Raw genomic sequence first — 57,671 nt, forward strand, 5'->3', positions numbered from 1 at the left:
ACCGTCACCAGCTTGTTGGCCGCCATGTAGTCGATCGCTTCCTTGGCCAGGCGCCGCACCATGGCCGGCTGCTCGCCCGGCGCCACGTACATGGTTTTCACCTTTTCCATGGCCGCGTGCCAGTCGCTGCCGAATCCCATCTCGGCCGAGGCCTTGCGCAGTTCCGCCTCGCCCCAGGCCAGCTCTTTTTCGGCCAGCGCCATCAGTTCTTCCGGCGTGTATGGGATCATCTCGCGCTGCAGGGCGCTGACCAGGCCATCGCGCCCGATCGGGTCGCCCGTCACATTGAGCAGTTTGGCCGAGGCCTTGCCGACCAGCCGTTCGTTCAGGCTGGCCGCGTACTCGCCCATGGCCCTGTCCAGGTCCGCGTAGGGGCGCTTGACCCACCAGGTCAGCTGCGGATCGTAGCCTTCGTAGTAGCCGTACCAGGCTTTCAGGTCGCGCGCGGTGGTGGCCAGCACCTGCACGGCGCGGTTGGCCACGCTGCGGGACGCCATCGGTTTGCGCGCGTTGATGTCGGGCCCCGCCAGCAGCGCTTCGTGCGCCTTGCGCACCGCCACCAGCGCTTGCTGCAGAATCACCGCGCTGGCCGCGCCATCCTGCGCCTGCATCACGCGGCGCGCTTCGGCCAGGTCGATCAGCCCACGCGCGAACGGCACCAGCGGCTCCGCTTCGGTAAAGCGCTGGCGCTGGGCCGCCAGTTCGCGCATCTCGAAGTCGATCTGGTTGCGCATCATGACCACGTCGATGCGGTCTTCCACGCCGTAGCTGTCGAACGGCAGCGCGTCGAGCGCCGCCCGCCACTGCGTGAAGAACTCCTGCATCTGGCGCGCGCGCGCCGTGCCGTTGGCCACGGTGTACAGTTTGTCGAGACTGGCGTAATCGAGCTGGAAGCGCTGGATAAAGGCCGGCATCGCCTGCTGCGCGATGGCGAAGTGGGACAGCGGCGGCGTCAAGGAGGCCGGCGTCTGGGCGGCGGAGTGCGTGGCCAGGCCGGCCGCGCCAAGCGCCGCCGCCAGCAGCAGAAGGGAGCCGCGCATCAGTAAGTGGCCAGCGCGGAAGGCACGCCGTTCTTGAAGGTGTAGACGGTGACGGCCGACTGCTTCATGTTGCCCTTGTCATCGTAGGCGTAGTTGCCCACCACGCCCTTGTAGCTGCCGGCGCGCATGGCGGCGGCCACCACCGACGGATCGAGCGAATTGGCTGACTTCATGGCCTGCGCGATGAACATGGCCTGGTCGTAGAACGAGGCCGCGTACACATCGGGCGCCTGCTTGAAGCGCGCCTTGTAGCGGGCCTGGAAGGCCGGGCCGTCGGCTTGTTTTTCCAGGATCGCGCCGCCTTGCGCACAGAGCACGTTCTCGCCGACGGCGTCGCCCCCGAGCTTGGCCATTTCGGGGCTGCACAGGGTGTCGCCGCCGAGCAGTTTGGCTTTCAGGCCGAGCGCGCGCATCTGGCGCGCCATCGGTGCGCCCTGGGGCGCGTAGCCGCCGAAGAAAATCGCATCGACGTTCTTCGACTTGAGCTTGGTCAAAATGGCGGCGAAATCGGTCGCCTTGTCGGTCGTGAACTCGTGGCCCGCCACGGTGATGCCGGACGCCTTGGCCTGCTTGACGAATTCCATCGCGATGCCCTGGCCGAAGGCGGTGCGGTCATCGATCACGCCGATGGTTTTCAGTTTCAACTGCTTGGCCGCGTAGCCGGCCATCGAGGCGCCGAGCTGGGTGTCGCTGGCGACGATGCGGAACACGCCGCTGTAGCCGCTTTGCGTGACCTTCGGATTGGTGCCGACGGTGGACATGAGCGCGCCGGCGTCGTTGTACACGCGCGAGGCGGGAATGGCCACGCCCGAGTTGTAGGGGCCGAGCACGAAGCGCACGCCGGCGTCGACCAGTTTTTGCGCGACCACCACGCCCGCTTTCGGATCGCCCTGGTCATCTTCGGACTTGAGTTCGAACTTGATCGCCTTGCCGCCGATGCTGATTTTTTTGGCGTTGAGTTCTTCGAGCGCGAGGCGCACGCCGTTTTCGTTATCCTTGCCGGCAAAGGCGTTGGCGCCCGAGAGCGGGCCGGTGACGCCGATCTTGACGACCTGCTCCTGCGCCAGCGCGGTTTGCGACACCAGCAGCAAAGCGGCTGCGGCGAAAGGAATGCTGTAGTGGTTCGATGCCATGCGTTTGTCTCTCCTCTGGTCTGGACAGCGGCATCATCGCACGATTTCGGGCAATTTTATATGCTGATTTAGGCGGGTAGGCGCTTCGAAATGAGGTCCAGCGGCAGCGCCGTGGTGTACTTGATCTGCTCCATCGAAAACGCCGACGACACGCCGGTGATGTGCGCCGTCTTGATCAGTTTTTTGTAAAAGCGGTCGTAGCCGCCGATGTCGGTGGTGACCACCTTGAGCAGGTAGTCGACGTCGCCGCTCATGCGGTGAAACTCCATGACCTCGGGCAGGGCGATGACGGCGGCGGCGAAGCGGGTCAGCCATTTTTCATCGTGTTCGGTGGTGCGCACGCTGACGAACACGGTGACCGGCAGGCCGACCTTGTCGCGGTCGATGATGCTCACGCGGCTCTGGATGTAGCCTTCTTCTTCCAGCCGCTTGACGCGCTTCCAGCACGGGGTGCTGGACAAACCGACCTTTTCGCTCAGGCCCGCGATCGACAGGGTGCCATCGGCCTGCAAGGCCGCGAGGATGGCGCAATCATACTTATCGAGAGAACTCATTCTGCTTTCTGCTGAAATGTGAGATGAATATGCTAAACGAGTACGTATTTGAGCAAACTTTGGCATATTTTCTCACGTTTTAGCCGATAACATATCACGCAAGAATGACACCTCCATTTCAGCCACCATGCATACCGAAATCTACCTTGACGCAAACGCCACATCGGCCGTCCATCCGGCAGCGCTTGCCGCCGCCACCCAGGCCATGCGCGACTGCTACGGGAACCCCAGCAGCAGTCACGCCACCGGCCTGAAAGCGAAGGCCATGCTCGACGGCGTGCGCGCACTGGCGCGCCGCGTGCTCGGCGCGGGACAGGGCAGGCTGACGTTTACCAGCGGCGCCACCGAAGGCATCCAGACCGCCGTGCTGTCGGCGCTGTGCGAGGTGCGCGCGCGCCGCGCCAGGGGCGAAGCGACCGGCGAGCTGCTGTTGTACGGCGCCACCGAACACAAGGCGGTGCCAGAAAGCCTGGCGCACTGGAATACCCTGCTCGGCACCAACCTCGAACTGCGCGCCCTGCCGGTCGATGGCGACGGGCGCCATCGCCTCGACGTGCTGCGCGAACTGGCGCCGCGCGCCGCCTTGGTCTGCACCATGGCCGCGAATAACGAAAGCGGTGTCATTTCCGACCTGGCCGGCATTGAAGCGCTCTTGCGCGAATGCGCGCCAACAGCGCTGTGGATGGTCGACAGCGTGCAGGCGCTCGGCAAACTGTCGCTCGACCTGGCCGCGACCCGCATCGACTACGCGCCGTTCTCTGGCCACAAGCTGTACGCGCCCAAAGGCATCGGCATGCTGTATGTGCGCGATGGCGCACCGTACACCGCGCTGATGATGGGCGGCGGGCAGGAGTCGGCCCAGCGTTCCGGCACCGAGAACATGAGCGGCATCGCCGCCCTGGGCGCGGTGCTGGCGGCGCTGATTGATGGCGCCAGCTTTCGCAGCCACGCGCAACTGGTGCGCATGCGCGAACGCCTGGCTGGCGCCTTGCGCGAAGCACTGCCCGGCATCGTGTTCAACGCGCCGTTCGCCACCAGCCTGCCGACCACCCTCAATTTTTCGGTACCCGGCCTGGCCGGCAAGGAGTTGCTCGACCTGTTCGACGCCGCCGGGGTGCGCGTGAGCGCGGGGTCGGCCTGTTCGGCGGCCAAGGCCGCGCCCAGCTACGTGCTGGCCGCCATGGACCTGGCGCCGTGGCGCTGCGCGGCGGCGGTGCGCATGTCGTTCGGGCCGATGGCGGACGACGCCTTCATCGACGCCGCCTGCGAGCGCATCGCCCGTTGCGGCGCGGCCCTGCGCGCCAGTTGCCTGGTGCCGTCGGCCATGCCCGCAGCCGATGGCGACGGTGTGATTCAACTCGGCTTCGACGGCGCCTGCACCTGGCTGCTGCTCGACGCCGCCAGCCGCACCTGCGCCATCGTCAATCCGCTGGCGCCGCTGGCGGCGCGCATCAACGACTTCGTGCGCTGCCAGGGCTACCGCGTGCGCGCCGTGATCGACACTCATGGCGGCGGCACCGGCCGCGCGGCCCTGGTGGCGGCGCTGGGCGGCCAGCTGGCCGGCGGCATCAGCCACGAAGCGCTGGGCTGGCCCGCGCTGGCCGACCAGGTCACGCTCGATAACGGGCAAGCCGCCAGTGCGCTCATGTTCGGCAGCCGCCTGCTGGCGCGCGTGGAGCAGGGCATTGGTGCCAGCTACCTGTTCGGCGAGCGTTCGGCTGCGGGCCTGGCCGCCGGCGACGTGCGCTTCGCCTTCACCGGCCCCGACGCCGACATTCAACAACTGGCGGAACTGGTCTCGCGCAAGACCATCGTGTGCCAGGCCAGCGAGGCGTCAAGCCCGGCCTGCACCACCCTGCTGGCGGAACGCGGCGGCGCCATCGCGGCCGCCAACCCCTTGGCGATGCAGCTCGAGGCGCATGGCCTCGAGCGCTTCTTCAACGACCATCCCGACGCGCTGCTGATCGATGTGCGCGAAGCCTACGAACACGCGGCGGCCGATGCCGGCCACTGGCACGGCCATGCCGTCGAAAGCGTGCCTTTGTCGCGCCTGGCCGACCGCCTGTCGGTGTGGCTGCGCGCGGAAGAGCGCCCGTTGGTGTTCTTCTGCCGCAGCGGCGCGCGCAGCATCAAGGCGGCGCAGTGCCTGCACCGCCTGGGCTACCGCAACGCCTGGCATGTGGCGGGCGGGGTCGCGCTGGGCGCCGTGCTGCCGCTGGCGGCGTAAGCCCCCAGCGTCCTAAACCCTGGCCGACCAGGCCAGGATCATCAGGCATATCTCGATCATGCGGAACTGACCGATGGCCAGTCCGATCACCACCGCAGTCACATGCAAAGGGCGCGCGCCGTGCTTGCGCAACAGGTCGATGCCCATGGCCGTACACACCAACGCCAGGCCGGCGCCAACCACCAAAAGCGTCCCGAACTCCCATATCCATATGGCCTCGCCCACCAGCAGCGACAGGACCGAGGTCGCGCCAAAGGGAACCCAGGCCCGCGGCGGAGCAAGGGGTCTTTTCTTGCGGCTCATGCAACTTCCATTCTCTGTTAACGAATTTCATCATTCCGTGCCCGGTGTCATGCTCATGATACAGGGTGCAATTTTACTGGTGCATTTCAGTCCAACTGCTCAGTTGGCTTCTGGTTGACAAGCCCGAAATGTTCGCTGGCGCACAGTCGCGCACGTGTCATCGTTATAAGATTGCAACAGCCGTACGACCCGGTCGCAACTCGCTGTTCCACAGCGTGTTGGCTACTCATGCCCACGCGAGGTCTCTGTTGAACCAAGAAAACACCAAATTAGCCGACACCCTGTATGCCTGGCGCAATGTCCACGACGGCGAACGCCTTGCCGGCGATGAATTCCCCCTGCGCTCGGAACTGTTCAGTGCCGCACAAATGGCGATGCACGGCAAGCATCTGGCCACCACTCACCAGCTCAGCGAGCGCGGCGGCCCCGACCGCCTGCTGCCGCGACTGACCGAAAACGCCGCGATCATCACCGACACCTGCTCGGAGCTGACCGCCGCCATCAAGGCGGGGCGACAGATTACGCCGGCCTCCGAATGGCTGCTCGATAACTTCTACCTGGTCGAAGAGCAGATCCGCATCGCCCGGCGCCACCTGCCGAAAGACTATTCCAAGGAGTTGCCGCGCCTGTCGAATGAAGAGGCGGACGGCAATCCGCGCGTGTACCAGATCGCGCTCGAAATCATCTCGCATGGCGATGGCCGGGTCGATCCCGAGAGCCTGTCGCGTTTCGTGGACGCCTACCAGGAAGTAGCGACCCTCAAACTCGGCGAACTGTGGGCCATTCCGATCATGCTGCGCCTGGCGCTGATCGAGAACCTGCGCCGCGTGGCCGCGCGCGTGTACGACAACCGCGCCCAGCGCGACCGCGCCAACGACTGGGCCGACCAGATGGCCGAGACGGCCGAAAAAAACCCGAGCGACCTGATTTTGCTGGTGGCCGACATGGCCCGATCCGGCCAGCCGATGAACAGCGGCTTTGTGGCCGAACTGGCGCGCCGCCTGCAGGGCCAGAGCCCCGCATTGACCCTGGCGCTGCAGTGGGTGACCACGCGCCTGGCCGACGCCGGCTTGACCATCGAACAGCAGATCCAGGCCGAAATCGGCCAGCAGGCGGCCGACCAGGTCTCGATCAGCAACAGCATCGGCAGCCTGCGCTTCCTCGGCACCATGGACTGGCAGGAGTTCGTCGAGACCATGAGCGCGGTCGAACAGACCTTGCGCCTGGACCCGGCCGGCACCTACGGCAAGATGGAGTTCGCCACGCGCGACAACTATCGCCACGTCGTCGAAAAGCTAGCCAAGCGCAGCGACTTCACCGAAGTGCAGGTGGCCGAAATCGCAGTCGAACTGGCGCTGGCGAACCGCTCGGCGGCCGCCGGCGGGCTCGATGAACGCACCCGCCACATCGGCTACTACCTGGTCGGCAGCGGCCAGCAACAACTCGAAAAGCGCCTGGCCGTGCGCAATCCGCCGCTCGAAGCGTTGAACAAGAGCGGGCGCGCGTCGCCGCTGTCGACCTATTTGGGCGGCATCGTCGTGCTTACCCTGCTGTTTACCGGCACCGCCATCATCCACGCGCGCGCCGACGGCGTCGACGACTGGATGCTGGTCGTGCTGGGCGTGCTGGCCCTGCTCGGATCGAGCCAGCTGGCGCTGGCGCTGGTCAACTTCATGGCCACCCAGCTCACGCGCCCGCACCCGCTGCCGCGCATGGACTTCAAAGAAGGCATTCCGACCGACGCGCGCTCGATGGTGGTGGTGCCGACCTTGCTGTACAGCCGCGACAACGTCGCCTCGCTGTGCGAAGCGCTGGAAGTGCGCTACCTGGCCAACCGCGATCCGAACCTGCGCTTTTGCCTACTGACCGATTTCGTCGACGCGCCCAAGCAGCACATGCCGGGCGACGAGGAACTGGTCGAACAGGCGCGCGCCACCATCGCCGAACTCAATGACAAATACGGCTGCGACGTCGACGAGGAAATCCTCGGGGCCGACGGCGAGCCGACCATGTCGCGCTGCCACCTGCAGCCCTTCCTCCTGCTGCACCGTCCGCGCATGTGGAGCGCCAGCGAAAACGCATGGATCGGCTTCGAGCGCAAGCGCGGTAAACTCGCCGCCCTCAACGCGTTCCTGCGTGGCGGCGCGCGCGACCAGTTCTCCATGGTCGCCGGTTCCACCGACGGCCTGGCGCACGTGCGCTACGTGATCACGCTCGATACCGACACCCAGCTGCCGCGCGACGCCGCGCGCCAGTTCATCGCCACCATGGCGCACCCGCTGAACCGTCCGACCCTCGACAAGGCCGGCCGCCGCGTGGTCGAAGGCTACGGCATCCTGCAACCGCGCGTGGCGGCGTCGCTGCCGGGCGACACCGCCTCGCGCTACGAGCACCTGTGCGGCGGCGAACCGGGCATCGACCCGTACACCCGCACCGTCTCCGACGTGTACCAGGACGTGTTCTACGAAGGCTCCTTCGTCGGCAAGGGCATCTACGATGTCGACACCTTCGAAACGGTGCTCGGCCACCGCCTGCCCGACAACCAGATTCTCAGCCACGACCTGCTGGAAGGCTGCTACGTGCGCGCCGGCTTGCTGAGCGACGCCCAACTGTACGAAGAATACCCGGCGCGCTACAGCGACGACGTGAGCCGGCGCCACCGCTGGATTCGCGGCGACTGGCAACTGGCCGGCTGGCTGCTGCCGCGCGTGCCCGGCGCGAACGGCAAGCGCGAACCGAATCCTTTGAGCGCGCTGTCGCGCTGGAAGCTGTTCGACAACCTGCGCCGCAGCCTGATCGCCACCACCCTCACCGCCTTGCTGATCTTCAGCTGGGCCTTGATGCCAACCCCGCTGTTCTGGACCCTGGGCGTGCTGTCGGTGATCTTTTTGCCGACCTTCTTCAGCACCATGTTCGACATCATCGAAAAACCGCACGACGTGCTGTGGGAACAGCATCTGGCCACCGCCTCCAAGAGCGCGCGCCTGATGTTCGGCCACTCGGCGCTGCAACTGGCGTTCCTGCCGTACGAAGCGCACTTCAGCCTGGACGCCATCGTGCGCGCCTCGTGGCGCATGCTGGTCACGCGCCGGCGCCTGCTGGAATGGCGTCCATCGAGCCTGAACCGCTCCAGCACCGACATGGAGAGCAACTGGAAGAGCATGTGGATTTCGCCGCTGCTGGCCGTGGCCACCGCGCTTCTGCTCGGCTACTTCCACCGCGCCGCGCTGCCGGTCGCCGCACCCGTGCTGCTGCTGTGGTTCTTCGCGCCGGTGGTGGCCTGGTGGATCAGCCTTCCGCAAGAACGCGCCGCCACCGCCCTGTCGTCGCCGCAAACCATGTTCCTCGAAACGCTGGCGCGCAAAACCTGGAGCTTCTTCGAGACCTTCGTCACGGCGGAAGACAACTGGCTCGCGCCCGACAATATGCAGGAGCACCCGGTCAAGGTGGTTGCGCACCGCACCTCGCCGACCAATATCGGCATGGCGCTGCTGGCCAACCTGACCGCGTGGGACTTCGGTTTCATCACCACCGGGCGCCTGCTCAAGCGCACCCGCGACACGCTCAACACCATGGCGCGCATGGAACGCCACCAGGGGCACTTCTATAACTGGTACGACACCCTGACCTTGAATCCGCTGCACCCGATGTACGTGTCGGCGGTCGACAGCGGCAACCTGGCCGGCCACCTGCTCACCCTGGCGCCGGGCTTGACCGCCTTGGCCGACCAGCCGATCGTGGGCAAGCAAACCTTGGACGGCATCTCGATCACCCTGAACGTGGTGCAGGAGTACGCCGCCGACGCCGGGCCGGCCGTCAAGGCGGCGATCGACGCCATGCGCAGCCACCTGTCGGCCGACCGGGTACGCGAAACCGAAAGCCTGCCTGGCATGGCCGCCGAACTGGCGCGCCTGTCGGGCTGCGCCGACGCCATCCTGGCCGCCATGCATCCGGTGGGCGAGCCGAACCTGCAAGGCTGGGCCGACAAGCTCGCCGACCAGTGCCACAGCGCGCGCGACGAACTGCTGCAACTGGCGCCGTGGATGCGTTCGGCCCAGGAGTACGTGGTCGACACCAGCCTGACCCGCATTCCGACCCTGCGCGAGCTGGCCAACTTCGCCCTCACCGGCAGTGCCAGCACCGACCTGGCCCCGAGCGAGCGCGAACGCCAGCAAACCCTGACCGACCTGGTCGCCCAGGGCAGCACCCGCGCCGCCCAGCGCATCGAAGACATCAACCGCATGGCGTTTGAAGCGCGCGAGTTCGCGAACATGGACTTCCGCTTCATGTACAACAGCACCACCAACCTGCTGGCGATCGGCTACAACGTCTCGGACCGCCGCCTGGATGCGGCCTGTTACGACTTGCTGGCGTCCGAAGTACGCCTGTGCAGCTTCGTCGGCATCGCGCAGGGCCAGTTCCCGCAAGAGCACTGGTTCGCGCTGGGCCGCCAGCTGTGCATCATCGGCAACGAGCAACTGCTGTTGTCGTGGAGCGGCTCGATGTTCGAGTACCTGATGCCGCTCTTGGTCATGCCGACCTACCAGAACACCTTGCTCGACCAGACCTACCGTTCGGTCGTCAACGCGCAGATCGAGTACGGCAAACAGCGCGACGTGCCGTGGGGGATTTCCGAATCCGGCTACAACACCGTCGACGCCAGCCTCAATTACCAGTACCGCGCCTTCGGCGTGCCGGGCACGGGCCTCAAGCGCGGCCTGGCCGATGACCTCGTGGTGGCCCCGTATGCGACCATGATGGGCCTGATGGTCCATCCCGACGCCGCCGTCGAGAACCTGCAGCGCATGGCCGACCTGGGCTTCATGGGCAAGTACGGTTTTTACGAAGCGATCGACTACACCGCTGCGCGCCTGCCGCGCGGCCAGACCTTCGCCGTAATCCGCTCCTTCATGGCGCACCACCAGGGCATGGGCTTCCTCGCCCTGAGCTATCTGCTGCACGACCGTCCGATGCAGCGCCGCTTCGAGTCCGACCCGCTGTTCCAGGCCACCTTGCTGGTGCTGCAGGAACGGGTGCCGCGCGCCGGCGCCTTCTATTCCAACACCGCCGAACTGGCCGCCATGCGCGCCCCGGCGCAGGAAGTGTCGACCTCCGCGACCCGCATCATCACCCAGACCACCACGGTGCAGCCGGAAGTGCAGCTGCTCTCGAATGGCCGCTACCATGTGATGGTCACCAGCGCCGGCGGCAGCTACAGCCGCTGGAAAGACCTGGCCGTGACGCGCTGGCGCGAAGATGGCACCTCCGACAACTGGGGTAACTTCTGCTACGTGCGCGATGTCGACAGCGGCCAATTCTGGTCGACTGCCTTCCAGCCAACCCTGGTCGAGCCGAAATCGTATGAAGTCATCTTCTCGGAAGGACGCGCCGAGTTCCGCCGCCATGACCGTGGGCTCGACCTGTACACCGAAATCGTGGTCTCGCCGGAAGACGACATCGAAATGCGGCGTACCCGCATTACCAACAAGTCGAACGTGCGGCGCACCATCGAGTTCACCAGCTACGCCGAAGTTGTCATGGCGCCGGCCGCCGCCGACAACGCCCACCCGGCGTTCAGCAAACTGTTCGTGCAGACCGAAATCCTGCGCAACGAGAATGCCATCCTGTGTACCCGCCGTCCGCGCGCCAAGGACGAGCAGATGCCATGGATGCTGAACCTGATGACGGTGCATGACGGCGCGCTGCTGGACGTCTCGTTCGAAACGAGCCGCAGCGAATTCCTCGGCCGCGCCAACAGCACGGTTGCCCCGCGCGCCATGCTCGAACCCCAGCCGCTGGGCGGCGGCGAAGGATCGGTGCTCGATCCGGTGGTGGCGATCCGCTACAAGGTCACGCTGGAACCCGACCAGGTGGTCGTGCTCGACGTGGTGACCGGCATGACCGACACGCGCGAGCAAGCGGTGCACCTGATCGACAAATACCAAGACCGCCATCTGGCCGACCGCGTGTTCGAACTTGCATGGACCCACAGCCAGGTCGTGCTGCGTCAACTGAACGCCACCGAATCGGACGCGCAGCTCTACAGCCGCCTGGCCAGCACGGTGATCTATCCGAACGCCTCGCTGCGCGCCGACGCCGGCATCCTGATCCGCAACCAGCGCGGCCAGTCCGGCCTGTGGGCCTACGCCATTTCGGGCGACCTGCCGATCGTGCTGATGCAAATCAAGGATCCGGCCAACATCGACCTGGCGCGCCAGATGGTGCAGGCGCACGCGTACTGGCGCCTCAAGGGGCTGGTGGTCGACCTGGTCATCTGGTACGAAGACCAGTCGGGTTACCGCCAACTGCTGCACGACCAGATCATGGGCCTGATCGCCTCCGGCATCGACGCGCAAGCGATCGACCGCCCGGGCGGCATCTTCGTGCGCCTGCTCGACCAGATCGCGCAGGAAGACCGGGTGCTGATGCAATCGGTGGCGCGCGTCATCATTTCCGACAGCAGCGGCACCTTGGCCGACCAGGTCAAGCGCGCCACGCCGGTCGTGTCGAAACTGCCGTTGCTGGTGGTCGAATCGCGCGGCGAGCAATACGAGCCACGGGCGAATATCCCTGTGGCCGCACGCGACCTGATCCTGCACAACGGGCTGGGAGGCTTCAGCGCCGACGGTACCGAATACGTGATCCGCACCGATGCGCAGAACCGCACGCCGGCGCCGTGGGCCAACGTGCTGGCCAACCCGAACTTCGGCAGCGTTGTGTCGGAAAGCGGCCAGGCCTACACCTGGAGCGAAAACGCGCACGAGTTCCGCCTCACGCCGTGGGAAAACGACCCTGTGTCGGACCGCAGCGGCGAGTCGTTCTATATCCGCGACGAGCAGACCGGCCGTTTCTGGTCGCCCACCGCCTTGCCGGTGCGCGCAGCCGGTGAATACATTACCCGCCACGGCTTCGGCTACAGCGTCTTCGAGCACAGCGAAGAGGGCATTCACACCGAGCTGTCCACGTTCGTCGCGCTCGACGCCTCGATCAAGTATTCGGTCATCAAGATCCGCAACGACAGCACCGTGGCGCGCCGCCTGTCGGCCACCGGCTACGTGGAGTGGGTGCTGGGCGACCTGCGCGCCAAGTCGGCGATGCACGTCACCACCGAGCAGGACCCGATGAGTGGCGCGATCTTTGCGCGCAACGCCTACAACACCGAGTTCACGGGGCGCGTGGGATTCTTCCACGTCGACGCGCAGCAGAAAACCTTTACCGCCGACCGCAACGAATTCATCGGTCGCAACCGCACCTTGGCCAGTCCGGCGGCGATGGGTCGGGCGCGCCTGTCCGGCAAGATCGGCGCTGCGCTCGATCCGTGCGCCGCGCTGCAGGTGATGGTGGAACTGCAGCCGGGCCAGGAACGCGAACTGGTGTTCATGCTCGGTGTCGGTGGCCGCCGCAATGCGGACGCCAGCGGTTTGGTGCAGAAATACAGCGGCAGCGCCGCCGCCGCGGCCTCGCTGGCGATGGTGCGCAAGCACTGGGACCACACGCTCGGCGCCATCCAGGTGCAAACGCCCGATCCATCGCTCGACGTGATCGCCAACGGTTGGCTGATGTACCAGACCATCGCCTGCCGCCTGTGGGCGCGCAGCGGCTACTACCAGTCCGGCGGCGCTTTCGGCTTCCGCGACCAGCTGCAAGATGCGATGTCGATGATCCACACCGAACCGCACCTGCTGCGCGAGCACCTGCTCATGTGCGCGGCCCACCAGTTCGTGGAAGGCGACGTGCAGCACTGGTGGCATCCGCCGTCGGACCGCGGCGTGCGTACGCATTGTTCGGATGACTATCTGTGGCTGCCGCTGGCGGCGCACCGTTACGTCATCGGTACGGGCGACCGCAGCGTGCTGACCGAACCGGCGCCGTTCCTCGAAGGGCGCATGCTCAAGCAGGAAGAAGAGTCCTATTACGACATGCCGGGGCGTTCGAGCCAGACCGGCGACCTGTACGAGCACTGCGTGCGCGCGATCAAACGCGGCCTGCGCTTCGGCGAACATGGCTTGCCGCTGATCGGCACCTGCGACTGGAACGACGGCATGGACCGGGTCGGCAACGAAGGCAAGGGCGAGAGCGTGTGGCTGGCGTTCTTCCTGTACGAAGTGCTGCAGCGCTTCTCGGAAGTGGCGGTGGTGTACGGCGACCATGCGTTTGCCGAAACCTGCAAAACCGAGGCGGCCACCCTGGCGGCCAATGTGGAAGCGAATGCGTGGGATGGCCAGTGGTACCGCCGCGCCTACTTCGACGATGGCACGCCGCTCGGATCGCACACCAACGACGAATGCCAGATCGATTCGATTTCGCAGAGCTGGGGCGTGATTTCGGGCGCGGCCAATCCGCAGCGCACGGCGTCGGCCATGAAGGCGGTCGACGAGCGCCTGGTGCGGCGCGACTACGGCCTGGTGCAGTTGCTCGATCCGCCGTTCGACGACGGCGTGCTCAATCCCGGCTACATCCGCGGCTACGTGCCGGGTGTGCGCGAAAACGGCGGGCAGTACACGCACGCCGCGATCTGGACCGCGATGGCGTTCGCCAAGATGGGCGACACCGAGCGCGCCTGGGAGCTGCTGCGCATGATCAATCCGGTGCAGCATGGCAGCACGCCCGAAAGCGCGGCCCTGTACAAGGTCGAGCCGTACGTGGTGGCGGCGGACGTGTATGCGGTCTCGCCGCACATCGGCCGTGGCGGGTGGAGCTGGTACACCGGTTCGTCGGGATGGATGTATCGCCTGATCGTCGAGTCGCTGCTGGGCGTGAGCCTGGCCGGCGACAAGCTGACCATGACGCCGCATCTGCCGGCCGACTGGCCGGGCTTCAAGCTGCAGTACCGCTATCGCGAGACGGTGTACGCGATCTCGGTGCAGGCCGGCGACACGGATGCGATGTCGGTCGACGGCGTGGCGCAGGAAGAAAACGTGATCCGGATGGTCGATGATGGCCGGCCGCACACGGTCGAACTGCGGGTGCGCCGCCCAATCTAAGCCGCTGCTGAACAAACCGCCGTCATTTTGAGTGGCAGGATCGTTTCCTGCCACTGAAAGTCGCGGCGGTTTTGCATGTGGCGCGTATTTGTGCCGTCATGCCGGTCACCGCCGCCGCCCGGCATGCGCAACAAAGTGTCTCAATCTGGACATTTTCATGTTTCGCGCAACAAACGGTATATTTAGTTTTCCACAGGCGCATCGCGCTGCTTTAAGGCAACAAGTCCCTCGCTCCCTGCTAAGCCCGTCTCCTCGGCGTTGACTGTCGGCAAGTCACGTGTTGCTTCATCTAACGAAATCTCCTCCGCGTCGGAAACTCATTTCCAAATGTAAATACTCTGTCACGGTAAGGTCATGCATAGTTGCGAGAATTCAGTTGTCTGTACCTATTCATGTTAACGGGATTCCCATGCGCCACCTCACCACGTTCAAGCTGTTCCGCCCCCTCGCCATCGCCCTGGCCCTGTCCGCCAGCCACGCCGTCATGGCGTCCGAAGCCGACCATCAGGAATTCGAAGCCACCCTGCATGTGCCGTACGCGGCCGCCAGCGCGGCGCGTACCTTCACGCTCGCCTTCGACTATCCGCACGTCGAGCGCCTGCAAGAGGTGAGCTGGAAGCTCGAGCTGCTCAGTCCATCGGGCCAGGTGGTCCAGCAATGGCACGGCGTGCAGCGCATGTTCCAGAAGCCGGTCGATGTCAAGGTACGCTGGGCGGGGCGGGCCGGCCTGCCGGACGGGGTCTACCAGGTGCGCATGCAAGCCGTCTCCAACGATGCCGCCGAGCGCGGCCGCGCGCCGGACCAGTCGCCTGAGTCCGTGGAGCGCCTGCTGGCGGCCGGCGCCGATGAGATGGTGGAACAAGGTTGGGACTTGGCGATCGGCAAGACCGTCCAGCCCGCCATGCCGGCCTTCCGCGCTTTGCCCACCAACAAGGTCAATGGCAAGGCGGGCGAACTGTCTTCCGTGCAAATGGCCACGCCAGCGCCGGGTTCGCTGCCGTACACCATCTATTTTGCCAACCTGCACAGCCAGACCAATCACAGCGACGGCGGCGGGGCCATCGGCAGTTGCAGCGGCTCGCAAGCACCGCAAAGCGCCGCCTTCGGGCCGGCCGACGCGTACGCGTACGCCCGCAACAAGGGGCTGGACATCTTGATGACGTCCGAGCACAACCACATGTTCGACGGCTCCGATGGCACCAACACCTCGGCCAGCCCGGCCACGGCCAAGGCGCTGTTCCAGTCGGGTTTGACGGCCGCGGCCGATTTCAACACCGCCAATCCCGACTTCCTGGGCGTGTACGGCATCGAATGGGGCGTGATCAACAATGGCGGGCACCTGAACATCTTCAACACGCCGGAACTGTTGCAGTGGGAGCTCAACAGCAGCGGCCAACTGATCGGCGACACGCTCACGCCCAAGGGCGACTACAGCGGCCTGTACAGCCTGATGCGCCAGCGCGGCTGGGTGGGGCAGTTCAACCATCCCTCGTCGAGCGGGCAATTCCTGGTCGGCGGCGTGCCGCTCGGCTACAGCGCCGACGGCGACCACGCCATGGCGCTGTGCGAAGTGCTCAATACCTCGGCGTTCTCGACCAACATCAGCGAGACCGAAACCGGGCGCAGCAGCTTCGAAGGCGCCTGCAACAAGGCGCTCGAGGCGGGCTTTCACATCGCCTTTTCCACCAATCAGGATAATCACTGCGCCAACTGGGGAGCCTCGTACACCAACCGCACCGGCGTGTTGATTCCCAACGGCACACCACTGACGCAAGCGAGCTTTATCGAGGCGCTGAAGGCGCGGCGCGTGTTCGCCACCATGGACAAGACCTCGCAACTGGTGCTCACCGGCAATGGCAAGGTCATGGGCGAGCGCTTCACCAACAGCGGCCCGCTCAAGCTGATCGCCAACTTCGCCAGCAGCAGCGGCAGGGTGGCGTCGACGGTATCGATCGTCGAAGGCGTGCCGGGGCGCAAGGGCACGGTCAGCCAGCTGGCCAGCACGGCCGACACCACCATCACCCCAGCGCTCGGCGAGCACTTTTACTACGCCAAAGTGACGCAGGACGACGGCAAGATCTTGTGGTCGGCCCCGATCTGGGTCACGCAGACGGCGGGCGGCGGCGGCGACACCACCGCGCCGACGGTCAGCGCGAGCCAGAGCGGCACCAGCGGCACCATTTCCCTGGCGGCGACGGCGAGCGATGCCGGCGGCATCAGCCGGGTCGAGTTCTATGTGGACAATGTACTGAAAGGAACGGACACCACGGCCCCGTACGTGCTCAGCCTCGACTCGGCGACCCTGAGCAACGGCAGTCACCAGTTGACGGCCAAGGCGTATGACGTCGCGCTCAACAGCGCGGTGTCGGCGCCGCTTGGTTTCAGCGTCAGCAATGGCGGCACGGCGCAGCAGCAACTGCTGACCAATAGCGGATTCGAATCGGGCGTGAGCGGGTGGGTGGCGCCGAGCGGCGTGATCACCTCGGGCGGGCAGGCGGCGCACGGCGGCAGCTGGAAGGCTGCGCTCAATGGCGAGGGCGCCGCCAACACCGATACCGTGTACCAGCAGGTCGCGATTCCATCGACGGTGACGAGTGCCACGCTGGGATTCTGGCTGAAGGTGGTCTCGAGCGAAACGACGACGACCAGTTCCTACGACAAGCTCAAGGTACAAGTGAGAAGCGGCAGCAACGCCGTGCTGGCGACCCTGGCCACGTACTCCAACCTGAACAAGGGAACGAGTTACGTGCAAAAGACGTTCGACCTGAGCGCCTACAAAGGGCAAACGGTGCGGATCTACTTCGAAGGCGTGGAAGGCTCGACGATTCCCACAAGCTTCCTGATCGACGACGTCACCCTCACGACCCAATAACCAAAAGCAATAACCCCCTCAACCGGGGTCTGACCTCTGATTCGAAACTTTTTCGTTGCCTAGCTGAGTTCAGACCTCCGTTAGGCAACGAAATGTCGTCAGCGGGTCAGCCCTAAGCCGAAAAACCATCACAACTCGCACAATCGGGGACTGTCCTCAGTTTCCCAACGGTTCATTAGGAAATGTTTCGAATCAGAGGTCAGACCCCGGTTGTAGGAGTTGGAGGGGGAATTTGGTAGGAATTCAGAAGCCGAAGCGGGCGCCGGCGCCCAGCAGGGTGGCGATGCCAAGGGCCGCGAAAATGGCGGCGGCGATGCCGTGCACCAGTTTTAACGGTACTTTGTTGGCAATCCGCTCGCCGAAATACACTGCCGGCACATTCGCCAGCATCATGCCGAACGTGGTGCCGGCCACCACCGCCACCATCGATTCGTAGCGCGCCGCCAGCGCTACCGTGGCGATCTGGGTCTTGTCGCCCATCTCGGCCAGGAAAAATGCGATCAGGGTCGTCAGGAATACGCCGTAGCGTCCCAATCCCGGCTGTTCGTCGTCATCGAGCTTGTCGGGCACTAGCGTCCACGCGGCCATCGCCAGGAACGATACGCCCAGCACCCAGCGCATCACGTTCGGTCCGAGCAGGGTGCTGACCCACGCCCCTACCGCCGCCGCAAACGCATGGTTGGCCAGCGTCGCCACCAAAATTCCCAGCACGATCGGCACCGGCCGCCGGAATTTGGCCGCCAGCAGAAATGCCAGCAGCTGCGTCTTGTCGCCAATTTCGGCGAGGGCGACGATGCCCGTTGATACAAGGAAGGCGTCCATACAGTGTGATCCTAAGGGGAAGCGCGGATCATAACAGAGCCACCCGTGTGGCTGCGCGCACCACGGCGCCCGTCAATACGCGCCTGCGCGCTTTCGCGCGGCCGGCGGAAGTGATATTCTGCCTGCGCCAATCCACATGCCACCGACCCGGAAAAACCATGAAGACATCGACCCTCCTGCGCGCCACCGCCTGCGCCGTGTTCTGCCAACTTAGCGCCCACGCGTACGCCCTCGATCCCCTGAGCTACGCGCGCTACGACCAGGTGAAAACCAGTGCCCTGCACATGGACCTGAAGGCCGATTTCGCGAAGAAGACGCTGTCCGGCCACGCCGAACTGACCCTGAACTGGGTCGATAAGTCGGCGCGCATCCTCGATCTCGATACGCGCGCGCTGACCATCTCCAAGGTCCAGGCGCTCGACTCCGACGGCAAGTGGGTCACCGTGCGCCACACGCTCGACAAGGCCGACGCCGAAAAAGGCCAGGCCATGCACATCGACCTGGCCGCGCTGCCCGCGCAGCCTCAAAAAGTGCGCATCTATTACCGCACCTCGCCGACCGCCACCGCGTTGCAGTGGCTGGCGCCGGTGCAGACCATGTCGGGCAAGCGCCCCTTCATGTTCAGCCAGTCCGAGACGATCGAGGCACGCTCCTGGGTGCCGCTGCAGGATACCCCGGCCGTGCGCTTCACCTACAGCGCCCACATCGAAGCGCCCAAGGACCTGCGCGTGGTCATGAGCGCCGATAACGATCTCAATGCCACCGGCAAGGGCGGCTGGGACTTCAAGATGCCGCAGCCGATTCCATCCTACCTGCTGGCCATCGGCATCGGCGAAATCGACGTGCGCGCACTCGGTTCGCGTACCGGCGTCTACGCCGAGCCAAAACGCATCGGCGCGGCCGCCTATGAATTCGTCGATACCGAAAAAATGGTCGCCGCCGCCGAATCGTTGTACGGCCCTTATCGCTGGGGGCGTTACGACATGCTGGTGCTGCCGCCGTCGTTCCCGATCGGCGGCATGGAAAACCCGCGCCTGACCTTCCTCACGCCGACCATGATCACGGGCGACCGCAGCCTGGTCGACCTGATCGCGCATGAACTGGCGCACAGCTGGTCGGGCAACCTGGTCACCAACGCGTCGTGGAAGCACTGGTGGCTCAACGAAGGCTTCACCACCTACGTCACCACCCGCATCCTGGAATCCCTGTACGGCCCCGAAGTGGCGGACATGAACCTGCAGCTCGAGCAGGAAGAAGCCATCGCCTCGCTGGCCACCATCCCGACCGCCAAGCAGGCCTTGCTGACCAAGGACCCGGACACCTCGTCGGCCAACTACACCGATGAAGGCCTGGCCTATCCGAAAGGCGCGTGGTTCCTGCGCACCCTGGAGCAGCGCGCCGGCCGCACGGTGTTCGATCCCTTCCTGCGCGGCTGGTTCGACCAGCATGCGTTCCAGAGCGTGACCACCGAGCAGTTCGTGGCCTACCTGCGCAAGAACCTGCTGGCGAAAAATCCCAAGCTCTTGAGCGAGGCCGAACTCGAAGAGTGGCTGCACGGCTCCGGCATTCCGGCCAGCGCAAAGCGCGTGGTTTCGACCCGCCTGGCCGCACTCGATGCCACTCGCGCCAGCTGGCTGTCGGGCGCCACGCCAACCGCCAGGCTCGATACCAAAAAATGGAATTCCACCGAGTGGATGAAGTTCCTGAACGATATCGACAACAAGGCCACGGCCGCCCAGCTCAAGGAACTCGACCAGGCCTTCCACCTCGCCAAGAGCACCAATAACGAAGTGGCCTTCCGCTTCTTCCGCGCGTCGATTAACGCCGGCTACACCGATGTGCGCATGCCGCTCGAAGCCTTCCTCATGAGCGTGGGCCGCCAGAAGTTCGTGCTGCCGCTATACGCCGCACTGCGCGCCAAGCCGGCCGACAAGGTCTTTGCGGAGTCGGTCTACAAAAAGGCGCGCGCGCGCTATCACCCGGCCACGCAGGTCGGCGTCGATAAAAAAATGGCAGGCAAATAAGAGGACCGATACTGTGCTCCATATGAACCGTATTGCGGCAGCGATCCTGCTGGCCTTCAGCAGTGTTGCGGCCCTCGCGCAGGCGCCAGCGGCACCAGCGGCGCCAGGCGCGGCCAGCGCGCCGGCGCGTGCGTATGACCTCGACGCCGATGTCGCGCGCGTGATGAAGACTTTCGATGTTCCAGGCATGGCGATCGCCATCGTCAAGGATGGCAAGGTGGTGGCCACGCGCGGCTTCGGCGTGCGCAAGCTGGGCGAACCGGCGCCGGTCGACGGCAAGACCATCTTCGAGGTGGCCTCGAACTCCAAGGCGTTTACCGCCGCCGCGCTGGCCATGCTGGTCGACGAGGGCAAGCTGGAATGGGACGACAAGGTCATCAAGCACCTGCCCGACTTCCAGATGTACGACGCCTACGTCACCCGCGAGATGACGGTGCGCGACCTGCTGGTGCACCGCAGCGGCCTGGGGCTGGGCGCCGGCGACTTGCTGTGGTGGCCGACCACGAGTTTTACCACCGACGAAATCATCGGGCAGCTGCGCTACGTGAAGCCCGCAACGAGTTTTCGCAACAGCTACGCCTACGATAACCTGCTGTACATCGTGGCCGGGAAGATCATCGCGCAAAAGGCCGGCAAGCCGTGGGGCGATGCGGTGCGCGAGCGCATCCTCAAACCCCTGGGGATGAATACGACCACCACCAGCCTGGCCGAAAATGCGGGCAACGCCAACGTGTCGGCCCCGCACAGCAAAATCGATGGCAAGATCGCTGCGGTGCGCGCGCTGCCGGTGCCGAACGCCGTTGGCGCGGTCGGCATCAACACCAACGCCGAGGATATTGCGCGCTGGATGACGGTGCTGCTCGATGGCGGCGCCATCGCGGGGGCGCCCAAGGATGCGCAGGGAAAGGAAGCGCGTTTGTTCAGCGAGGCGCAAAGCCGCGAAATGTGGACCGCGCAAACGCCGATGAAAATCAGCGAGCCGAAACCGACGCTGGCGGCCACCAGGCCGAACTTCTTCGCCTATGGCCTGGGCTTCCAGCTGCGCGACTACAAGGGCCGCAAGCTGGCCTTGCACGGCGGCGCGCTGCAGGGCTTCTATTCGCGCGTGGTGATGGTGCCGGAAGCGAAGCTGGGCATCGCGATTTTGACCAATGCCGAAAGCGGCGGGGCCATGACGTCGCTGCAGTATCGCCTGCTCGATCATTATCTCGGTGATTCCCTCAATCCGGCGCCGAGCGACTGGATCAAGTTGATCGGCGATGTGGAAACCGAGATGCGCAACAAGGACCTGGCGAAACAGAAGACGGCCAGCGCCACCCGCGCCGCCGCCTCGCGCCCGTCGCTGCCGCTGGCCGCCTACGACGGCGAGTACAACGACGCCTGGTACGGCGCGGTGACCATCAAGCCGGCCGGCGGCAAGCGGGTGATGAGCTTTACCCGCACGCCCGACCTGACCGGGGAACTGGAGCACTTCCAGCACGATACCTTCATCGTGCGCTGGAAGGAGCGCAACTTCAACGCCGACGCTTACGTCACGTTTTCGCTGAACCCGGACGGCAGCATCGAACGCATGAAGATGGCGCCGGTGTCGTCCGAGACCGATTTCAGCTACGACTTTGCGGACCTGCTGTTCACGCCCGCGAAGAAGAAGGACGTCAAGGACGCGAAGTAAGCTTCGCTCATCCCTTCGGCAGTGCGGCGGTCAGGTCAACCCAGCTTTTCGGCTGCGGTTGGCCGCGTTCGCGCACCCCGAAAAAGCTCACCACCTGTTCGCCCTCGTTGTCGTAGAACTCGACCGAGGTCACGCCCGCGCGCCGCACCACCCAGCCGCTCTTGAAGGCACTGTCGCGCAGGTGCAGGTTAAACGCCGGATCGAGCACGTTGTACCATCCCGCGCTGGCCGCCGTCTTGGTGATTTTGCCGCTGAAGATCTGGATCAGCGCGCCGTTGCCGAGGAAGGACATGATCGGCAGCTGCTGTTTGGCCGCTTCGTCGAGCAGGGTGCGTACCGCTTCGGGTTTGAGGCGCTGCACCATGCCGGCCGGCGCCAGGCGCATCGCCTGTTCGCGCGTGATCTTGAATTCGGTCAGCAGGCGGTTGAACTGGTGTACGTCGCTCATCTCATTCCAGGCCTGCTGGAATTCCTTGACATCGACCTTGCTGTCGGCCAGTTCGGCCGCTTTCGGCGCGCGCGCAGCCACTTTGAGCGCGGCGTTCTGATCGGGGTGGCGGAAGTCGGCCACCAGCTTGTCGAACACGGCCACGCCGGCGGCGTCTTTCGGATAGATCTTGTGGATCGCGACGCCGTTCTCGTCGAAGAACTGCAGGCTGCGTTTGACCACGCCGTCGGCGCCCGGCTGCGCTACCGCAAAGGCATGCTTCCATTTCGAGAAGGTGAAGCGCAGATCGATCTCGCCACCGAGGTAGCCGCCGGCGATGTTGCGCTGGCGCGCTTCGCGCTCTTCATCCTTCACCACCTCTTTATCGTCGTCGGGCTGCGGTTTGACCTTGGTCGCCACGCCGGTGCGTTCGATCACGCCATTCTCGTTGCGCGTCAGTGCCAGCACGGTGCCCAGGTCGAGCGCGCGGCGCATGATTTCGCGCGGGTCGTTGCCGTCGCTGCGCAGGCGCGTGACGGTGCTGCCGATGCCAGTCGCCAGCAGGTCGGCTTCGGATACGCCGAGCGTGCGCGCGGCGTCGCGGATCATCACCTTGGGCTGTTCGGCGCGGAGCAGGCTCCAGCGCTCGGTCAGGGTGGCGGCGCCGGCGTGGCCGGCCAGCACAAGCAGGGCGCCGGCAATGGCCAGCGGAAGGGTGCGTAAGCGTTTCATGAAAGTCTCCGGGTGGTGAAAAAGAGTGGTTAGTATTGGAACGTCAGCATGGCCGCGGCATTGCGGCCGGGGCGTGTCTGGCGTTCGATGTCGGCCAGCGTGGCGGCGTCACCGCCTGCGGCCAGCGAGCGCGATGTCGCGTAGTCCCAATAGCGCTTGTCGCCCAGGTTGTAGATGCCAACGTTGAGTTTGACGTTCTTGCCGATGTTCCAGTAGGCGGCCAGGTCGGCCACGGTGGCGCCGGCGATCCGGAAGCGCGCCACGCTGGTGTCGCCGATGGTGTCCGAGGCCGGCCGCTTGCCGGCGGTTGCCACGGCGCTCAGCGAAACGCCCCAGGCATCGCCCGGCGCATCGTAGGCGAGGGTGGCGCTGGCCTTGCGCGGCAGGGTGGAGGCCAGTTCGCCTTCCTTGCCGGTGCTGCTGTCGCGCGCCTTGCCGTGCGAGACACCGGCGGCCGCCGCAACGCTGTAGCCGGCCAGCGCCGGCGTCCACGTACCCAGTTCCGCGCGAAGCGACGCTTCGCCGCCCCAGGTGCGCGCGCTGCCGTTGTTCTCCGGCCGGTACAGGCCGCGCGTGACGGTCGGGTAGTTCACCGGGTCCGGCGCTTGCGCCACGTAGTCGATGAAGTTCTTGTACTCGGTGCGGAACACCGATGCGCTGACCTGCATACCTTTGGCCGGGCTGCTTTTCACGCCTGCCTCGAACGCCTGGCTGGTTTCCTTTTTGAGGTTCGGATTGCCCAGGACCGCGTAGCCGACGCCCGATCCGGTGTAGCTGAACGAGTCGTAGGTGCCGGTGCGTTCGGCCGCCGTCGGCAGGCGCGCGCCGCGATTGATGCGGGCATACACCGACAGGTCGTCGCGCAAGGCGACCGACAGGTTCAGGCTCGGGGTGGCGTAGGCGTCGCTCTCGGTCTTGATCTCGCCGGCCGCCGATGGCACGGCGACCACGTAGCCGCCCAGGTTCTTGGGCGTGAGCTTGCGGTATTCGGCACGCAGGCCTGGCGTGAGCGTGGCCTTGTAGCCGCCCAGCGCGAAGCCGAATTCGCCGCGCAGGTAGGCGCTCGCCTTGTCGCTGTCCATGTCGGCCATGCGGTTCTTCATCGTGAACTGGTGCGCACCCGTGGCGACGACGGTGCGGTCTTCCAGCCACGGACGGCGCGTCTCGGTTTGCTCCCAGGCTGCGCCGTAGGCCAGGCTGAGCGAGTCGCCTAGCTTGACGGTGGCGTCGGCGCCCGCGCCGGCGCTCTTGTTGAAGTAGCCGGTATCGATATTGCGCAGGTACGGTTGGTTGCCGGTGATGTAGCGCGCGCGGGTGCGATCAATCACGCTGGCGTCCTGCACATACAGGCGGCTTTCGAGTGTGTCGAAGAAGCCATTGGTGGCGCCGCTCATGCGGTGCTCCAGGCTGACCCGGGTGCGCTTGGTGTGCGAATCCTGCAGCACGCCGTCCGGATACAGGCCGCCGGTCTTGTTGACGTAACTGCGCGCGTTATCGCGCTCGTAGCCGTCCAGGGTCAGGCCGATGCGTTGGCCCCGCACTGGCGTCCACTGGAACTTGGCCAGCACCGCGTTCGAATCCCAGTCGTCCGGATTTTCCGTCACGCTGCCCTTGTTTTCAAGCTCCTTGCCGCTGCGGTGCACGGCCACGGCCAGCGCGTCGAGGGCACCGATGCGCGCGGCGCCCGTCAGGCTGTGCGAGCGGCTCTTGTTGGCGGCGCTGTATCCGAGCGCATAGGCCAGGTAGCTGCGCTTGTCGTCGCTCAGGTAGTCGCCCGGCGACTTGGTGACAAAGGCCACGCTGCCGGCCAGGCCCGGCGTGCCGGCCGCCGCCGGACCGGTGCCGGAGCCGATGCGCACTTCGCGGAACATGGCCGGGTCAAAATAGTCACGGCCGATGCCGAAGGTGTTCATGGCGGTGCCGTCCGGCTTGGGCGCGGCGTCGGGCAGGGCGATGCCGTCGATATCGAGGCTGACCCGATTGCCTTCGACGCCGCGGATATTGAAGCCGGTGTTGCCCGCGCCATCCCACACGCTGCCGCTGCCGCTGAAGGCGGCCGGCACCGACACCAGCGGCTCGTAGCGCGCGATGGCGCTCATGTCGCCGGCGTTGCGGCGCGCCAGTTCCTCGGCGCTGATGACGGTCACGCTGCCTTGCAGCGCATCGGGCGCTTTCTCGCGCAAGGGCGTGACGACGATGCCGGACAATTGCTGCGGCTCGCGCGGGCCTTGCGCATGCGCCGCGCCGGCGCCCAGCACTGCCAGCATGGCCGCGTTGAGGGTGGTGTGGACAAGGCGGCGCGATGGTGCGGCAGGCCGGCGCGCAATCGCGCGTGCCGGCAACGGGGTCGAAGTGATCATGGTGGTCCAGGTCGGAGAGTGTCAGGCTGGCTCTCGGACCTGGCGACGCGATGGCGTCGGGCAGGGACACTTGCTGGCGGGTGTCAGATGATAACAAGAATCATTATCATTTGCAATGCGCCCCGCCTCACAGGTTTGACAGGTGGCTTACTTGCGGTTCCAGACGTCCATCATGTCCTGGCTGCCCTGCAGGCGGATGCCGTTATCGGACAAGATACTTTCGGTCGCATCGACCATCTCCTTGCGTCGCACCACCATGGTCTCGCCGCCGCGCTGGTCGAAATGGATCACGATCAGGTCGTCCTTCGAGTCGCGCAGCAGCTGCACCATGTGGGCCAGGCTGCGTACCGGGACCTTGTTGACCGAGTAGATCACCGAGCCGAAACGGTTGGAGTAGCCGCTTACCGATTTATGCGGGAAGAAGGGCGAGCTGACCACCACCAGTTCCTGGCGCTCCGGCGTCGGCGCATCGCCCCGGCGCGTCACCAGCGGGCTGGCGATGTAGCTGGCCGCCGCCATGACGTTGACGCTGGAGCTGAGGAAGGCCAGGAAGTCGGTACTGGCGCGCGAGAACACGATCGGGCCGTAGATGAAGTACGACGGATAGCCGTTGTTCAGGTCCGGAATGAGCAGCTTGCGCCCGCCCACCGCCGGCACCTTGACGTTCATGCTCTTGCCGGCGCGGACAATCGTCAGCGGCACCGCGCCATCCTTGGTCACCTGCTGCACGCGGTACTGGAAGCGCACGCGCAGGTTGGCGCCCAGCTTGACCATGCCCTGGTTGTCGATGGGCGAGTCGCCGATGTGGGTGATGACGTCCCATTCCTTGAGCGGATAGGCCGCGTCGTTCTGGTTGGGGCGCTGCACCACGGCGCCGGCGACGTCTTTATCGAGCTTGAGGAATTCGCGCAGGACCGGGTTTTCCAGCGTCTGCACTTCGTCGGTCAGCGAGGGCTTGCCGTCGTATTTGCCGTCGGCGACATCGCGCAGGAACAGGTCCACTTCTTCGTTCGGGATGATGTAGCCGATGTTCTGGGTGTTGGCGGCGCCGCCGAAGGCCAGCCCCACCATCTTGTCGTTGGCGATCGCCGGGCCGCCGCTGTTACCAGGGTTGATGGCGGCGTCGATCTGGATGCGCAGGCCGGTGGTGCCCATGCTGTAGTTGGCAAATTCGATGCGCGAGACGATGCCCTTGGTGATCGACAGCGAGGTGCCGCCGGTCGGGTAGCCGTACGCGAAGACCTGGTCGCGCACATCCGGCAGCACGCTCGCGCGCGCGACCGGCGCATGGGTGTCGAAAAACGATTCGTCGTCGAGCTTGAGGATGGCCAGGTCGATCCCGCGCGCGACCGCCACTACCGTGGCCGAGACCTTGCCGCCGGCCTGGCTGGCCTGCACCTGGACCTGGCTGGCGTAGCCGACCACGTGGGCGTTGGTGAGGATGCGCTTGCCGTCGATGACCACGCCGGAGCCGGTCACCTCCAGCGGCGAGGCCTTGGTCCATGGCTTGTACGGGTCCGGGCGGCGCAAAGAGGCGAACACCTTGACCACCGAATTTTCGAGGTTGGCGGGAATGGCGGCCACCGGTGCGGCCGGTGTCGAGCCACTCGTGACGTCCTGAGCTGCCTGGGCCAGTGAAGCATGGGCCAGCAGGCTTGCCGCGGCAAGGGCGACGGCGACGGCGATACGCGATATGTTCATTGGGTAATTTCTGGTTGGGAGAAGGGCGGCGAGCGTTAATCATACACGCGCGCGGCGCGCCATTCCAGCGGCCCTGCGTCGCTCCCGCGCAGGCGGGAGCCCAAGTTATCGGCGTTTGCGGAGACGCATGAAGTACTTGGGCTCCCGCCTTCGCGGGAGAGACGAATCACTGTTTCACGAACTTGAGCGTCATGCGGTCGCTTTCGCCGATTGCCATGTACTTCTCGCGGTCGACATCTTTATTGGCCAGCACTGGCGGCAGTGCCCACACGCCCTTGTTGTGGTCAGCCTTGTCCTTGGGATTGGCGTTCACTTCCGACTTGGCGGCCAGCTTGAAGCCGGCGCTTTCGGCGATCTTGATCACGTACGCTTCCTGTACGTAGCCGCTGTCCGGGTTTGGCGCCTTGCCGGCCGGCGCGCGGTGTTCCACCACGCCGAACACGCCGCCCGGTTTCAGGCTCTCGTGGACCTTCTTGAAGATCTCCTTGACCTTGTCGTCGCCGTTGCCGGTCCAGTTATGGATGTTGCGGAAGGTGACCACCAGGTCGGCCGTACCCGGCTTGGCGAAGTCGTACGTGGTCGGCACTTCGAACACGCCGCGCTGCACCTTGTCGAACATGGCCGGTTTCGATTCGAGCTTCTTGGTCAGGTTGGCGGCGTATTTGCGCGCGCCTTCCTTGGCCGACGTGGGCGACTCGCCGGCGGCGATCAGCTTGCCCTTCTCGCGCAGGTAGGGCGCCAGGATTTCGGTGTACCAGCCGCCGCCCGGCGACAGCTCGACCACGGTCATGGTCGGCTTGATGCCGAAGAAGGTCAGCGTTTCGTAAGGATGGCGGGCGCTGTCGCGCGCGGCGTTGGCAGGGGTGCGCTCGGTGTTGGCGATAGCTGCCTTGAGTGCGTCGTCGGCGTGGGCTGCGCCGGCCATGCCTGCGGCCAGCATCGCGGCCAGGATCAATCGTTTCATGTTGTCGTCTCCGATATCGGTGAGTACTGCGGGGGCGATGCAATATCGCCAACTAGCGCGATGATCGAGTATGCACGCTTGAAGGTCAAGCCGAATTTCATATGTACATACTGTCCGCCAGAGCGAGCGGACAGTGCTCCGGACAGTGCGGACAGCGTCCGCCGGACACTCGCGGAATCGCGAATCAAGCACTTAGGAAATGGCATAAGTTTTGCGTATTCTTTTCGCCATTTTGCTGGTAAGGTTCCTGTTGATTTTTTGGTTCAGGCCAGCGATCGGCATGGCCCGGGTGAGCAGAAAAACAAAGAGCGCTCGCGCAGTGCGGCGGGACGCTCCCTTCGTGGTGATTGTCAGGAGATACTATGGAACGACGTGCTTTTCTCAATATCAGCGGGCTCGCACTGGGCACGATGCTGGTGCCGGTGTTCGGCAACGCCATCGCCGCTGAAGAATTACTCAATCCCCTTGCAGCAAAGTTCAAGAAGACCCTGGCCGACACGGCCCTCAGCGCCGCCACCGGCGCCGGCGCCAGCTACTGCGACGTGCGCATCGGCCGCTACCTGAACCAGTTCATCACCACGCGCGACCTGAACGTCGAAAGCGTGACCAATACCGAATCGGCAGGCGTCGGCGTGCGGGTCATCTGCAACGGCGCCTACGGCTTTGCCGCCACTTCCGACATGTCGCCCGACGCGGTGGCCGGCGCCGCGCGCCAGGCGGTCGCCATCGCCAAGGCCAACGCCAAACTCCAATCCGAACCGGTGCGCCTTGCGAGCGTCAAGGGCGTGGGCGAAGTGGCCTGGGCCACCCCGATCAAGAAGGACTGGCGCACGGTCCCCATCAAGGAAAAAGCCGAGCTGCTGATCGCCGCCAACAAGGCCGGCATGGACGGCGGCGCGAGTTTCATGCAGTCGCTGATGTTCCAGGTGAACCAGCAAAAATACTTCGCCTCCACCGACGGCTCCTACATCGACCAGGACGTGCACCGCATGTGGATGCCGGTGTTCGCCACCGCCGTCGACAAGGCCAGCAACAAGTTCCGCTCGCGCCAGGGCTTGTCCACGCCGGTCGGCATGGGCTACGAATACCTCGATGCGCGTTCCGAGGACAAGATCAAGGCCGCCGGGGGCGTGTGCACCCTGTACAAGAATTCCTACGACCTGATTGAAGACGCGCGCGCCTGCGGGCGCCAGGCCAAGGAAAAGCTGACCGCCAAGTCGGTCGCGCCGGGCAAATACGACCTGGTGCTCTCGCCCGAGCACCTGTGGCTGACGATCCACGAATCGGTGGGCCACCCGACCGAACTCGATCGGGTGCTGGGTTACGAGGCCAATTTCGCCGGTACCAGCTTCGCCACGCTCGACAAGTGGGAAACCAGGAAATTCAAGTACGGCTCCGAGCGCGTGAACATCGTCGCCGACAAGACCGCGCCAGGCTCGCTGGGCGCGGTCGGCTACGACGACGAAGGCGTGCCGGGCAAGCGCTGGGACATCATCAAGGACGGCATCCTGGTCAACTACCAGGCCACGCGCGACCAGGCCCACATCATCGGCGAAAAAGAATCGCACGGCTGCTCGTACGCCGACAGCTGGAGCAGCGTGCAGTTCCAGCGCATGCCCAACATCTCGCTGCAAGCCGGCAAAGCCAAGCTCACGCCGGACCAGATGGTCAAGGATGTCAAGAAGGGCATCTACATCGTCGGCGCGGGTTCGTTCTCGATCGACCAGCAGCGCTACAACTTCCAGTTCGGCGGCCAGCTGTTCTACGAAATCAACAACGGCAAGATCGGTGCGCCACTGGAGGACGTGGCCTACCAGTCGAACACCCAGGAATTCTGGAACGCCTGCGGCGCCATCTGCGACGAGAGCGACTGGCGCATGGGCGGCTCCTTTTTCGACGGCAAAGGCCAGCCGAGCCAGGTCAGCACGGTGTCGCACGGCTCGAGCACGGCGCGCTTCAATGGCATCAACGTCATCAACACCGCACGCAAGATCGGCTAAGCCAGGGGACCGCACATGAAAATGTTGACTCAAGAAGAAAGCAAGCGTATCGCCGAGCGTGTGATGGCTTTGTCCAAGGCCGACGAATGCACCGTCCGCGTCTCGGGCGGGCGCACCGGTAACATCCGCTACGCGCGCAATAACGTCTCCACGGCCGGCTTGGTGGACAACGCCGAGCTGGTGGTGCAGGTCGCCTTCGGCAAGCGCCAGGGCACCGCCAGTATCAACGAATTCGACGACAAGTCGCTCGAAAAAGCCGTGCGCCGCGCCGAGGACCTGGCGCGCCTGGCGCCGGAAAACCCGGAGTTCATGCCGGCCGTCGGCAAGCAGGCGTTCAAGGCGTCCGAGACATTCAGCCGCGCCAGCGCCGCCATCGACCCGGAGTTTCGCGCACAGACGGCGGCCTACAGCATCGAGGCGAGCCGCAAGAACAAGCTGGTATGCGCGGGCTTTTTCACCGACAGCCATGCGTTCCAGACCATCGTCAATTCGAACGGCGTGTTCGGCCACCAGGAAGAAACCAACGTCGACTTCACCTGCACCGTGCGCACCGAAGACGGGCGCGGGTCGGGTTGGGTAAAACGCTCGGCCACCGACGTGGCGCGCTTCGATGCGCGCGAAGCGTCCGACGTGGCGATCGAAAAGGCCCTGCGCTCGGTCGACGCCAGGGCGCTCGAGCCGGGCCGCTACACGGTGATTTTGGAACCTGCCGCCACGTCGGACCTGATCGGCTTCATGCTCGGTGGATTCGACGCGCGCCAGGCCGACGAGGGCCGCAGCTTTTTGTCGAAGAAGGGCGGCGGTACGCGCCTGGGCGACAAGCTGTTCGACGCGCAGGTCAATATCTGGTCCGACCCGTGGGACAAGGACGTGCCGGTACTGCCATGGGATGTGAACACCATGCTGGCGCGCGAGCGCATGAACCTGATCAAGGACGGCAAGGTGTCGGCGCTCGACTATTCGCTGTTCTGGGCCAAGAAGAAAGGCGTGCGCGCCATTGGCGCGCCGGGGAATATGATCATGGGCGGGACCGACAAATCGACGGCGGAACTGATCGCCAGTACCAAGAAGGGCGTGCTGGTCACGCGCACCTGGTACATCCGCGAGGTGGACCCGCAGTCGGTACTGCTGACCGGCCTGACGCGCGACGGTACCTTCTATATCGAGAACGGCAAGATCAAGCATCCGATCAAGAACTTCCGGTTTAACGAAAGCCCGGTGACGATGTTGAACAATATCGAGGCGATCGGCAAGCCGCAGGTGATCGCGGGCGACGAGGTGCCGTATTCGATGCTCATTCCGCCGATGAAGGTCAGGGATTTTAACTTTACGTCTTTGTCGGACGCGGTGTAAATACGGACTTCATTGTTTCGGCCACCGGCCAACAAACCGTCGTTCCCGCGCAGGCGGGAACCCAATTTCGTGCCATAGCCACAGGACGTTCAACAAAATTAGATTCCCGCCTTCGCGGGAAAGACGGTTCTAAGTGTAGCGGCCCAAACGACCGAATCGACCGTTACACGTAATACCTATTCGTACTAGCAGGAGCAAACAGTGGAACGACGTACCTTCCTCAAGATCAGCAGCGGCGCCGCAGGCGCCATTCTGGTCCCGGTCTTCGGCAACGCCATCGCGGCCGAAGAATTAATGAATCCGGTCGCCATCGCCTTCAAGAAGTCGCTGGCCGACGCCGCCATGAACGCCGCCACCAAGGCCGGCGCCACCTACTGCGACGTGCGCATCGGCCGCTACCTGAACCAGTTCATCACCACGCGCGACCTGAACGTGGAAAACATCGTCAACACCGAGTCGTCCGGCGTGGGCGTGCGCGTGATCGCCAACGGCGCCTACGGCTTCGCTTCGACCAACGACATGTCGCCGGACAGCATCGCCGCCGCCGCGCGCCAGGCCGTAGCCATCGCCCGCGCCAACAGCAAGCTGCAAAGCGAGCCGCTGCAAATGGCGCCGGTCAAGGGCGTCGGCGAAGTGGCATGGGCCACGCCATTCACCCGCGACTGGCGCACGGTCCCCATCAAGGACAAGGCCGAGATGCTCATCGCCGCCAACAAGGCCGGCCTGGACGCGGGCGCCAGCTTCATGACCTCGACCCTGTTCCAGGTCAACCAGCAAAAGTACTTCGCCTCCACCGACGGCTCCTACATCGACCAGGACATCCATCGCCTGTGGGCGCCTTTGACTGCGACCGCCGTCGATAAGACCAGCAACAAATTCCGCACCCGCGACGGCCTGGCCTCGCCGGCCGGCATGGGCTACGAGTACTTCGACGCCCGCCCGGCCGACAAGATCAAGGCCGCTGGCGGCGTCGCCACGCTCTACACCAAGTCCTACGACATGGTGGAAGATGCGCGCGCCGCCGGCCGCCAGGCGCGCGAAAAGCTGGGCGCCAAAACCGTCGAACCGGGCAAGTACGACCTGGTGCTCTCGCCCGAACACTTGTTCCTGACCATTCACGAATCGGTCGGCCACCCGACGGAGCTGGACCGGGTGCTGGGTTACGAGGCCAATTACGCCGGCACCAGCTTCGCCACGCTCGATAAATGGAAGACCAGGCAATTCAAGTTCGGCGCCGACAGGGTTAACTTCATCGCCGACAAAAACGAACCCGGTTCTCTCGGCGCGGTCGGCTACGACGACGAAGGCGTGCCCGCCAAGCGCTGGGACATCATCAAGAACGGGGTGCTGGTGAACTACCAGGCCACGCGCGACCAGGCCCACATCATCGGTGAAAAAGAATCGCACGGCTGTTCGTACGCCGACAGCTGGAACAGCGTGCAATTCCAGCGCATGCCGAACGTGTCGCTACAAGCCGGCCAGGAGCGCCTCACGCCCGACGAGATGGTCAAGGACGTCAAGAAGGGCATCTACATCCTCGGACGCGGCTCTTACTCGATCGACCAGCAGCGCTACAACTTCCAGTTCGGCGGCCAGTTGTACTTCGAGATCAAGAACGGCAAGATCACCGGTCCCCTGGAAGACGTGGCCTACCAGTCCAACACCCAGGAGTTCTGGAACGCGTGCAGCGCCATTTGCGACCAGCGCGACTGGCGCATGGGTGGCTCGTTCTTCGATGGAAAAGGGCAGCCCAGCCAGGTCAGCGCGGTGTCGCACGGATCGAGCACTACGCGTTTTAACGGCATCAACGTCATCAACACCGCTCGCAAGATCGGCTAAGGAGAAAGCGCAGCATGAAACAGTTGAACCAGGAAGAAGCAAAACGCATGTGCGAGCGCGTGCTCGGGTTTTCCAAGGCCGACGAATGCCGCGTGGCGATCAACGGCACCCGCACCGGCAATATCCGCTACGCGCAAAACAGCGTGTCGACCGCGGGCCTGAACGAAGACATGCAGATGACGGTGAGCGTGGCCTTCGGCAAGCGCCAGGGAACCGCCTCGATCAATGAGTTCGACGATAAGTCGCTCGAAAAAGCCGTGCGCCGCGCCGAAGACGTGGCCCGCCTGGCGCCTGAAAACCCCGAATTCATCGCCGCCATCGGCAAGCAGGAATACAAGGCGTCGAACGCGTTTGCGCGCGAGACTGCCGCCATCGATCCGGAATTTCGCGCCGATGTCGCCTCGCACAGCATTCTGGCGGGGCGCAAGAACAAGCTGGTGACGGCCGGTTTCTTTGTCGATAACACCGGTTTCGAAACCATCGCCAATTCGAATGGCGTGTTCGGCCACCACGAATTCACCAACGTCAGCTTCACTTGCACCGCGCGCACCGAAGATGGCCGCGGCTCCGGCTGGGTGACCCGTTCGGCCAACGACGTGCGCAATTTCGACGCGCGCGAAGCGTCCGCCGTGGCGATCGAAAAGGCGCTGCGTTCGGTCGACGCCAGGGCGCTGGAACCGGGCCGCTACACGGTGATCCTGGAGCCGGCCGCCACATCGGACCTGGTCGGGCGCATGTTCGGCGCGTTCGACGCGCGCCGCGCCGACGAGGGCCGCAGCTTCCTGTCGAAAAAAGGCGGCGGCAACCGCCTCGGCGAAAAACTCTTCGACGAGCAGGTCAACGTCTGGGCCGATCCATGGAACAAGGATGTTCCGGTGCGCCCATGGGACACCGAATCGATGCTGCCGCGCGAACGCACCGACATCATCAAGAATGGCAAGATCGTCTCGCTCGACTACTCGCTGTTCTGGGCCAACAAGCAAAAGATGAAGGCGCGCGGCCGTCACGGCAATATGATCATGGCGGGCGGGTCCAAGTCGCTCGACGAGATGATCGCCTCGACCAAGAAGGGCATCGTCGTCACCCGCACCTGGTACATCCGCGACGTCGATCCGCAATCGCTGCTGCTCACGGGGCTCACGCGCGACGGCACCTTCTACGTCGAAAACGGCAAGATCAAGCATCCGGTCAAGAACTTCCGCTTTAACGAAAGCCCGGTCTCGATGCTCAATAATCTCGATGAACTGGGCAAGCCGCAGATTCTCGGCGGCGATGGCATGAACTTCCAGATGATGATCCCGCCGATGAAGATCCGCGACTTCAACTTCACGTCGCTGTCGGACGCGGTGTAAGGCGGGGCCGGACGATGCGCAGCTACGACTTCTACTTCACGCGCCTGATGTACGAGTCGGGCGACTGGGACGTGGATATCCGCATGCCCAGCAACGTGCTCAATTCGCTGGTGGAGTACACCACCTTGCGCGTCGATCCGGTCGAGCGGGTGATTGCGCTGTCCGACGCCAAGATGCTGGAGGCCCCCTTTTGCTACCTGGCCGGGCACAAGCTGGTGCAGTTCACGCCGGCCGAGCGCAAGAACTTCGAGCGCTACGTGCGTGGCGGCGGCTTCGTGTTCGTCGACGACTGCAATCACGACATCGACGGCCTGTTCGCCAAGTCCTTCGAGGCCGAACTGGCGCGCATCTTCGGCCCGAAAGCGCTGAAGAAAATCCCCAACAACCACCCGATCTATTCGAGCTTCTTCCAGTTCGACGGCCCGCCCAACACCGGCAATGAGCTCAATGGCTGGGGCGACGACCTGGTACACGACTACCTCAAGGCGATCGACATCAACGGGCGCGTGCGCGTGCTGTATTCGAACAAGGACTATGGCTGCGAGTGGGATTACGACTTCCGCAACAAACGCTGGCTGGTGGTCGACAACACCCGCTTTGCGGTCAATATTATTCAGTATGCTTTGGGAGCGTGACAGTGTCAGTAGCTTGGGAAGAGAATGAAATCGCCGACCTGACGGCGAAAATCGGCGCGCTCAAGGCGAGCATGTCGACAGTGATCATCGGCCAGGACGACGTGATCGAGTCGCTCGTCATCTGCCTGCTGGCCGGCGGCCACGCGCTGGTCGAGGGCGTGCCGGGCCTGGGCAAGACCTTGCTGGTCAAGTCGCTGGCGCAAGCCACCGACCTCACATTCCAGCGCGTGCAGTTCACGCCCGACCTGATGCCGTCAGATATTATCGGCACCGAGATCCTTGAAGAAAACCAGGAGACGCGCCAGCGCATCTTCCGCTTCCAGCGCGGTCCCGTGTTCACGCAGGTGCTGCTGGCCGACGAAATCAACCGCGCGCCGCCCAAGACCCAGTCGGCGCTGCTCGAAGCGATGCAGGAGCGCGCGGTGACCTTTGCCGGCGTCACCCACACCTTGCCGAAGCCGTTCTTTGTGCTGGCCACGCAAAACCCGATCGAGCAGGCCGGCACCTACCCGCTGCCGGAAGCGCAGCTGGACCGCTTTTTGCTGCGCATCGACGTCGGTTACCCGACCGAAGATGAAGAGATGATGATGATCTCGCGCACCACCCACGCCGGTCTCGCCGACGCGCCCCGGGTGATGGATGTGGACGGCCTGCTGCGCCTGCAAAAGCTGGTGCGCGATATCGAAATCGGCGAACATCTGCTGCGCTACGCCACGCGCCTGGTGCGCGCCACGCGCCCGCAGGAGTCGCGTGTTACCGCCGTCACCAAACATGTCGGCTGGGGCGCCGGTCCGCGCGCCGGGCAGGCGCTGGTGCTGGCCGCCAAGGCGCGCGCGCTGATGCACAAGCGCCTGGCCGTCACGCGCGACGACATCGGCGCCATGCTGCTGCCGGTGCTGGCGCACCGTGTGCTGCGCAATTTCGAGGCCGAGGCCGACGGCGTATCGATTGCCGACATCCTGCTCGCCCTGCGCGCCGAGATCCGCGCCGACAAGGATTAGCCATCGCATGCTGTCGACGTCCGCGCTGCTCGCGCACACCAATGACCTGAACCTGATCATCCGCCATGTGCTGGCGGGGCTCGGTCACGGCATCCATGCGGGGCGCGAGCGCGGCGCCGGGGTCGAATTTTCCGAATACCGCGCCTACACGCCGGGCGACGAATGGCGCCGCATCGACTGGAAGCTGCTGGCGCGCGCCGACCGTTACTACGTGCGCGAAGCGGAGCGCGACAGCCATGTGGCGGTCTGGCTCTGGTTGGATGCCACCGCATCGATGGCCGAACCGAGCCGCAGCGGTGTATCGGGACTGGATAAACTCTGGTACGCGCGCACCGTGCTGGCCTGCATCGCCGCCATCGCCCAGCGCCAGGGCGACGCCTTTGGGCTGGTCATCTGCGGCGGGGAGCGCGTGCAGTTCACGCCCGCCGCGCGCGGTCCGCGCCAGATGCAGCGCGTGCTGGCGCAATTGCAGCGCATCGAAGCCGGCGGCGCGCTGCCCGATAGCGAGACCCTGCGCGCCAGCATGCCGTTCGTGCGTTCGCCCGGCCTGGTGTTCGCCGCCAGCGATTTCCTGGACTGGCCGTCAAGCCAGGCCGAAGCCCTGCTGCGCCTGCGCCGCATGCGCCACGACGTGCGCCTTCTGTGCCTGCAAACGCGCGCCGAGTGCGACGCCAGCTTTGCGCTCGACACCATCTGGCGCGATCCCGAGAACGCCGACGGCGTGTTCCGCTTCGCTCCCGATACGGTCGGCATCTATCGCAAGAACCGCGACGAACACGTCGAGCGCATGCTGGCGCAATGCCGCCATAACGACCTGCCGCTGCTGGCCGCCTGCATCGAAGAGCCGCTGCCCGCCGTGCTGCGTACCTGGCTGCGCCGGGGCGCACGCGCATGAATACCTTGTGGTGGCTCGGACTGGCCCTGTTGGCGCTGCCGATGTTGTGGCATCGCCAGCGGCGCCAGCGCATCCGCCAGGAGCCGCTGGCCACCGCGCGCTTCCTGCCGCGCACCGATCCGCAGCAACTGCGCGTGTGGCGCTGGACCGAGCGCCTGCTGCTGCTCGCACGCTGCCTGCTGATCATCGCCGTACTTGCCTGGCTGGCCGACCTGGTACTGCCGTGGCGGCGCGACGCGGTGCTCATTGCGGCCGGTACGGACAGCGACTGGGCCGAGCGCCAGATCAAGCAGGCCGGCTTTTACGACGCCAGCTGGATCGCGGTGCCCGGCAGCGATCCGCTGGCCTGGCTGGCGCGCCACGACCGCGAATGGCGCTCCGATTCGCGCCTGCTGGTGCTCGGTAACGTGCCGATGCCGGCCGCGCCGCCACGCTCGCGCCACCAGATCGAGGTGCGCAGCAAGGCGCCGGCGTTCGCGCAGACCGAACAACGCGTGGTCATCATCAGCAAGCGCGCGGCGCAGTGGCGCGCCATGTTCACCGCGCTCGATGGGCCGCGCCGCTACAAAGTCGATGAGGCGCCGCAAGGCATTGCCGAACTGGTAATCTGGGATATGCCGCAAGCGCCGCCCGCAAGCCTGCGCGCGCCGCTCTGGTGGGCTGGCGACACGACCTCGTTCCCGGAACTGGAAAAGGCGGCGCAGGTCGACGGCATTCGCTACGCCGGCAGCGCGCGCGGTCGCGTCTGGGCCTCCGGCGCATGGCCGCCCGCCGGGCCGGACGCGGCGCGCCGCCTGTTCGAAACCTGGCAGGAACTGCACTACGCGCCGCTGCCCTACACGATGTCGCCGCAAGTCATCGCCGCCACGGCGACGGCCACGCCAGCACAGTCCAGCGGCGCCTTGCGCTATCTGCTCACGCTCGTGCTGCTCGGCCTTTTTGCGACGGAACGGATACTGGCCCATGCAAGCCGACGCTGACATTCTCGGCCAGTTGCAGTTTGCCGCCACGCGCCGGCGCGCGCCGCTGTGGATCGCGGCGATCCTGCCGTGGGTGCTGCTGCTCTCGGTCCCAGGCATCGTGGTGTGGAGCGCCTGGGCGGCATGGGATTGCCGGCGCCTGCGCGCGCGCGTGCAGCGCGACTGGACCGGCTGGATCGACGCCACCGTGCCCGCGCTGGAAGACAGCACCGCGCTGCTGGCCGGCGCCACCAGCGCCATCGGCCAGCTGCAGCGCCGCCGCCTGCTGGCGCGCCTGGCCACCACGCTTACCGACGACGTGCTGGCGGCCATCGCCAGGGAACGCGTGCGGTTCGATGCGCGCTGGGTCGCTTTAAGCGTGTGCGCGGCGCTGGCCTTGTTCGCGTGGCGCCAGGTGCGCGATGCACCGCCCACACCGCACGAAGTCAAAGCCCTGATTGCGAAGCAGACCAGCGAGATTACCGTGCACGTGACGCCGCCCAAATACACCGGCGTCGCCCGGTCCGAGGGCGCACCGCGTGAGCTGCAGGTGCCCGAGCATAGCGTCGTCGAATGGTGCCTGCGGGCGCCGCAGCCGGTCGATACGCCGATTGAGCTGAGCGACGGCCAGTCGCTCAAGATCGGCCGTGAATGCGCGCGCTGGAGTGCGACCGAGTCGGTGTTCTGGCGCTGGCGCGGCGCGCGCTACAAGCTGCGCGTGATTCCCGACCAGGCGCCCGAAGTCACCTTGTCCGCACCGCGCGAGATGATTCACACGCTGGCGCCCGACGCCGCCAGCGCCACCATCACGCTGGCGGTGCATGACGATTACCAGGTGCGGCGCGCCACCTTGCACCTGACACTGGCGCGCGGCAGCGGCGAGAATATCCGCTTCAGCGACCGCGAACTGCCGCTGCCCGAATCAAGCAACCCGCGCACGCGTAACTGGCACAAGCAATGGACGCTGGCCGAATTGGGCATGGAGCCCGGCGACGAACTGTATTTTTTTGTGCGCGCGACCGATAATGCCGAACGGGCGCACACCACCGTCTCGCCCACCTACACCCTGCGCCTGCCAGGGCCGGTGGAAGAAACCGACGACTCGTCGGCCCAGCCGATGCTGGTCAAGCCCGAGAACCTGCGCAGCCAGCGCCAGATCATCATCGACACCGAGCAGTTGCTGGCCGACCTGAAGGCCACGCCCGGCATGAACCCGGCTACCGTGCGCGCGCGCAGCGAGTCCATCGCCGACGACCAGGCCCAGTTGCGGCGCCGCTACGGCCAGTTCCTCGGTGAGGAGTCGACCCTGTTCGGCGGCGAAGAGCATCACGACGATCATGAAAAACACGACGTGGTGGCCGAATTCGGCCACATGCACGACCAGGCTGAAAGCGCGACCCTGTTCGACGAGTCGACCAAGAAGATCCTGCGGCGCGCCCTGGGTGCGATGTGGGACGCCGAAAAAGCCCTGCGCGCGATCGTGCCGAAAACCGCGCTGGCGCCCGAACACAAGGCGCTTGAAGCGATCAAGCAGTTGCAGCAGGCCGACCGCATCTACCTGCACAAGACCGCTTTTGTGCCGCCGCCGCTCAAGGAAGAGATCCGCATGACCGGCGACGTTGTCGGCGCCAAAAGCTACCGGCGCGAACAGGCCACGGCGGCCGTGCCGATTCCCGACGAGGTGCGGCGCCTGATCGAAGCGCTCGATGGCGATGGCGCCTTGCCCGCCCTGTGGAGCCGTGGCGCGCACGAGTGGATTCGCGAGCGCATCGCCAGCGACGAGCAGCGCCTCGAAGCGCAGCGCGCTGTGCAGGATGTGGCGGACGGCTGCGTCGCGTGCCGCCCGGTGCTGCGCGCCTGGCTGCGCGGCGCCATCACCCGGGCCCCGGTCCTGTTACAGGCCAAAGCCACCCCGCAAACCCCATTCACGCGCGCGCTGCGCAAGGAAGCCCCACGATGATCGCTGCCGGCCTGATTTTCTTGATGGGCATCGGCAGCGCCGCGGTCTACCTGTGGCGACGCCAGTGGCTCGACGCCTTGCTGATCCTTGTCGCTGCGGCGGCGCTGGGCGTGATGGTCGGCGACTTCAGGCTGCCGGCGGGGGTGGGTGGAACGCTGTCGATCGATGCCGACGCCGAAGCGATCGACCTGAATGAGGCTGCGGCCGTGCGGCTCAGCGGCGACGGCCTGTCCGCCGCGCAGTGGCGCGACCTGCCGGCGCGGCCCTTGCTGTGGGAAGCACCGGCCAGCGAAGTGCTGCACCTCGATTTTCCGCGCGAGCTGACCTTGGGACGCATGTTCGCGCTGACCGTGCGCCGCAGCCAGGCATCGAGCTGGCGCCTGCAACTGCTGGCCGAGAACAAGCAGGTGATTGCGGACGTCGCCGGCGACGGCGCGGCCCTGACGGTGCACTGGCTGCCGCCGGTGGCCGAAACGCTGGTGCTCAGCGCGCGCGTGCTCGACGCCAGCGGCAAGGTGATGGCGCAGGGACCGGTGCCGTTTTCGGTGTCGGCCCCGATGCCGCTGCAAGTGGTGGGGCGATTTGGCGCGCCGTCGTTCGATGCGCGCACGCTCAACGAACTGCTGGTCAACAGCCATGCGGCGCTCGACTGGCAGGTCGTGCTGGGCAAAACGGTGACCCGTAGCGAAAACGCGCGCGCGGCGCTCACGCAGCCCAATGTGCTGGTGGCCGATGCCGCCCACGTGGAACGCGTGGGTGACGCTGCGCGCACGGCGCTGCTGGCCCAGGTGGCGGCGGGTACGCCGCTGGTGATCCTGGCGGCCAACGCCGAGGACAAGCAGGTATGGTCACGCGCGCTGCAGCTCGAACTGCGCGAGCAGGCCGAGGCCAGGCCGTCCGGCGTCCCGCTGGCGCTGGCCTCGGCCCCGCTCAATCCCTCGACTGCCTTGGGCCCGTGGCGTGCGGCTGGCGACAGGATCTGGACGCGGCCGTGGGAAAAGGGCCGCATCGTCTGGCTTGGCGTGGCCGACTGGCACCGCTATGCCATCAGCGAACCGCAGGCGCTCGCGCTGTGGTGGCAGGGTGTGCTCGACCACGCCGGCGTCGAGCGCGCGCAGGATGTGGCCTGGCTCGATCCGCAAGAGATGCCGCTGCCCGGCCGGCGCCTGGAAGTGTGCGCGCTCGGGGTGCAGGGCAACGTCACCTTCCCTGAATTGAAACAGACGCTTGCCTGGCAGCGCCGCCCGGACAAGGCCGACGCCTCCTGCGTGGCCGTGTGGCCGCGCAAGGCTGGCTGGCTGGCGATGGAAACCCAGGGCGCAAAGCCCGTCACGGGCAAGCTGTACGTGTACGAGAAGGCCGACTGGCCCCTGTGGCAAAAGGCGCAGCGGCGCGAGGCTACTGCGCGTTACGCGGCGCGTACGCCGGCTGCCGTGGCGGCGGGTACGGTGCCGCTGCCGGCGTGGCCGTTCGCGCTGCTGTTCGCGGCGGCGCTGCTGCCGCTGTGGTGGCGCGAGCGGCGCTGACTGCTTGGCAAGTTCGCAACTTCGGGTAAGATGCCGTTGCCAATCCGCCCATCCCCCTTCATCCTGGAGTTTCGCCCGCATGGCCGCCCACATCCTGTCACGGCTGTTTTCCTTGCGCCCAAGCGCGGTCGATGCGCATCTGCTGGGTTTTCAGGCGCGGCCCGGACTCACCGGCCTGGCGCGCTTTGCGATGGAATTTCTCTACTTCGGCCTCAAGGAAGCGCGCGCCTGCCTGTTCGCGGGGCTGTTTTTTGCGGCCGTGTTCCTGGTGCCGCGTACGGGTTTGTGGGGCGTTGCGCGTTACGACGCGCTGCTGGTTGTCGCCCTCGCGATCCAGGCAGCGATGATCTGGTCGCGGCTGGAGACGGTCGATGAACTCAAGGCGATCACCCTGTTTCACGTGGTCGGCTTCGCGCTGGAAGTGTTCAAGACATCCGGGGCGATACAGTCATGGTCGTATCCGGATTTTGCTTACACCAAGCTGTTCGGCGTGCCGCTGTTCTCGGGATTCATGTACGCGGCCGTCGGCAGCTACATCATCCAGGCGTGGCGCTTGTTCGACCTGCGCGTCGAGCACCATCCGCCGTTCTGGATGGGGGTGGTGATCGCGCTTCTCATCTATATCAATTTTTTCACGCACCACTACATCGGCGACTATCGCTGGTATGTGGCGGCGTGCGCGCTCGGGCTGTATGCGCGGTCTTCGGTGATCTTCCGGCCGCTCGATGTCGAGCGCCGCATGCCCTTGCTGCTGTCCTTCGTGCTGATTGGTTTTTTCATCTGGCTGGCCGAAAATATCAGCACCTTCTTCGGCATCTGGAAGTACCCCAACCAGCTCGGTGCATGGTCGATGGTGCATGTCGGGAAGTGGAGTTCGTGGTCCCTGCTGGTCGTGATGACGTTTACGATTATCGTCAACCTCAAGCACATCAAGGCGCGGATTCACGTGCCGGCATAAGTCCCGATATTCTCAATCAGCGCTGAGGAGGCCATCGGCGCGACGTGTTCACGAGTGCTAACACCCAGATTGCATCATCATTGATCTCGTATACGAGGCGATAGCTTTCGTGAACAATGAGTTCGAGCGTGCCTCGAATTTTTCCCGGATGCCCGAGAAATGGAAAATCCGCCAATTTTGCCGCCGCTTGCGAAAAGAGTTCGTCCATGTCCACCGCTGCTGTTACTTTGTCTTTGGCGATATATTCCAATACATCCCATCGATCTTGTTCAGCTTGCGGCGTCCAGTAAACGTTCACTTCTTGCCTGCGTTGGCTAATTCAGCGCGGCGCGCGGCGAATCGCGCTTCGACGTCGTCGCTGGAGCTTCCTTTTCCGGCTTTCATGGATTGGCGCGCGGCTTCCACTTTCAGTCGTAGAAATTCGTCGTATTCCCGTGCTTCTTGTTGTTTTACGACAAATTCGCGCATCATTTCGCGAACGATCTGAGAGGCGGACCGATGCACTGCCGCTGCTTCAGCCATGAAGTCTTCTCTCAACTCGGACTCAAGTTTCATTGTAAAAACAGCTTCCTTTTGCATCTTTCACCTCACGAGAATGATCGTATATACAAAGTGTATACTTCGTAAGTATGAACCGCAAGTTTGCGATTCGGTGAAAGCGACGTTCCTGAATGAAAAAAGGCCACGCCGTCGCCGGCGTGGCCTTGTCATGCAAGGTGGACCAGCTTAGAAAGCCCAGTCAACCTTGGCGTACATCTGGCGACCGTTGATGCCGATCGGGCAGGTTTCCCAGCAACGGGTGAAACCCAGTTGCGGGAACGGCGCGGCGCGCGTCTTGTCCCACTCGGTCGGGTAGGTGTTGAACAGGTTGTTCACGCCGAACGAGGCGCTGAGCTTCTTGGTGAACGAGTAGCGCAGCGACATGTCGACCAGCCATTTGGCTTCCCAGGTCTGGATGAACGGGGCGGTAAAGCCCTGGCCCTGCACTGGGCCGTAGTAGTTGGCGCGGGTGTTCACATTCCATGCGCCGGTCGTGTAGTCGGCCGCGATCACGTGCTTCTTGCGCGGCTGGCCGCGTTCGATCAGGGTCACCTGGGCGTCGTCGAACAGCTGGGCGCCAGTCAGCACCGGCGACTGCGATTTGCGGTTCTTGACTTCGGTCTTGTTGAAGCCCATCTGGCCCGACAGCACCAGGGTCGAGCCGCTCCACTTGGTGGTGTGCTCGGCCACGATGTCCAGGCCATCCGTGGTGGTGTCGATCGCGTTGGTGAAGAACTGGGCCTGGCCGACCTTGAGCGGATCGAGGATGGCCTTGATCGGGCACTTGGAGGCCGGCACGCAGTTGCCCGATTCCGGCGCGATGTTACTCGAGAAAACGATGCGGTCGTCGATGTCGATGCGGTACAAGTCGGCGGTGACCGAGAAGTTCGGCATCGGGCGCAGGATCATGCCGATGCTGGCGCTTTTCGAGGTTTCTTCCTTGAGCGGAGAGATGCCGAAGGCGCGCGTGACGGTGCTGCCTTCGCGCGCGGTCAGCGTTTCGGTCAGCACGCCGGCCGAATTGAGGTTGGTCGACACGGAGCTGTAGAACTTCTGCTGCACGCTCGGTGCGCGGAAACCGGTCGAGACGCTGCCGCGCATGCCGAACTGGCGCGTCGGATCGTAGCGCATGCTCAATTTGCCGGTGGTGGTGTTACCGAAGTCCGAGTATTTTTCGAAGCGCACCGCGGCGGCTACCAGCAGTTTCTCGGTGATGTTGTGTTCCGCATCGAGGTACATGGCGATGTTGTGACGGCCCTGGTCCACTTCGGTGCCCGGCGTGTAGCCCGGGAAGCCTTGCGCGCCCGATGCCGCAATGCCGCCGACCTGGTCGAAGATCTTGATGGCCGGGTTGTTCGTGCGGCCGTACTGGTACGAGACCGGGTCGCCCGCTTCGATCGCGTAGTTATCGCTGCGGTACTCGAAACCGGTCGCCAGCTGCACCGTACGGTCGCCGAACTTGAGCGGGCCGCGGATATCGGCGTTGAAGGTGGTCTGGTTGAATTTGAGCGTGCCGGTGTCGGCTTCGAAGGGCGACTCGGCGTAGATGCCGCCACCCGGTTTCGGTTCGTACCAGTAGCTGACGTTGATCGAGTTACGTTCGTGGAAACCAAGCTGGCTGCGGCCGTGGTTCACGCTCACGTCGAACTTCCAGTCGTTGGCCAGGTCGCGTTTGTAGCCGACGGCGAACGAGGCATCCTTCACGGTGGTCATGATGTTCGGCAGGAAGCCGTTCGGGTACACGGCCGGCACGGTGCGGCCGTCGCCCGCCGAGCGGAAAAAGCCCGCCGAGTCGCCGGTACGCTTGGAGACGCCGCCGAAGGCGTAGAACTCGCTGCTGTCGTCGATCGGCAAGCCCGCATTCCACCACAGGTAGGCGTCTTTGGCCAGGCTGTCGCCGATGCGCTGGGTCACGCGCGGTGGATTGACGCGCTCGGAGTCGACGCCGGCGCGGTTGGTTTCGTTGCGGCGGCGGCCTTCGACCGACAGGTTCAGGTAGCCGCTTTCGCCCAGCTTGAAGCCGGTGTTGGCGCTGCCGGAGATCAGGTCGCCGTCGCCTTCGGAGGTGGTGCCGACGCTGCTGCTCACTTGCGTTTCGTTGGTCTGCTTCTTGAGGACGATGTTGATCACGCCGGCGATCGCGTCCGAACCGTATTGGGCGGCCGCGCCATCGCGCAGCACTTCAATGTGGTGGATGGCCGACAGCGGAATGGCGTTGATGTCGGTGCCGGCCGAGCCGCGTCCGATGGTTTGCTGTACGTTGACCAGCGCCTGCTGGTGGCGCCGCTTGCCGTTTACGAGCACCAGCAACTGGTCGGGACCGAGGCCGCGCAGGGTGGCGGGGCGGATGATGTCGGTGCCGTCGCTGATAAAGGTCGAGGTGAAGTTGAACGAGGGGTCCAGCGTTTGCAGCAGCTTGCCCAGTTCCAGGGGGCCGGCGGTCTGCATGTCCTTGATGTTGATCAGGCCAACCGGCGCGGCGGTATCGAGCGAGGTCTTGGCGGTCGAGCGCGAGCCGAGGATCACGACGGAAGCGGGGCTGTCTTCGCCACTGCGGGCGGCGGGTGCCGCGCCCTGCTGCGCGTAGGTGCTGTTAAGCGCGAGCAGGAGCGCCGATGCGAGCAAGGTGCGTTTAAGGTGCGGGCTGCCTGGGGTATTCGTCATGTAGATGTCTCGTTTTCGTTTTCATTTTTAGGGAATTCACTGGACACACCCTCGTGGGGCCAGCCAATGTGAAAACGATACTACCCGACGAGTTTTGTGACGCGCAACGAGTCATGCGAGAGTGTTGTAAATGCGTGCAATGGCAGCAATCCGTAGCAAAATTTAGTGCTTGTACCCACAAAACGCTGTAATCTCGACTACGTACCCCGCGCGCGCGCATCACTTATGCGCCCACGCTATATGCTTAGAACCTGGCCCGGTAGAACGGCGTCAGGTGCTTATCCCTGCTGGTCCTGCATCCAGCCTTTCAAACCCGCCACCCAGTTCTTGGCCGGCAGGTTCATGCTCTTTTTAATGGCCCCGGCGCGTTCGTACAACACGCTAAAGTCGATCGACGGCGCGCGCTTGAACGCAACCACGATGATGTTCGCGTCATGCACTTCGGGTAGCCACACCACCGCATCGAACACCAGCTCCATGTTTTGCAGGTTCTTGTCGTAGTTGGCAAAGTCGCCGAAGACATTGGTGGTCATGATGCCGTCCTCGGACAGGCAATCCATGCAGGCCTGGTAGAACTCGGGCGAATCGAGCACCGGGCCGCGCGCGTCTTCGTCGTACAGGTCCACCTGCAGCACGTCGACCTTGCCGTGGTTGGCCGGGTCCAGTACGAAATCCATCGCATCCATCTGGCGCACATCCAGCCGCGCGTCGTTCGGCGGCAGGCCGAAATGGGCGTGGCAGACGTCGATCACGTTGGGATTGAGCTCGGCCACCGTCACCCGCGCTTGCGGAAAACGCTGGTAACTGAATTTGGTCAGCGCCGCGCTGCCCAATCCCAGCTGGACGATGTGCTTCGGATGGTCGAGGAAGAGCATCCACATCATCATCATCTGCACGTATTCGAGCTCGATGTTGTCCGGCTTGGCCAGGCGCATGGCGCCCTGCACCCACGAGGTGCCCAGGTGCATGAAGCGCACGCCTTTGAATTCGGTGATGGTGGCCGGCGGATGGCCGGGTGCGTCGAAGCGGGTGGAAGCAGGGGTGGCGGACATCGCGGGCGGGGAAGAAAAGGGAACCCGATCTTACCATTCCGAGGGCCTAGGCCGGCAGGATCAGGGTCACCACCAGGCCGCCGCCGTCGCGGTTGCCGAGTGTGATGCGCCCGCCGTGCGCTTCGGCGATTTCGCGCGCCAGCGCCAGTCCCAGGCCGGTGCCACTGCGCTTGGTGGAGTAGAACGGCACCAGCGCATTGGTCAGCACCGCGTCGTTCATGCCCTGGCCGCGGTCCATCACCTCGATGCGCAGCGTGCCATGCGCCTGGCGCACCTGCAGCGTCACATCGGCCGCTGGCGAACCCGATTCGTGGGCGTTCTTGAGCAGGTTGAGCAAGGCTTGCTCCATCTGGGCCGGGTCGATGCGGGCCGCTTCGACCGGCAGCGCGCCGCTCACCGTCAGCGCTACCTGCGAGGCCAGCCGGCTGACAAAAGCCGGCCATGGGCATGCTTCGATGCGCGGCGAGGGCAGCTTGGCGAAGCGCGCGTAGCCGAGGATGAAGCTCTCCAGGTGGCGCGTACGTTCTTCGATGGTTTCCAGGATCTGCGGCAGGCGCTCGGTCTGGCCGCGCCGCACCAGTTCCGCGCCCGAGTGGGCCAGCGAAGCGAGGGGAGCGAGCGAATTATTCAGTTCGTGGCTGATGACGCGAATGACCTTTTTCCAGGTCTGCACTTCCTGGCGCCGCAGTTCGTGGGTCAGCTGGCGCAGCAGCAGCAGTTCGTGCTTGCGGCCATTGAGGCTGAAGCTGCGGCGCGCCAGGTGGTACACCTCTTCTTCTTCGCCGTCACCGGCTGTGAACAAGCCGTCCCCGCCACGCGCCAGCGCGTCCACCAGCGCCGGCAAGGCCTGGCTGAGAATCGCGGACAGGCGCAGTCCTTCGAGTTTGCGGCCGTCGCCCAGCATCTGGCGCGCCGACAGGTTGGCGTAGACGATCGCCCCCGCGCCGTCGCCGGGCGCGTCGGCCACCAGCAGCATGGCCACCGGCGTGTTCTGGACCATGGTGTCGAGCAGCAGTTCGCGCTGCACCAGCGCCAGGCGCTGTTCGCGCAGCACGTTGCCGAGCGCGTTGTGGGCCGCCACCAGGTCGGCCAGTTCGTCGTTGCGCGGCCAGTGCAGGCTGAAGGAAAAGTCGCCATCCTTGTAGCTGGCGACGGTGCCTTCGAGCGCGCGAAACATCGACAGGATCGGCCGCAGCTGGGCGCGCACGGCGATCAGCGCAAGCGGCGCCACGCACACCAGCGACAGGGCCAGCACCACCAGCACACGCCCCGGCAGCAGGTGGTCGAGCCCGAGCGCGATCAGGATGCCCAGCGCAAGCAGGGCGCCCACCAGGGCCGAGCAGCGCGTGATGAGCGAAAAACGCAGGGGCAAGCGCAGCGACTGGCGCATCGGCTAGCGCGCGATCCCGAGGCGTTCCATGCGGCGGTACAGCGCCTGGCGCGACAGGCCAAGATCGGCCGCCGCCTGGGCCACCACGCCGTTGGTGCGCGCCATGGCCTGCACGATGGCGTCGCGGTCCGGTTCCACCTCGACGCCGGGGGCCAGCGTCACCGGCAGCCCCAGGTCGGTCGCCTTGATGATGTCGCCGGCGGCCAGCAGGCTGGCGCGCGCCATCACGTTTTTGAGTTCGCGCACATTGCCGGGCCAGGCGTGCGCCAGCAGCGCGGCCTGGGCGCAGTGGTGCAGGCTCTTGCCGCGCGCCAGGAAACTGCTTGCCAACGGCAGAATGTCGGCCGGGCGCGCCGCCAGCGCCGGCAGGCGCAGTTCGATCACGTTCAGGCGGTAGAACAGGTCTTCGCGGAAGGTGCCGGCGCGGATCATCGCACCCAGGTTGGCGTTGGTGGCGCTGATCACGCGTACCTTGACCTGGCGTTCGCGGTTCGATCCAAGGCGCTCGAAGCGCCCGGTCTCGAGCACGCGCAGGAGTTTCATCTGGCCGGCCAGCGGCAGGTTGCCGATTTCATCCAAAAACAGGGTGCCGCCGTCGGCCGCTTCGAACTTGCCTTCGCGCGCGCGCGAGGCGCCGGTGTAGGCGCCCGCTTCGGCGCCGAACAGTTCGGCCTCGATCAGTTCGGCCGGCAGCGCGCCGCAATTGAGCACGACGAACGGGCCGCCGGCCACCAGCGAATTGGCCTGGATGATCTCGGCGATGCGTTCCTTGCCGGTGCCGTTGGGACCACTGATCAGCACCGGCACGTCGGCCCGCGCCACCTGGCAGGCCAGGTGCAACACGCGTTCGGTGGCGGCGTCCTGCCACACCATGCCGCGCAGGTCGAAGCCCTGTTCCAGGTCGCGCCGCACGCGCCGCTCCTGCTGCACGCGCTGGCGCAGGGAGCGGTTGGCCTGTCCCAGTTCGATCAGGTTGGTCACCGTGGCGATCAGGCGGTTGTCGTTCCAGGGCTTGGACAAATAGTCGGCCGCGCCCGACTTGACCAGGTCGACCGCCGCGTCCAGGTGGGTCCAGGCGGTCAAGAGGATCACCGGCAGGTCGGGATGGCGCTGGCGGATGGCGCGAAACAGCGCCCTGCCTTCCTCGCCTGAGGTGGTGTCGGCCGAAAAATTCATGTCCTGGATGACCAGGTCCACGCGGGTGGCGTCCAGGATGGCCAGGCCTTCTTCGGGCGAGGTGGCGCGCAGCGCACCGATGTCGTGCAGCGAAAACAGGACATCGAGTGCGATGGCGACGGCGGCGTTGTCGTCGATGATCAATACAGTAGGCATGGCCGCTAGCATACCATCGCCGTCAGGCACTGCGGGTGGCCGTGGCCGGCGAAATCGAGGCGGCGCGCCAGGCCGGCCCGTACACGGCGGCGACGCCGAGCACCCAGAACACGCCCGCGCCCACCACCAGGTAGGCCAGCGGCAGCCTTTCCATCTCCAGTTTGCTGACCAGCAGCTGGTTGAGCGCGATCGACCCGAGCACGCCGCACGCCACGCCAACGCTGGTGATCATGAAGTTCTCGGTGATGAAGTAGCGCAGGATATCGACCCGGCGCGCCCCCAGTGCGCGTCGTACCCCGATCTGCTTGCGGCGCTGCGTGACCCACAGGCTGGCCATGCCGACGATGCCGCTGGCGGTAATGAGCAGCAGCAGCACGCTGACCGCGATCAGCATCCACGACAGCGCCATGTCGGCCCGATAGCGTTCCTTGCGGTCGTCAGTCACGCGCTTCATGGTGACGATCGCGCGGCCCTGATTAGTGGCGCGCATCGCGGCTTCGGCTTCTTTCATGACGCGCTCGAACTGCCCGGCGTCGGCCCGTACCGTGTACATGGTGCTGGAGAAGGTCTTACGCATCGGGACAATCAGCGCATAGCCGCCGCGCGCGGCCACTTCGGCGCTCTGGGTCTGCAGCGTCGCGATGACGCCGACCACGGTCGCGCTATTGGCTTCCTCGCCGATGCCGAAGTAAAGCGTCTTGCCGACCGCGTTGCCGCTCCCTGGCCACAGTTTGTCGGCCAGGGCCCTGGTAATGAGTACCGCTTTGGGGAACAGGTCGTCGGGCGCGGTCTTGCCATCGATGTCGATGACATCTTCCGGCTTCAGGTCGCGCCCTTGCGCCAGCTCCAGAGCCCAGGTCTTGACCAGCGAATCGCTTGAGTAGTACATGGCGGCGGGCGGAATGTCGTCGCCTGCGCTGCGCGATGGCGCCACGCTGGACGACCAGCCCGATTGCGACATCGGCGCCTGGTTGACGAAAGCGGCCGAGAGCACCCCGCCGATGGCGCGCAGGGCCTGCGTCTCGAGCTGCTGGCGCGCCAGCTGCTCCTGGTGGCTGCCTTCGACCAGGTGGCGCACGCGCATGTGGAAGACGCTGCTCTCGTCGGCGATGCCGCTGGCACGCGCGGCCACCGCCTGGCGCACGCTGACGATGTGCAGCGCATTGGTGAGGATCGCCAGGCTGATCGCCACTTGCAGCGCCACCAGGATGGCGCCGGTCTTGCTGCGCAGGAGCGCGGAAAGGATGGGACGGATTTCCATGTGTAGTCTTTCGAATGTTACTGCGATTTGAGTTGGATCGCGGGCGTGACCTGGCAGGCGCGCCAGGTCGGCAGCAGGCCGGCCAGCATGGCCGCGGCGAGCGACATCAGGAACGTCAGGCCAAGCATTTGCCAGTCCATGTGGGCGGCGACCTTGAGCTCCTTCGATTGCATGCCGATCAGGGCCAGCGCGCCGAAGGCCAGCACCAGTCCGAGCAGGCCGCCGGCCAGGCCGATGACCGCGGTCTCGGTCAGGAACTGGCGGAAGATATCCCTGCGCGAGGCGCCCAGCGCGCGCCGGATGCCGACCTCGGAGGCGCGTACCGAGAATTTGGCCAGCAGCAGGCCGACCGTGTTGACCAGGCAAAGCAGCAGGAAGCCGAACGCCAGCCAGGCCGACAGGCGGCTGTCGTTGCCGACCACCTTGCGAAATTCGAGCCATTGCATGACATCGAAGAGGCGGTTCGGCTGCTTGCGCTTGAGGCGTCCCAGCTTGCGCTGTTCGGCCGCGTAGTTGTCCAGGTAATCCTGCAGTTCGGCGCGTCCGGCCGACGATTTGGTCTCGAAGAAGACCTGCAGCCAGGTGCATTCCGAATCGAGGAAGCCTTGCCATCCCGGTTCGGCGCGTCCGCGGCAACTGAAGCTGCCCTCCGGGTTCGTCTCGTGGCGCAGCGCGGTGGCGAAGGGGATGATGATCTCTTCCTCCACGCCGAAGCTGCCGCCGCCGCCAATCAATTTGTAAAACTTCGGCACCGGCCGCCACGGCTTGAGCACGCCGACCACCTGGAATTGCGCCTCCAGCAGGCGGATGCGCTTGCCGACCGGGTCGACCGCGCCGAACAGCTTTTCGGCCAGCGCCTGGCTCAGTACCACCACATCGGCGCCGGCGCGTTCGTCCGCTTCGCTCCAGGGCTGGCCGTGCAGGAAGGGCACTTCCATCATCGGAAAAAAGTCGCGCGTCAGGGCCATGCCCTTGACCGCCATGACCGGCAAGTCCTTGCGCTCGGGCTCGAGCGGCGCGGACACGCCGTACAGCACCGCGCGCCGCTCTCCCTGGCCGCTCTTGAGGAAATTGATGGCGTCGGTGTAGGTCGACTGCGGGTCGCTGCGGTCCTCGGCCTGCGGGTTGAAGCCGTTGAGCGGGCCGTTGTCGATTTTCGGGACGAACAGGCGCTCGCTTTTTTGCGGAATCGGATTGCTCGACATGACGTGCAAGATCGTCAGCGTGGCGACGCTGGCGGCCACGCCGATGGCCAGGGTCAGCACCATCAGCGCGGTCAGGGCCGGATTGCGGCGCAGGCTGCGCACGCCCAGCATGAAGTAATACGAAAACATGGGTTCTCCTTATGCGGCCTGGCCGGATGCCCTGGCGCCGGCCAGGGTGGACGGTGCGCGTACCAGGTCGGACACCTGGCCGTCGATGATGTGGACGTTGCGCTGCGCGCGCACCGCCAGCTCGGGGTCGTGGGTGACCATCAAAATGGTGGTTCCCTGGGAGTTGATCTCCTCTAGCAGTTCCATCACCCCGCGCGCCATTTGGGTGTCGAGATTGCCGGTCGGTTCATCGGCCAGCAGCAGCTTGGGCGAGCCGGCCAGCGCGCGCGCGATCGCCACGCGCTGTTGCTGGCCGCCCGACAGTTCGGCCGGATAGTGCTTCATGCGCGACGCCAGGCCGACCTTGGAGAGCGCGTCTTCGATGCGCTCCTTGCGTTCGGCGGCGTTGAAACCGCGGTAGCGCAGCGGCACGTCGACGTTGTCGAACAGCGACAGGTCGGCAATCAGGTTAAAGCCCTGGAAGATGAAGCCCAGCTTTTCGTTGCGCAGGCGCGAGCGGGCGTTGTCGTCCATGCCCTTGACGTTGACGCCGTCGAGCACATACTCGCCGTCGTTAAATTCTTCGAGCAGGCCGGCGATGTTCAAGAAGCTGGTCTTGCCCGAGCCGGATGGGCCGGTGACGGTGACGAATTCGCCCTGGCGGACGTGGATTTCGAAGCCGCGCAGCGCGTGCGTTTCGATCATGTGGGTGCGGTACACCTTGCTCAGATTGGTCATGCGCAGCATGGAAGTTCCTTTCGTTGAAATGTTAGTTGTTGATGACGACGCGGGCGGCGTTGGCGAAGCTGTCGGTGCCGGCGATGACGACCTTGTCGCCCGGTTTCAGGCCGCTCAGGATCTCGACCGAGGACACGCTGGTCGCGCCCAGTTTGATCGGGGTGCGCACGGCCACGCCGTCCTGCATGACGTAGGCGAAGCGCCCGCCCTCGCTCTCGACGAAGGGGCCGCGCGGCAGCAGGATGACATCGCGTTTTTCTTCGATCAGCAGGCGTGCGCTGACGCGCTGGCTCTGGCGCAGGCCCTTGGGCTGGGCGCCGTCGAAGCGCACCCGCGCCAGTACCTGGTTCTTGACCACTTCGGGCGAGAGGGCCGACAGCTTGCCGCTGGCGCTGGCGTTGCCGAGCGCGATGTCGGCGCTCATGCCCAGGCCCATGTCGTCGACGTAGGTTTCCGGGACTTCGAGTTCGACTTCGAGGCGCGACAGGTCGACCAGGGTCATGAGGGCCGCGTTGGCCGCCACCACGCTGCGGTTCTGCACCGACAGCGTGCCGATAAAACCATCGACCGGCGCGCGCACCGACAGTTCATCGACGCGGCGCTGGGCGTTGGCCATCGACAGGCGCTGGCGATCGAGTTCGGCCACCTTGGTTTGCAGCGCCAGGCCGACGTCGTCGCCCTCGAGCGTGGCCGCCTGCGTGGCGTGGCGCGCGCGGATGCCGGCCGAGTTGAGCGCGTCCTTGGCTTTCTGGTAGTCGATCTTGGCGATGATGCCTTCCTGGACCACGCTGTCGTAGCGCTCGAGCGTGCGCTGGGCCGACAGGCGGTCGATTTCGGCGGTGTCGGCTTCGCGCTGGGCCAGCAGTTTCTGTTTCTTGGCCAGGATGCGCTGGCGCGCCACTTCCGCTTCGAGCTGCTGGTAGCTCGATTGCTCGCGTTTGAGCGCGTCCGACAGGTCGGGCGATTCGAGCAGGGCCAGCACCTGGCCTTTCTTGACCGTGTCGCCGGCGGCCACCTTGAGCGTGACCGTGGCCGGCGCGGTGGCGTACAGGGTGGGACTGACGGCGGCCACCACGCGGCCGTTGACCGAGGCGTCGCGCACCAGCGTGCCGCGCGTGACTTCGGCCACGCGCAGGCGCGCCGCGCTGACCGCATGCTCGCTGCCGCGCCAGGCCGACAGCAGCAGCGCCGCGCCGCCAAGGGCGAGCGCCGCCAGCGCGGCGGCGAGGATGCGGCGCTTGGCCTTGTGCGCCGGCGGCGCGCTGATGGTGGCGTCCTGGGAAGAGGTATCTCGAATCATGGGGCTGGTCTGTTGGGTCAATGTTCATCGACTAATGCAGGAAACGTGCCACCACTTAAGTCATTGATTGATATGAATTTCTTTTTTAGCGCAAGGCTGTCCGCGCTGTCCGGACGGCGTGCCTGGACGGCGCCCGGACAGTGCGGTCTTGCATTTTGTTAATTAATCCGCATCTTGCAGGCAGGCTGCGCGACCCGCGCCGCCGCCCAGAAAGGCCGTATGTCCGCGTTCGTATCGAAGTTGTCCGCCCTGTGTCGCCGTGTCGTGAAGTCCTTGCGCGTCTTGCTCGTCATTCCCGACAGGGAGCCGGTCGATTACGGCTTTGCCGCCAGCGACGTGGCGCAGTTGCACCGGCTCTGTCCAGACCCGGCGCGCGGCGCGCTCGACGACGCCACCTGGAAGGACCTGCTGCTCGATACCTACCGCGCGCAGTTGTCGGGTGAGGTCAGCATCTTCGGCCAGCAGGTGCTGTACCGGCGCCTGCGCGAAGGGCTGGGCGACCAGGACTGCGCCGCCGTGGGCGAGCGCGTGCGCGAGTTGATGCGCGACCCGGCCCGCCTGGCCGCCCTGCAGCGCGACTGCGCTTCGCTGCGCCATGCGGACAAGGAGATCGCCACCTTGCTGTTCGAAGACGCCGCGCCGGCCGCGCCCTGGTGGGTGGGCAAGACCTGGCCGCTGCCGATCCTGCTGCTGGCGTCGATCGCGGCCGTCATCGTCACGCCGGCCGCCTGGCTGGCCACCGGCGTGGTGGCCTATATATTAATGAGCACCCAGATGCGCTACTACGAGCGGGTGGACGAATGGGACCGCTCGATGAATGCGCTGCAGATGCTGCTGCGCACGGCCAGCATCCTGGGCGCGCGCGCCGATGCGGGTGCGCTGCTGCTGCCGTTCGCCGGGCCGGCGGCGGAGGCCGGCAAACTCAATCGCCAGCTTTCGCGCCCGCCGATGGTGATGATGACGCCCGGCGCGCGCACCTACCTGGACTGGTTCATGCTCGACAACGTGAACCATTACTACAAGGGCGTGCGGCTGGTGCACGGTCATCTGGACTTTTTGCGCGCCTGCTTTGCGCGGGTGGGCGAACTGGAAGCCGATATCGCACTGGCGCGCCATCTGCTGGCCGCGCCGGCGCTGTGCTGGGCCGAACGGCATGCGCACCAGGCGCTGGCGCTGGACGATACCGTGCATCCCTTGCTGCCGCAGGCGCAGGCGCTGTCGGTCAGCCTGTCCGGGGGCGGGGCCTTCATCTCGGGCCAGAACGGGATCGGCAAGAGCACCTTGCTGCGCACCGTCGGCGTGAACCTGGTGGCGGCGCGGGCCTTCGGCTTTTGCTATGCGCGCCAGGCCAGGGTACCCGACCTGCCGGTCTACACCAGCATGCAGAGCGAGGATTCGCTGTTCGGCGGCGAGAGCCTGTACATGGCCGAACTGCGGCGCGCGCAGGAACTGCTGGCGGCGGCCGACGGCCCGCATCCGGGCATCTGCATCATCGACGAGATTTTCCGGGGCACCAATCACCTCGAATCGGTGTCGGCGGCGGCCGCGGTGCTCGACGTGCTGGCGGCGAAGGGGCTGGTGATGGTCTCGTCGCACAACCTGGTGCTGGCGTCCTTGCTGGCGCAGCGGCTCGCGCCCCTGTGCGTGCGCCTGGACGGCGCCGGGCGGCTGGTGCTGGAACCGGGCGTGCTGGCCCACACCAACGGCATCGCCCTGCTGGCGCAGCGCGGTTTTGGCGCCGCCATCGAAGACAGGGCGGGGCGGGTGTTCGACTGGCTCGATGGCTATCTGGCGCATCCGGGCGATTGCGATGGCGTGCTGGCCGATACTGCAGCATCGGGAGTTCGGGCGGGCGCGGGTCGTTAACGATCGCGCTTGCGCAGCGAATGCCAGGTTCCCAGCGCCAGCGCCGCCGCCACGATCAGCAGCGCGATGATGTTCGCGGCCGAGGCGCGGCCTTCCAGGATCGCCTTGATCCATACCAAAGGCCCGAGCGGCGAGAGCACCATGAACAGGCCGCCCGAAACGTGCGCGTGCGGCGGTTCGAGCACCAGCCACAGTTGGGTGGCGATGAAGGTGGCGGCCAGATACCACAACAGCAGCTTGAAGCCGGTTTCTACGTATTTGCTCATGGTCTTTTCTATTTGTCGCGTTTGAGCGGCGTGCCCTTGTCGATCACTTCGCGGCAGTCGCCTTTGAAGGTGGAATTGTCGTAGTCGCTCCAGCCATAGCTGTCGACGTAGCGCTTGTGCTCTTTGAAACCGGGGTTGACGAAGCTCCATTCCAGGCGCTCGTCGGGGTAGCGGATGTCGGCCAGGTCGAGCAGGGTGTGGAACATGTTTTCGGTCGCCAGGCGCGCCTTGCCGTGGCGCCGCAGTTGTTCCACCTTGGCGGGATAGCGCCCCTGGTACTGGTCCGAATACCACACCAGCGCCGGCACGTGGAATTCGTACTGGGTATTGTGGCCGTGAAAGGCCTGCTTGCAGCTGTTGTCGTACAGCGTCTGGCCGTGGTCGGACACGTACAGCATGGCGCTGCGCTGCTGCGATCCCTTGAGTTGTCCGATCACGCTGGCCAGGAACCAGTCGGTATACAAGATGCTGCTGTCGTAGCTGTTATTGAGCTGCGCCTTGAGCGCCGGGTTGGTGTAGACCGGTTTGTCGATGCCGAACAGCGATGGCTGCCAGCGGTCGAACTGCTTGGGATAGCGCTGGCTGTAGTTCCAGTGGCTGCCCAGCGAGTGCAGCACGATCAGCTTTTTCGGGGCCGGGTCGGCAATCGCGCGGCGCAGGGGATCGAACAAAATCTCGTCGAAGTTTGAATTGTTGGTAAAGCCGCCCAGGTTGAGGAACTGGATCACGTCCGCTTCCCTGGCAAACACCGAGACCGGCGTGTCGAATTCGCCGAACGAGATCTGGTTCGACAGCCACCAGGTCTTGAAGCCGGCTTCCTTGTAGGCGGTCAGGAAGGATTTTTCGGCGAAGCCGTCCTTCAGGCTCTGGGTGGCCGGTTTGCGCGAGACGATCACCGGCACCGACAGGCGCGTGGCCGACACCGAGGTGATCACGTCGGGCAGGGTGACCAGGTTGGTTTCCTTGCCCAGCAGCGGATTGGTCTCGCGCGCGTAGCCATTCAGGCTCCAGCGGTCGAAGCGCGACGATTCGCCGATCACCATCACCACGATTTCGGGCTCGGTGTCGGGCGCGCCCTGGCGCGCGCCGAAGCGGAAGTGGCTGTTGCGCTGGCCCAGTTCGGCCAGGTGCTTGTGTTCCTTGTAGAAGTCGACGCCGCGCGCCGTGATGCCGAAGGGCCAGCTTTGCGCGAACGCGCCAAATTCCAGCGGCAGCGCGGCCCAGTGCGGCAGGGGGGCCCACTTCCAGCCGGTGTAGGCGGCGCCCGAGGCGGCTTTGGCGGCGCTGGCGGAGGCTTTGACGGCGGCCGTCGTGGCGGCGCGCGGGGCGACACCGAATTCGTGGCCGTAGGCCCACAGGCTGGCGCCGATGGCCAGCAGGCCCAGGCTCAGCGGGCGCGAGCCGTCGTCCCAGTCGAGTTCGCGCGTGCGGCGGGCCGCCTGGAAGCTGGTGACCCACCAGGCGATGACGGCGGCCATCACGGCCAGCATCAGCCACACCGTGTTGCCCAGAAACTCGAGTGCTTCCTTGGGGCTGGTTTCGGCGATGATGCCGAGGTGGTGGGTGGAAATGCTTTGTCCGTAGAAACTGAACAGGTAGAGCTCGGTCGGCAGCGCCAGGAAGGCCGGAATCAGCAGCCAGTGGAACCAGGCGGGA

General features: G+C 65.2%; 38 protein-coding genes (2 of these 38 cut by a window edge). 17 read left to right on the plus strand and 21 right to left on the minus strand.

Features of this window, described 5'->3' with window-relative positions; translation table 11 throughout:
- The 3 genes from F0185_RS23330 to F0185_RS23340 all read right to left on the minus strand — a co-directional run.
- On the minus strand, positions 1-1,040 hold the 5' portion of the coding sequence (locus F0185_RS23330; RefSeq protein ID WP_167228528.1) for a DUF885 family protein. The gene continues 724 nt to the left of window position 1, outside the view; 1,040 of the gene's 1,764 nt are visible here — the first part of the coding sequence; its start codon is at positions 1,038-1,040; its stop codon lies beyond the left edge, outside the window.
- Entirely contained in the window at positions 1,040-2,173 is a 1,134-nt protein-coding gene (locus tag F0185_RS23335) for a branched-chain amino acid ABC transporter substrate-binding protein (protein ID WP_167228530.1), read from the minus strand. The genes F0185_RS23330 and F0185_RS23335 overlap by 1 nt, the downstream gene beginning before the upstream one ends.
- 68 nt (positions 2,174-2,241) lie before the next feature.
- Positions 2,242-2,727, minus strand: coding sequence for an Lrp/AsnC family transcriptional regulator (locus tag F0185_RS23340; RefSeq protein ID WP_167228532.1), 486 nt, complete (start codon positions 2,725-2,727; stop codon positions 2,242-2,244).
- Positions 2,728-2,854: 127 nt separating this feature from the next.
- Here F0185_RS23340 and F0185_RS23345 point away from each other — a divergent pair, with 127 nt between their 5' ends.
- Positions 2,855-4,954, plus strand: a complete 2,100-nt coding sequence (locus F0185_RS23345) for an aminotransferase class V-fold PLP-dependent enzyme (RefSeq protein WP_167228534.1) — start codon at positions 2,855-2,857, stop codon at positions 4,952-4,954.
- A 12-nt stretch (positions 4,955-4,966) separates the two neighbouring features.
- Here F0185_RS23345 and F0185_RS23350 read toward each other — a convergent pair whose 3' ends face one another.
- Positions 4,967-5,257, minus strand: coding sequence for a hypothetical protein (locus tag F0185_RS23350; protein WP_167228536.1), 291 nt, complete (start codon positions 5,255-5,257; stop codon positions 4,967-4,969).
- Between the two features lie 248 nt (positions 5,258-5,505).
- Between F0185_RS23350 and F0185_RS23355 the strand changes: the two genes are divergently transcribed.
- Together F0185_RS23355 and F0185_RS23360 are read left to right on the plus strand one after the other, a co-directional pair.
- Positions 5,506-14,241, plus strand: a complete 8,736-nt coding sequence (locus F0185_RS23355) for a glycoside hydrolase family 94 protein (RefSeq protein WP_370664056.1) — start codon at positions 5,506-5,508, stop codon at positions 14,239-14,241.
- A gap of 409 nt (positions 14,242-14,650) precedes the next feature.
- Entirely contained in the window at positions 14,651-17,113 is a 2,463-nt protein-coding gene (locus tag F0185_RS23360; protein ID WP_167228540.1) for a CehA/McbA family metallohydrolase, read from the plus strand.
- 243 nt (positions 17,114-17,356) lie between these two features.
- Here the strand turns inward: F0185_RS23360 and F0185_RS23365 are convergent, their stop codons facing one another.
- Positions 17,357-17,935, minus strand: coding sequence for a TMEM165/GDT1 family protein (locus F0185_RS23365; RefSeq protein WP_166895255.1), 579 nt, complete (start codon positions 17,933-17,935; stop codon positions 17,357-17,359).
- Between the two features lie 158 nt (positions 17,936-18,093).
- On the opposite strand from F0185_RS23365, the gene F0185_RS23370 reads away from it, so the two are divergent.
- Positions 18,094-19,959, plus strand: coding sequence for a M1 family metallopeptidase (locus F0185_RS23370; RefSeq protein ID WP_167228542.1), 1,866 nt, complete (start codon positions 18,094-18,096; stop codon positions 19,957-19,959).
- 22 nt (positions 19,960-19,981) lie between these two features.
- The gene (locus F0185_RS23375) at positions 19,982-21,631 is read left to right on the plus strand and encodes a serine hydrolase (protein ID WP_167228544.1); all 1,650 of its coding nucleotides are present in this window, start codon (positions 19,982-19,984) and stop codon (positions 21,629-21,631) included.
- 7 nt (positions 21,632-21,638) lie between these two features.
- Here the strand turns inward: F0185_RS23375 and F0185_RS23380 are convergent, their stop codons facing one another.
- The 4 genes from F0185_RS23380 to F0185_RS23395 form a co-directional block, all read right to left on the minus strand.
- Positions 21,639-22,790 carry a hemin-degrading factor gene (locus F0185_RS23380; RefSeq protein ID WP_167228546.1) on the minus strand — a complete coding sequence of 384 codons (1,152 nt, stop codon included), beginning with the start codon at positions 22,788-22,790 and terminating at the stop codon, positions 21,639-21,641.
- Positions 22,791-22,819: 29 nt separating this feature from the next.
- Positions 22,820-25,150: a TonB-dependent receptor domain-containing protein gene (locus tag F0185_RS23385; protein ID WP_167228548.1), complete on the minus strand. Its 2,331-nt coding sequence runs from the start codon at positions 25,148-25,150 to the stop codon at positions 22,820-22,822.
- Positions 25,151-25,297: 147 nt separating this feature from the next.
- The gene (locus F0185_RS23390) at positions 25,298-26,851 is read right to left on the minus strand and encodes a S1C family serine protease (RefSeq protein ID WP_167228550.1); all 1,554 of its coding nucleotides are present in this window, start codon (positions 26,849-26,851) and stop codon (positions 25,298-25,300) included.
- 166 nt (positions 26,852-27,017) lie between these two features.
- Complete coding sequence (locus F0185_RS23395) at positions 27,018-27,815, minus strand: class I SAM-dependent methyltransferase (protein WP_167228552.1); 798 nt, start codon at positions 27,813-27,815, stop codon at positions 27,018-27,020.
- Positions 27,816-28,177: 362 nt separating this feature from the next.
- Between F0185_RS23395 and F0185_RS23400 the strand changes: the two genes are divergently transcribed.
- The 11 genes from F0185_RS23400 (at position 28,178) to F0185_RS23450 (ending at position 42,293) form a co-directional block, all read left to right on the plus strand.
- Positions 28,178-29,815, plus strand: coding sequence for a TldD/PmbA family protein (locus F0185_RS23400; RefSeq protein WP_167228554.1), 1,638 nt, complete (start codon positions 28,178-28,180; stop codon positions 29,813-29,815).
- Between the two features lie 15 nt (positions 29,816-29,830).
- Positions 29,831-31,168 carry a TldD/PmbA family protein gene (locus tag F0185_RS23405; protein ID WP_167228556.1) on the plus strand — a complete coding sequence of 446 codons (1,338 nt, stop codon included), beginning with the start codon at positions 29,831-29,833 and terminating at the stop codon, positions 31,166-31,168.
- 201 nt (positions 31,169-31,369) lie between these two features.
- Positions 31,370-33,007 (plus strand): TldD/PmbA family protein, encoded by a 1,638-nt coding sequence (locus F0185_RS23410; RefSeq protein ID WP_167228558.1) that lies wholly within the window; start codon positions 31,370-31,372, stop codon positions 33,005-33,007.
- Between the two features lie 14 nt (positions 33,008-33,021).
- Positions 33,022-34,359, plus strand: a complete 1,338-nt coding sequence (locus tag F0185_RS23415; protein WP_166895234.1) for a TldD/PmbA family protein — start codon at positions 33,022-33,024, stop codon at positions 34,357-34,359.
- Between the two features lie 14 nt (positions 34,360-34,373).
- The gene (locus F0185_RS23420) at positions 34,374-34,994 is read left to right on the plus strand and encodes a DUF4159 domain-containing protein (protein WP_187362627.1); all 621 of its coding nucleotides are present in this window, start codon (positions 34,374-34,376) and stop codon (positions 34,992-34,994) included.
- Between the two features lie 2 nt (positions 34,995-34,996).
- Positions 34,997-35,995 carry an AAA family ATPase gene (locus F0185_RS23425; protein WP_370664057.1) on the plus strand — a complete coding sequence of 333 codons (999 nt, stop codon included), beginning with the start codon at positions 34,997-34,999 and terminating at the stop codon, positions 35,993-35,995.
- Positions 35,996-36,002: 7 nt separating this feature from the next.
- A complete protein-coding gene (locus F0185_RS23430) occupies positions 36,003-36,890 on the plus strand; it encodes a DUF58 domain-containing protein (protein WP_167228560.1) in 888 nt (295 codons plus the stop codon).
- A complete protein-coding gene (locus F0185_RS23435) occupies positions 36,887-37,870 on the plus strand; it encodes a BatA domain-containing protein (protein ID WP_167228562.1) in 984 nt (327 codons plus the stop codon). Before F0185_RS23430 ends, F0185_RS23435 begins: the two co-directional genes overlap by 4 nt.
- Positions 37,854-39,809, plus strand: coding sequence for a DUF4175 family protein (locus F0185_RS23440; RefSeq protein ID WP_167228564.1), 1,956 nt, complete (start codon positions 37,854-37,856; stop codon positions 39,807-39,809). Before F0185_RS23435 ends, F0185_RS23440 begins: the two co-directional genes overlap by 17 nt.
- Entirely contained in the window at positions 39,806-41,335 is a 1,530-nt protein-coding gene (locus F0185_RS23445) for a hypothetical protein (RefSeq protein ID WP_167228566.1), read from the plus strand. Before F0185_RS23440 ends, F0185_RS23445 begins: the two co-directional genes overlap by 4 nt.
- A gap of 190 nt (positions 41,336-41,525) precedes the next feature.
- Positions 41,526-42,293, plus strand: a complete 768-nt coding sequence (locus F0185_RS23450) for a DUF817 domain-containing protein (protein WP_229477163.1) — start codon at positions 41,526-41,528, stop codon at positions 42,291-42,293.
- Positions 42,294-42,309: 16 nt separating this feature from the next.
- On the opposite strand, the gene F0185_RS23455 is transcribed toward F0185_RS23450, so the two are convergent.
- From F0185_RS23455 to F0185_RS23500, 10 genes are all read right to left on the minus strand, one after another.
- Positions 42,310-42,591 carry a type II toxin-antitoxin system RelE/ParE family toxin gene (locus F0185_RS23455; protein WP_167228568.1) on the minus strand — a complete coding sequence of 94 codons (282 nt, stop codon included), beginning with the start codon at positions 42,589-42,591 and terminating at the stop codon, positions 42,310-42,312.
- On the minus strand, positions 42,588-42,872 hold the full coding sequence (locus tag F0185_RS23460; RefSeq protein WP_167228570.1) for an antitoxin of toxin-antitoxin stability system: 285 nt from the start codon (positions 42,870-42,872) through the stop codon (positions 42,588-42,590). The genes F0185_RS23455 and F0185_RS23460 overlap by 4 nt, the downstream gene beginning before the upstream one ends.
- Positions 42,873-43,019: 147 nt before the next feature.
- Entirely contained in the window at positions 43,020-45,497 is a 2,478-nt protein-coding gene (locus F0185_RS23465; RefSeq protein ID WP_167228572.1) for a TonB-dependent receptor plug domain-containing protein, read from the minus strand.
- Between the two features lie 278 nt (positions 45,498-45,775).
- Positions 45,776-46,549, minus strand: a complete 774-nt coding sequence (locus tag F0185_RS23470; RefSeq protein WP_167228574.1) for a spermine/spermidine synthase domain-containing protein — start codon at positions 46,547-46,549, stop codon at positions 45,776-45,778.
- 46 nt (positions 46,550-46,595) lie between these two features.
- Positions 46,596-47,939, minus strand: coding sequence for a sensor histidine kinase (locus F0185_RS23475; protein WP_167228576.1), 1,344 nt, complete (start codon positions 47,937-47,939; stop codon positions 46,596-46,598).
- A 3-nt stretch (positions 47,940-47,942) separates the two neighbouring features.
- On the minus strand, positions 47,943-49,271 hold the full coding sequence (locus F0185_RS23480) for a sigma-54-dependent transcriptional regulator (RefSeq protein WP_167228577.1): 1,329 nt from the start codon (positions 49,269-49,271) through the stop codon (positions 47,943-47,945).
- Positions 49,272-49,293: 22 nt separating this feature from the next.
- Positions 49,294-50,532, minus strand: coding sequence for an ABC transporter permease (locus F0185_RS23485; protein WP_167228579.1), 1,239 nt, complete (start codon positions 50,530-50,532; stop codon positions 49,294-49,296).
- A 17-nt stretch (positions 50,533-50,549) separates the two neighbouring features.
- On the minus strand, positions 50,550-51,866 hold the full coding sequence (locus tag F0185_RS23490; RefSeq protein WP_167228581.1) for an ABC transporter permease: 1,317 nt from the start codon (positions 51,864-51,866) through the stop codon (positions 50,550-50,552).
- 9 nt (positions 51,867-51,875) lie between these two features.
- Positions 51,876-52,592, minus strand: a complete 717-nt coding sequence (locus F0185_RS23495) for an ABC transporter ATP-binding protein (protein WP_167228583.1) — start codon at positions 52,590-52,592, stop codon at positions 51,876-51,878.
- A gap of 22 nt (positions 52,593-52,614) precedes the next feature.
- A complete protein-coding gene (locus F0185_RS23500) occupies positions 52,615-53,883 on the minus strand; it encodes an efflux RND transporter periplasmic adaptor subunit (RefSeq protein WP_167228585.1) in 1,269 nt (422 codons plus the stop codon).
- A gap of 219 nt (positions 53,884-54,102) precedes the next feature.
- Between F0185_RS23500 and F0185_RS23505 the strand changes: the two genes are divergently transcribed.
- Entirely contained in the window at positions 54,103-55,749 is a 1,647-nt protein-coding gene (locus F0185_RS23505; protein WP_167228587.1) for a MutS-related protein, read from the plus strand.
- Here the strand turns inward: F0185_RS23505 and F0185_RS23510 are convergent.
- Together F0185_RS23510 and F0185_RS23515 are read right to left on the minus strand one after the other, a co-directional pair.
- Positions 55,746-56,015, minus strand: a complete 270-nt coding sequence (locus F0185_RS23510) for a hypothetical protein (protein ID WP_166895205.1) — start codon at positions 56,013-56,015, stop codon at positions 55,746-55,748. The two genes, F0185_RS23505 and F0185_RS23510, sit on opposite strands and share 4 nt — an antisense overlap.
- An 8-nt stretch (positions 56,016-56,023) precedes the next feature.
- A protein-coding gene (locus tag F0185_RS23515; RefSeq protein ID WP_167228589.1) for a phosphoethanolamine transferase crosses the window boundary here: on the minus strand, positions 56,024-57,671 show its 3' portion. Its footprint extends 167 nt past the window's final position; 1,648 of the gene's 1,815 nt are visible here — the last part of the coding sequence; its start codon lies beyond the right edge, outside the window — the gene reads right to left on this strand; the stop codon is at positions 56,024-56,026.

The organism is Massilia rubra (assembly GCF_011682065.1).
GTDB classification, from domain to species: domain Bacteria; phylum Pseudomonadota; class Gammaproteobacteria; order Burkholderiales; family Burkholderiaceae_D; genus Telluria_A; species Telluria_A rubra.

What these genes read in the sequence shown, in the direction of transcription:
- F0185_RS23335 (WP_167228530.1), bottom strand. Translation starts at nt 2,173, where the DNA reads ATGGCATCGAACCACTACAGCATTCCTTTCGCCGCAGCCGCTTTGCTG.
- F0185_RS23340 (WP_167228532.1), bottom strand. Translation starts at nt 2,727, where the DNA reads ATGAGTTCTCTCGATAAGTATGATTGCGCCATCCTCGCGGCCTTGCAG.
- F0185_RS23345 (WP_167228534.1), top strand. Translation starts at nt 2,855, where the DNA reads ATGCATACCGAAATCTACCTTGACGCAAACGCCACATCGGCCGTCCAT.
- F0185_RS23350 (WP_167228536.1), bottom strand. Translation starts at nt 5,257, where the DNA reads ATGAGCCGCAAGAAAAGACCCCTTGCTCCGCCGCGGGCCTGGGTTCCC.
- F0185_RS23360 (WP_167228540.1), top strand. Translation starts at nt 14,651, where the DNA reads ATGCGCCACCTCACCACGTTCAAGCTGTTCCGCCCCCTCGCCATCGCC.
- F0185_RS23365 (WP_166895255.1), bottom strand. Translation starts at nt 17,935, where the DNA reads ATGGACGCCTTCCTTGTATCAACGGGCATCGTCGCCCTCGCCGAAATT.
- F0185_RS23370 (WP_167228542.1), top strand. Translation starts at nt 18,094, where the DNA reads ATGAAGACATCGACCCTCCTGCGCGCCACCGCCTGCGCCGTGTTCTGC.
- F0185_RS23375 (WP_167228544.1), top strand. Translation starts at nt 19,982, where the DNA reads ATGAACCGTATTGCGGCAGCGATCCTGCTGGCCTTCAGCAGTGTTGCG.
- F0185_RS23380 (WP_167228546.1), bottom strand. Translation starts at nt 22,790, where the DNA reads ATGAAACGCTTACGCACCCTTCCGCTGGCCATTGCCGGCGCCCTGCTT.
- F0185_RS23385 (WP_167228548.1), bottom strand. Translation starts at nt 25,150, where the DNA reads ATGATCACTTCGACCCCGTTGCCGGCACGCGCGATTGCGCGCCGGCCT.
- F0185_RS23390 (WP_167228550.1), bottom strand. Translation starts at nt 26,851, where the DNA reads ATGAACATATCGCGTATCGCCGTCGCCGTCGCCCTTGCCGCGGCAAGC.
- F0185_RS23395 (WP_167228552.1), bottom strand. Translation starts at nt 27,815, where the DNA reads ATGAAACGATTGATCCTGGCCGCGATGCTGGCCGCAGGCATGGCCGGC.
- F0185_RS23400 (WP_167228554.1), top strand. Translation starts at nt 28,178, where the DNA reads ATGGAACGACGTGCTTTTCTCAATATCAGCGGGCTCGCACTGGGCACG.
- F0185_RS23405 (WP_167228556.1), top strand. Translation starts at nt 29,831, where the DNA reads ATGAAAATGTTGACTCAAGAAGAAAGCAAGCGTATCGCCGAGCGTGTG.
- F0185_RS23415 (WP_166895234.1), top strand. Translation starts at nt 33,022, where the DNA reads ATGAAACAGTTGAACCAGGAAGAAGCAAAACGCATGTGCGAGCGCGTG.
- F0185_RS23420 (WP_187362627.1), top strand. Translation starts at nt 34,374, where the DNA reads ATGCGCAGCTACGACTTCTACTTCACGCGCCTGATGTACGAGTCGGGC.
- F0185_RS23430 (WP_167228560.1), top strand. Translation starts at nt 36,003, where the DNA reads ATGCTGTCGACGTCCGCGCTGCTCGCGCACACCAATGACCTGAACCTG.
- F0185_RS23435 (WP_167228562.1), top strand. Translation starts at nt 36,887, where the DNA reads ATGAATACCTTGTGGTGGCTCGGACTGGCCCTGTTGGCGCTGCCGATG.
- F0185_RS23440 (WP_167228564.1), top strand. Translation starts at nt 37,854, where the DNA reads ATGCAAGCCGACGCTGACATTCTCGGCCAGTTGCAGTTTGCCGCCACG.
- F0185_RS23445 (WP_167228566.1), top strand. Translation starts at nt 39,806, where the DNA reads ATGATCGCTGCCGGCCTGATTTTCTTGATGGGCATCGGCAGCGCCGCG.
- F0185_RS23450 (WP_229477163.1), top strand. Translation starts at nt 41,526, where the DNA reads ATGGAATTTCTCTACTTCGGCCTCAAGGAAGCGCGCGCCTGCCTGTTC.
- F0185_RS23460 (WP_167228570.1), bottom strand. Translation starts at nt 42,872, where the DNA reads ATGCAAAAGGAAGCTGTTTTTACAATGAAACTTGAGTCCGAGTTGAGA.
- F0185_RS23465 (WP_167228572.1), bottom strand. Translation starts at nt 45,497, where the DNA reads ATGACGAATACCCCAGGCAGCCCGCACCTTAAACGCACCTTGCTCGCA.
- F0185_RS23470 (WP_167228574.1), bottom strand. Translation starts at nt 46,549, where the DNA reads ATGTCCGCCACCCCTGCTTCCACCCGCTTCGACGCACCCGGCCATCCG.
- F0185_RS23475 (WP_167228576.1), bottom strand. Translation starts at nt 47,939, where the DNA reads ATGCGCCAGTCGCTGCGCTTGCCCCTGCGTTTTTCGCTCATCACGCGC.
- F0185_RS23480 (WP_167228577.1), bottom strand. Translation starts at nt 49,271, where the DNA reads ATGCCTACTGTATTGATCATCGACGACAACGCCGCCGTCGCCATCGCA.
- F0185_RS23485 (WP_167228579.1), bottom strand. Translation starts at nt 50,532, where the DNA reads ATGGAAATCCGTCCCATCCTTTCCGCGCTCCTGCGCAGCAAGACCGGC.
- F0185_RS23490 (WP_167228581.1), bottom strand. Translation starts at nt 51,866, where the DNA reads ATGTTTTCGTATTACTTCATGCTGGGCGTGCGCAGCCTGCGCCGCAAT.
- F0185_RS23495 (WP_167228583.1), bottom strand. Translation starts at nt 52,592, where the DNA reads ATGCTGCGCATGACCAATCTGAGCAAGGTGTACCGCACCCACATGATC.
- F0185_RS23500 (WP_167228585.1), bottom strand. Translation starts at nt 53,883, where the DNA reads ATGATTCGAGATACCTCTTCCCAGGACGCCACCATCAGCGCGCCGCCG.
- F0185_RS23505 (WP_167228587.1), top strand. Translation starts at nt 54,103, where the DNA reads ATGTCCGCGTTCGTATCGAAGTTGTCCGCCCTGTGTCGCCGTGTCGTG.
- F0185_RS23510 (WP_166895205.1), bottom strand. Translation starts at nt 56,015, where the DNA reads ATGAGCAAATACGTAGAAACCGGCTTCAAGCTGCTGTTGTGGTATCTG.